Source organism: Roseovarius sp. E0-M6 (assembly GCF_037083845.1).
Lineage (GTDB): Bacteria > Pseudomonadota > Alphaproteobacteria > Rhodobacterales > Rhodobacteraceae > Roseovarius.
The window spans coordinates 1-56,979 of sequence record NZ_JBAPLA010000004.1 but is presented as its reverse complement, the minus strand read 5'-3'; the positions used below and the strand labels follow the sequence as shown (position 1 = coordinate 56,979).

At 60.2% G+C, this 56,979-nt stretch carries 55 protein-coding genes and 2 pseudogenes (1 of these 57 only partly in view); 23 read left to right on the top strand and 34 right to left on the bottom strand.

The annotated features are described in order from the left end of the window. The 4 genes from V8359_RS11855 to V8359_RS11840 form a co-directional block, all read right to left on the bottom strand. Positions 1-566 carry the 5' portion of a DUF6064 family protein gene (locus tag V8359_RS11855; RefSeq protein WP_336429118.1) on the bottom strand. The gene continues 112 nt to the left of window position 1, outside the view, so only the first 566 of its 678 coding nucleotides appear in the window; the start codon lies at positions 564-566; its stop codon lies off the left edge, out of view. Continuing rightward, on the bottom strand, positions 566-1,471 hold the full coding sequence (locus V8359_RS11850; protein WP_336429117.1) for an aldo/keto reductase: 906 nt from the start codon (positions 1,469-1,471) through the stop codon (positions 566-568). The genes V8359_RS11855 and V8359_RS11850 overlap by 1 nt, the downstream gene beginning before the upstream one ends. A gap of 57 nt (positions 1,472-1,528) precedes the next feature. Then, on the bottom strand, positions 1,529-2,266 hold the full coding sequence (locus V8359_RS11845; RefSeq protein ID WP_336429116.1) for a dienelactone hydrolase family protein: 738 nt from the start codon (positions 2,264-2,266) through the stop codon (positions 1,529-1,531). Between the two features lie 178 nt (positions 2,267-2,444). Then, the gene (locus V8359_RS11840; RefSeq protein ID WP_336429115.1) at positions 2,445-3,104 is read right to left on the bottom strand and encodes a rhomboid family intramembrane serine protease; all 660 of its coding nucleotides are present in this window, start codon (positions 3,102-3,104) and stop codon (positions 2,445-2,447) included. A gap of 300 nt (positions 3,105-3,404) precedes the next feature. Here V8359_RS11840 and V8359_RS11835 point away from each other — a divergent pair, with 300 nt between their 5' ends. Both V8359_RS11835 and V8359_RS11830 read left to right on the top strand, forming a co-directional pair. Beyond that, on the top strand, positions 3,405-3,719 hold the full coding sequence (locus V8359_RS11835; RefSeq protein ID WP_336429114.1) for an HPF/RaiA family ribosome-associated protein: 315 nt from the start codon (positions 3,405-3,407) through the stop codon (positions 3,717-3,719). A 32-nt stretch (positions 3,720-3,751) separates the two neighbouring features. Continuing rightward, positions 3,752-5,611, top strand: a complete 1,860-nt coding sequence (locus V8359_RS11830) for an SLC13 family permease (protein ID WP_336429113.1) — start codon at positions 3,752-3,754, stop codon at positions 5,609-5,611. A 93-nt stretch (positions 5,612-5,704) separates the two neighbouring features. Here V8359_RS11830 and V8359_RS11825 read toward each other — a convergent pair whose 3' ends face one another. From V8359_RS11825 to V8359_RS11805, 5 genes and pseudogenes are all read right to left on the bottom strand, one after another. Then, positions 5,705-5,863 carry an SDR family oxidoreductase gene (locus tag V8359_RS11825; RefSeq protein ID WP_336429369.1) on the bottom strand — a complete coding sequence of 53 codons (159 nt, stop codon included), beginning with the start codon at positions 5,861-5,863 and terminating at the stop codon, positions 5,705-5,707. Beyond that, positions 5,815-6,032, bottom strand: a pseudogene (locus V8359_RS19330) (IS6 family transposase); the annotation flags it as partial. The pseudogene V8359_RS19330 and the gene V8359_RS11825, both read right to left, overlap by 49 nt. Before the next feature lie 102 nt (positions 6,033-6,134). Further along, a complete protein-coding gene (locus V8359_RS11815; protein ID WP_336429112.1) occupies positions 6,135-6,566 on the bottom strand; it encodes an acyl-CoA thioesterase in 432 nt (143 codons plus the stop codon). Then, complete coding sequence (locus V8359_RS11810) at positions 6,566-7,726, bottom strand: iron-containing alcohol dehydrogenase (RefSeq protein ID WP_336429111.1); 1,161 nt, start codon at positions 7,724-7,726, stop codon at positions 6,566-6,568. The genes V8359_RS11815 and V8359_RS11810 overlap by 1 nt, the downstream gene beginning before the upstream one ends. Before the next feature lie 240 nt (positions 7,727-7,966). Continuing rightward, entirely contained in the window at positions 7,967-8,737 is a 771-nt protein-coding gene (locus V8359_RS11805) for an enoyl-CoA hydratase/isomerase family protein (RefSeq protein ID WP_336429109.1), read from the bottom strand. 170 nt (positions 8,738-8,907) lie between these two features. Between V8359_RS11805 and V8359_RS11800 the strand changes: the two genes are divergently transcribed. Continuing rightward, positions 8,908-9,468 (top strand): PadR family transcriptional regulator, encoded by a 561-nt coding sequence (locus V8359_RS11800; protein ID WP_336429108.1) that lies wholly within the window; start codon positions 8,908-8,910, stop codon positions 9,466-9,468. A 1-nt stretch (position 9,469) separates the two neighbouring features. On the opposite strand, the gene V8359_RS11795 is transcribed toward V8359_RS11800, so the two are convergent. The 7 genes from V8359_RS11795 to V8359_RS11765 are packed head-to-tail and all read right to left on the bottom strand — an operon-like array spanning position 9,470 to position 17,372. Next, complete coding sequence (locus tag V8359_RS11795) at positions 9,470-10,081, bottom strand: acyltransferase (RefSeq protein WP_336429107.1); 612 nt, start codon at positions 10,079-10,081, stop codon at positions 9,470-9,472. A 25-nt stretch (positions 10,082-10,106) separates the two neighbouring features. Beyond that, entirely contained in the window at positions 10,107-10,928 is an 822-nt protein-coding gene (locus V8359_RS11790; protein ID WP_336429106.1) for an enoyl-CoA hydratase, read from the bottom strand. After that, positions 10,928-12,151, bottom strand: a complete 1,224-nt coding sequence (locus tag V8359_RS11785; protein WP_336429105.1) for an acyl-CoA dehydrogenase — start codon at positions 12,149-12,151, stop codon at positions 10,928-10,930. Before V8359_RS11785 ends, V8359_RS11790 begins: the two co-directional genes overlap by 1 nt. Positions 12,152-12,187: 36 nt before the next feature. Beyond that, positions 12,188-13,558, bottom strand: a complete 1,371-nt coding sequence (locus V8359_RS11780; protein ID WP_336429103.1) for a tetratricopeptide repeat protein — start codon at positions 13,556-13,558, stop codon at positions 12,188-12,190. A 50-nt stretch (positions 13,559-13,608) separates the two neighbouring features. Beyond that, positions 13,609-15,966, bottom strand: a complete 2,358-nt coding sequence (locus tag V8359_RS11775) for a xanthine dehydrogenase family protein molybdopterin-binding subunit (RefSeq protein ID WP_336429102.1) — start codon at positions 15,964-15,966, stop codon at positions 13,609-13,611. 31 nt (positions 15,967-15,997) lie between these two features. After that, positions 15,998-16,489, bottom strand: coding sequence for a (2Fe-2S)-binding protein (locus V8359_RS11770; RefSeq protein WP_336429101.1), 492 nt, complete (start codon positions 16,487-16,489; stop codon positions 15,998-16,000). Position 16,490: 1 nt separating this feature from the next. Further along, complete coding sequence (locus tag V8359_RS11765) at positions 16,491-17,372, bottom strand: FAD binding domain-containing protein (RefSeq protein WP_336429099.1); 882 nt, start codon at positions 17,370-17,372, stop codon at positions 16,491-16,493. A gap of 356 nt (positions 17,373-17,728) precedes the next feature. On the opposite strand from V8359_RS11765, the gene V8359_RS11760 reads away from it, so the two are divergent. The 5 genes and pseudogenes from V8359_RS11760 (at position 17,729) to V8359_RS11740 (ending at position 22,115) form a co-directional block, all read left to right on the top strand. Further along, positions 17,729-18,199: a CoxG family protein gene (locus V8359_RS11760; protein WP_336429098.1), complete on the top strand. Its 471-nt coding sequence runs from the start codon at positions 17,729-17,731 to the stop codon at positions 18,197-18,199. An 11-nt stretch (positions 18,200-18,210) separates the two neighbouring features. Beyond that, the gene (locus V8359_RS11755) at positions 18,211-18,972 is read left to right on the top strand and encodes an N-acyl homoserine lactonase family protein (protein WP_336429097.1); all 762 of its coding nucleotides are present in this window, start codon (positions 18,211-18,213) and stop codon (positions 18,970-18,972) included. A gap of 57 nt (positions 18,973-19,029) precedes the next feature. Further along, a complete protein-coding gene (locus tag V8359_RS11750; RefSeq protein ID WP_336429095.1) occupies positions 19,030-19,785 on the top strand; it encodes an SDR family NAD(P)-dependent oxidoreductase in 756 nt (251 codons plus the stop codon). A gap of 29 nt (positions 19,786-19,814) precedes the next feature. After that, positions 19,815-21,371 carry a class I adenylate-forming enzyme family protein gene (locus V8359_RS11745; protein ID WP_336429094.1) on the top strand — a complete coding sequence of 519 codons (1,557 nt, stop codon included), beginning with the start codon at positions 19,815-19,817 and terminating at the stop codon, positions 21,369-21,371. 37 nt (positions 21,372-21,408) lie between these two features. Next, positions 21,409-22,115, top strand: a pseudogene (locus V8359_RS11740) (DUF2848 domain-containing protein). Positions 22,116-22,149: 34 nt separating this feature from the next. Here V8359_RS11740 and V8359_RS11735 read toward each other — a convergent pair. The 12 genes from V8359_RS11735 to V8359_RS11680 all read right to left on the bottom strand — a co-directional run bounded on the left by V8359_RS11735 (position 22,150) and on the right by V8359_RS11680 (position 33,044). After that, positions 22,150-22,530, bottom strand: a complete 381-nt coding sequence (locus tag V8359_RS11735) for a cupin domain-containing protein (protein WP_336429093.1) — start codon at positions 22,528-22,530, stop codon at positions 22,150-22,152. 11 nt (positions 22,531-22,541) lie between these two features. Then, on the bottom strand, positions 22,542-24,026 hold the full coding sequence (locus V8359_RS11730) for a 4-hydroxyphenylacetate 3-hydroxylase family protein (protein WP_336429091.1): 1,485 nt from the start codon (positions 24,024-24,026) through the stop codon (positions 22,542-22,544). Between the two features lie 40 nt (positions 24,027-24,066). Next, a complete protein-coding gene (locus V8359_RS11725; RefSeq protein WP_336429090.1) occupies positions 24,067-24,606 on the bottom strand; it encodes a flavin reductase family protein in 540 nt (179 codons plus the stop codon). Further along, positions 24,603-25,193: a MarR family winged helix-turn-helix transcriptional regulator gene (locus V8359_RS11720; protein ID WP_336429088.1), complete on the bottom strand. Its 591-nt coding sequence runs from the start codon at positions 25,191-25,193 to the stop codon at positions 24,603-24,605. Before V8359_RS11720 ends, V8359_RS11725 begins: the two co-directional genes overlap by 4 nt. A 98-nt stretch (positions 25,194-25,291) precedes the next feature. After that, positions 25,292-26,932, bottom strand: coding sequence for an acyl-CoA synthetase (locus V8359_RS11715; protein WP_336429087.1), 1,641 nt, complete (start codon positions 26,930-26,932; stop codon positions 25,292-25,294). A 54-nt stretch (positions 26,933-26,986) separates the two neighbouring features. Further along, positions 26,987-27,715 carry an ABC transporter ATP-binding protein gene (locus V8359_RS11710; RefSeq protein ID WP_336429086.1) on the bottom strand — a complete coding sequence of 243 codons (729 nt, stop codon included), beginning with the start codon at positions 27,713-27,715 and terminating at the stop codon, positions 26,987-26,989. Further along, a complete protein-coding gene (locus V8359_RS11705; RefSeq protein ID WP_336429085.1) occupies positions 27,712-28,482 on the bottom strand; it encodes an ABC transporter ATP-binding protein in 771 nt (256 codons plus the stop codon). The genes V8359_RS11710 and V8359_RS11705 overlap by 4 nt, the downstream gene beginning before the upstream one ends. Further along, complete coding sequence (locus tag V8359_RS11700) at positions 28,479-29,525, bottom strand: branched-chain amino acid ABC transporter permease (RefSeq protein ID WP_336429084.1); 1,047 nt, start codon at positions 29,523-29,525, stop codon at positions 28,479-28,481. The genes V8359_RS11705 and V8359_RS11700 overlap by 4 nt, the downstream gene beginning before the upstream one ends. A 15-nt stretch (positions 29,526-29,540) precedes the next feature. Next, positions 29,541-30,428: a branched-chain amino acid ABC transporter permease gene (locus V8359_RS11695; protein ID WP_336429083.1), complete on the bottom strand. Its 888-nt coding sequence runs from the start codon at positions 30,426-30,428 to the stop codon at positions 29,541-29,543. 88 nt (positions 30,429-30,516) lie between these two features. Then, entirely contained in the window at positions 30,517-31,725 is a 1,209-nt protein-coding gene (locus V8359_RS11690) for an ABC transporter substrate-binding protein (protein WP_336429082.1), read from the bottom strand. Positions 31,726-32,086: 361 nt separating this feature from the next. Beyond that, on the bottom strand, positions 32,087-32,533 hold the full coding sequence (locus V8359_RS11685; protein ID WP_336429081.1) for an RrF2 family transcriptional regulator: 447 nt from the start codon (positions 32,531-32,533) through the stop codon (positions 32,087-32,089). A gap of 58 nt (positions 32,534-32,591) precedes the next feature. Next, positions 32,592-33,044, bottom strand: coding sequence for a GNAT family N-acetyltransferase (locus V8359_RS11680; protein ID WP_336429080.1), 453 nt, complete (start codon positions 33,042-33,044; stop codon positions 32,592-32,594). A gap of 248 nt (positions 33,045-33,292) precedes the next feature. On the opposite strand from V8359_RS11680, the gene V8359_RS11675 reads away from it, so the two are divergent. Genes V8359_RS11675 through V8359_RS11650 form a run of 6 tightly spaced genes read left to right on the top strand, consistent with a single transcriptional unit; the run spans position 33,293 to position 40,061 of the window. Next, positions 33,293-36,358, top strand: a complete 3,066-nt coding sequence (locus tag V8359_RS11675) for a xanthine dehydrogenase family protein molybdopterin-binding subunit (protein WP_336429079.1) — start codon at positions 33,293-33,295, stop codon at positions 36,356-36,358. Beyond that, on the top strand, positions 36,355-37,188 hold the full coding sequence (locus tag V8359_RS11670) for an FAD binding domain-containing protein (RefSeq protein WP_336429078.1): 834 nt from the start codon (positions 36,355-36,357) through the stop codon (positions 37,186-37,188). Before V8359_RS11675 ends, V8359_RS11670 begins: the two co-directional genes overlap by 4 nt. Beyond that, positions 37,176-37,706, top strand: a complete 531-nt coding sequence (locus V8359_RS11665; RefSeq protein WP_336429077.1) for a (2Fe-2S)-binding protein — start codon at positions 37,176-37,178, stop codon at positions 37,704-37,706. The genes V8359_RS11670 and V8359_RS11665 overlap by 13 nt, the downstream gene beginning before the upstream one ends. Positions 37,707-37,708: 2 nt before the next feature. Next, entirely contained in the window at positions 37,709-38,743 is a 1,035-nt protein-coding gene (locus V8359_RS11660; protein ID WP_336429075.1) for an MBL fold metallo-hydrolase, read from the top strand. Positions 38,744-38,770: 27 nt separating this feature from the next. Continuing rightward, positions 38,771-39,241 (top strand): cupin domain-containing protein, encoded by a 471-nt coding sequence (locus V8359_RS11655; protein WP_336429074.1) that lies wholly within the window; start codon positions 38,771-38,773, stop codon positions 39,239-39,241. A gap of 19 nt (positions 39,242-39,260) precedes the next feature. Then, on the top strand, positions 39,261-40,061 hold the full coding sequence (locus tag V8359_RS11650) for an alpha/beta fold hydrolase (RefSeq protein WP_336429073.1): 801 nt from the start codon (positions 39,261-39,263) through the stop codon (positions 40,059-40,061). 17 nt (positions 40,062-40,078) lie between these two features. Here the strand turns inward: V8359_RS11650 and V8359_RS11645 are convergent, their stop codons facing one another. Beyond that, positions 40,079-40,879, bottom strand: coding sequence for an enoyl-CoA hydratase/isomerase family protein (locus tag V8359_RS11645; protein WP_336429071.1), 801 nt, complete (start codon positions 40,877-40,879; stop codon positions 40,079-40,081). Positions 40,880-40,952: 73 nt separating this feature from the next. On the opposite strand from V8359_RS11645, the gene V8359_RS11640 reads away from it, so the two are divergent. Both V8359_RS11640 and V8359_RS11635 read left to right on the top strand, forming a co-directional pair. Continuing rightward, positions 40,953-41,180 (top strand): hypothetical protein, encoded by a 228-nt coding sequence (locus V8359_RS11640; protein WP_336429070.1) that lies wholly within the window; start codon positions 40,953-40,955, stop codon positions 41,178-41,180. Positions 41,181-41,403: 223 nt separating this feature from the next. Then, complete coding sequence (locus V8359_RS11635; protein ID WP_336429069.1) at positions 41,404-42,282, top strand: alpha/beta hydrolase; 879 nt, start codon at positions 41,404-41,406, stop codon at positions 42,280-42,282. 191 nt (positions 42,283-42,473) lie between these two features. On the opposite strand, the gene V8359_RS11630 is transcribed toward V8359_RS11635, so the two are convergent. From V8359_RS11630 to V8359_RS11620, 3 genes are all read right to left on the bottom strand, one after another. Continuing rightward, on the bottom strand, positions 42,474-42,677 hold the full coding sequence (locus V8359_RS11630; protein WP_336429068.1) for a hypothetical protein: 204 nt from the start codon (positions 42,675-42,677) through the stop codon (positions 42,474-42,476). A 502-nt stretch (positions 42,678-43,179) separates the two neighbouring features. Further along, positions 43,180-45,177 carry an FAD-dependent oxidoreductase gene (locus tag V8359_RS11625; protein ID WP_336429066.1) on the bottom strand — a complete coding sequence of 666 codons (1,998 nt, stop codon included), beginning with the start codon at positions 45,175-45,177 and terminating at the stop codon, positions 43,180-43,182. Between the two features lie 147 nt (positions 45,178-45,324). Next, positions 45,325-45,864 carry a MarR family winged helix-turn-helix transcriptional regulator gene (locus V8359_RS11620; RefSeq protein WP_336429064.1) on the bottom strand — a complete coding sequence of 180 codons (540 nt, stop codon included), beginning with the start codon at positions 45,862-45,864 and terminating at the stop codon, positions 45,325-45,327. Between the two features lie 204 nt (positions 45,865-46,068). On the opposite strand from V8359_RS11620, the gene V8359_RS11615 reads away from it, so the two are divergent. Both V8359_RS11615 and V8359_RS11610 read left to right on the top strand, forming a co-directional pair. After that, positions 46,069-47,568 (top strand): 4-hydroxyphenylacetate 3-hydroxylase family protein, encoded by a 1,500-nt coding sequence (locus V8359_RS11615; RefSeq protein ID WP_336429062.1) that lies wholly within the window; start codon positions 46,069-46,071, stop codon positions 47,566-47,568. 10 nt (positions 47,569-47,578) lie between these two features. Continuing rightward, a complete protein-coding gene (locus V8359_RS11610; RefSeq protein ID WP_336429061.1) occupies positions 47,579-48,760 on the top strand; it encodes an amidohydrolase family protein in 1,182 nt (393 codons plus the stop codon). 44 nt (positions 48,761-48,804) lie between these two features. Here V8359_RS11610 and V8359_RS11605 read toward each other — a convergent pair whose 3' ends face one another. Together V8359_RS11605 and V8359_RS11600 are read right to left on the bottom strand one after the other, a co-directional pair. Next, positions 48,805-49,614 carry an enoyl-CoA hydratase/isomerase family protein gene (locus tag V8359_RS11605; RefSeq protein ID WP_336429059.1) on the bottom strand — a complete coding sequence of 270 codons (810 nt, stop codon included), beginning with the start codon at positions 49,612-49,614 and terminating at the stop codon, positions 48,805-48,807. Positions 49,615-50,171: 557 nt separating this feature from the next. Beyond that, entirely contained in the window at positions 50,172-50,336 is a 165-nt protein-coding gene (locus tag V8359_RS11600; RefSeq protein ID WP_336429368.1) for a hypothetical protein, read from the bottom strand. Between the two features lie 400 nt (positions 50,337-50,736). On the opposite strand from V8359_RS11600, the gene V8359_RS11595 reads away from it, so the two are divergent. From V8359_RS11595 to V8359_RS11580, 5 genes are all read left to right on the top strand, one after another. Then, complete coding sequence (locus V8359_RS11595) at positions 50,737-52,290, top strand: ABC transporter substrate-binding protein (protein ID WP_336429057.1); 1,554 nt, start codon at positions 50,737-50,739, stop codon at positions 52,288-52,290. 410 nt (positions 52,291-52,700) lie between these two features. Further along, a complete protein-coding gene (locus V8359_RS11590) occupies positions 52,701-53,927 on the top strand; it encodes a tyrosine-type recombinase/integrase (protein WP_336429056.1) in 1,227 nt (408 codons plus the stop codon). After that, a complete protein-coding gene (locus V8359_RS11585; protein ID WP_336429055.1) occupies positions 53,911-54,369 on the top strand; it encodes a hypothetical protein in 459 nt (152 codons plus the stop codon). Before V8359_RS11590 ends, V8359_RS11585 begins: the two co-directional genes overlap by 17 nt. 85 nt (positions 54,370-54,454) lie before the next feature. Then, positions 54,455-54,628 carry a helix-turn-helix transcriptional regulator gene (locus V8359_RS19325; RefSeq protein ID WP_442970365.1) on the top strand — a complete coding sequence of 58 codons (174 nt, stop codon included), beginning with the start codon at positions 54,455-54,457 and terminating at the stop codon, positions 54,626-54,628. Between the two features lie 42 nt (positions 54,629-54,670). Continuing rightward, positions 54,671-56,979, top strand: a 2,309-nt coding sequence (locus V8359_RS11580; RefSeq protein ID WP_336429054.1) for a phage/plasmid primase, P4 family, incomplete at its 3' end; no start/stop codon positions are given.

The following is a 56,979-nucleotide window of genomic DNA, read 5'->3' as shown; positions in this document are numbered from 1 at the left end:
GCGCTTTGGCAAAGCCAGACACACGGGAGCGCAAGCACCGCCAACCTGTGCCAGCGCCCTGAGACGAGAAACGCGACCCCGAGGCTTGCAAAGGCCGTGGGGTCCGGCGCGATCCCGACGATCTCCGCACTTGCCATCGTGCGACCCTGCCACAGGGCGAGGCCGGGATAGGCCAGTGTTGCCGCCAGAATGACGCCATAGCCTGTCATCCGCTCGGGCCTCGTGTTGCGGCCCATTGCGCGTCCCCGCACCGCAAGAAAGGCAAACGCGATAGCTTGCAGCATGAAGGCGGGGCCAACATATGTCATCGTCCAGTTCACCGGCGCATAGCGTTGCAGAATGAAATTCCACCCCACCAACAGCCACGCCAAGGCCAAGAGCCCACAGATCGACCGGAGCCCGGCCTCGGGGCGCCACGCGTGCAGACCAAGGGCGATCAGCAGCGCCAGCGGGGCGAGCAACGGCATGGGCCAGAGCGCGGTGTTTTCCAGGTCAAACAACCGCCAATACACACGCTCGGAAAAGAGCATCAGGTCGGATAGCTCATAGGTGAACATGTCACTCATCAGAGGTCTCGGAAATGTGCGATGATCCGGCGGCGCATGTCCGCATCAGGCAAGGGCCCGGTCGCCGCGGCCTTGTTCTCGCGCATATGCGCGACTTTCGTGGTCGCGGGGATGGCCACGGGCAGGGCAGGGTGCGAAATGATGAACTTCAGCAAAAGCTGTGGCCAGTTGTCCGCACCAAGCTCTTGGGCCACATCCGGTAACGGACGCCCCTTCAGTGCCCGGGGCAGCGCGCCGCGCCGAAAGGGGCGGTTCGCGATGACGGCAATGCCCTTCTCGCGGGCCAACGGCAAAAGCCGGTCCTCTGCCTCCCGGTCGGCGAGGTTATAGGTCAGTTGAACGGTGTCCACCGGATAATCGCGCATCACCCGTTCAAGAAGCCTGTGACGGCGCCCATGTGATGTCGTCAGACCGACATGAGCAAGCCGACCATCGTCTTTCATCCCGAATAGCGTTTCAAGATGTGCCTCCCATGAAACAAGATTATGGACTTGCAGAAGGTCGAAGGCCTCGACACCCCATGCCGCGCGGCTTTCGGTGATCTGCGCGGGGCCATGATCGGCCGTGCTGGTCCACACCTTGTCGGTCGCGAACACGGTTTCGGGATAGCCCAGCTTCTCAAGCCCGTAGCCGATCGTATCCTGTGAAGAGCCATACATCGGAGAGGAATCGATCATGCCGCCCCCATCCTCCACGAAGGCCGCGATCACCTTTGCACAAGACTCAAGCAGGACAGGATCGGTGCCGACATTGAAGGTGATCCAACTGCCAAGCCCGATCGCCGGAAGCTTTGCACCGGTCGACGGGATCGTGCGCAGCGGTGCCGCGTCGGTGGTCGACGCAAAGCCGGGCAGAGCGAACGCCGCCGCGGCCCCCGTTAGAAGTGTTCGTCGCGAAAACAGCATCGCACCTCGTTTGTTCTATCCCCCGATCCGGGCCACCGGCCTTTGACGGGGCTGGGGCTACTCGGCGCTGTAGTCCGCCAGAAAGCTCAAAAAGGCCTCCCAGCTCTCGCTATCGGCCCGCGCGTTGTAACGCTCCGAGCCAAAGACCGTGAAGGCGTGTGGCGCGTTGGAATAGATCTCAACAGTATAGGTGTTGCCCGCCTGCTCGAGCTCCGAGGCGAAGCCGGCCACGTCCTTAAGCGTGATCGACGTGTCCGCGCCGCCATGCAGCACAAGAAGCGGCGGCTCATCCCCATCCCATGACTGGCCGTCGGGCGTAGAAAGCCCACCGTGGAACGTGGCATAACCGCGTGCCTGTCCGGCCATGTCGCTGCGCGCCGTCTCAAGCGTCACGGCCCCGCCGAAACAATATCCCATGACGATCATCGCCTCCGAGTCCGAGCGCTCTTGGGCCTGTGCAATACCAGCCTGCAAAAGCGCACGCATACGCTTCCGATCATCATAGAGCGCGCCCGTTGCCGCGCGGCGGTGATCCACGGTTTCGGTCGGCGTGTCGTCGCCGAACATGTCGAGGGCGAAAGCGTCGTATCCCATCTCGGCCAACATGTCCGCACGCTTGCGCTCGTAGTCGGTCAAACCGTCCCAGTCATGTGCAATCAGAACAAGTCCCTGGGGGTTTTCCGCGGCGGCCCAGTATCCGGTCAATGCGTCTCCGTCGACCGAATAAGACACCTCATCCGCGAGCGCGGGCGACCCGATAAGCGCCGTGATCATGAAAAGATACTTGATGTTCATCAAACCTCTCCCGTCTCTGTTCTACAGTCGCAGCTTCTGCCAAATTGGAAGCTTTTCCAACCAGTTCATATGGGGCGCAGAGCGCATCCGGCAATGTGCGTGGGCGTCACACAAAGACTGTCGCCGCTTTGGTGCCGGCGAAAAACCGCCACACCCGAACCTTGAAAGCAGGGATTCGTCAGCGTCGTGCGAAGCTTTGCCCCGAAAGCCAGCCGGCGATCCACCCACCAAGATGCGCCTGCCATGCAAGGCCACCCGAGAGGATCACGAAAAAAATGACATTGGCGGCGATAAGCCCGAGGATCGCCATCAATAGCGGCTGTAACGGCAAACCGGCCCGCCGTCTTGCCCGGTAGTCCATGACCTGCCAAAGCCCGATCAGGCCAAAGACCGCGCCGGACGCACCGATCATCGGCGCGGCGGTTGAGGATACAAGCCCGAAACAGGCCGCGCCGCCAACAGCGGCAAGAAACAGAACCAGCAACGTCCGGGCCGGGCCCACATGGTCCGCGATGAACTTGCCCAAAGACAAAAGGATCACGCTGTTCATGACAAGGTGTATCATCCCGCCATGCAGAAAGGCGTGCGTTATGAACATCAGGACGGTCTGGCCCGGATAGGCCGCTGGCACCACACCGGCCAGTACCGGCTGCCAGAACGCGCCGTAGGCGAAGACGAACCACCGCAGGCTTGACAGTCCGAAAATGCCGGATGGCGCGAGACTTAGAATTAGTTCGATCGCGGCCATGATGCCCACGAGGATCCACAGGAAACCGGGGGCGCCGGTCTGTGGGACCGGACGACGTGGCCGCGGATCGCTTGGGATTGTGTTGCTCATGGGTCGGACTTAGTCCTTCCCGGTGAGGGCGCCAAGAGCGAACATTCGCGGAGGATCACCCGGATTCGCGCAAAACTCCGACGTGCTGAGAGCGATCAACCCCTGTCGCGATCCGCTCAAACCGCAACCTATCATGAAACAAATGTTTCAACCTCGGGCTGACAAGGTGGCGCTCTTTCTTCTCAGTCGTTTCGGATAGCTTGAGCAAGCTATTTCCTCTATCGACTGAACACGCGATCTATGGGGCGCGCGTCTTCGCCGATGCGCCAGTGCCAAGAATTTCAATCCGGGAGAGCCGACATGCAATTTCAACTCAACACCGACGCACATATCCAAGGCGATGATCGCTTGGCCGAAATTGCCGAAGATATGGTGACGTCTTCTCTGGGCCATCTGACAAACCGCCTAAGCCGAGTCGAGGTCCATCTTGCAGACGTGAACGCCGCCAAGGGTGGCGCTGATGATATCCTTTGCACCATCGAAGCGCGCCCTGAGGGCCTGCAGCCGCAAACCGTGACCCATGCAGATGCGACTGTGGAAGCCGCCCTGCGCGGCGGTGCCAAGAAAATGTCTGCCCTTCTGGACACCGTGTTCGGTAAACTCGGAAGACGCTGAATTCACGTCATGGAGTCTTATAGAGCATTGACATGACCACCCCCCAAATCCTGATTTTTTCTGTGCTGGGGGCAACGATGGCGTTGTTCCTGTGGGGGCGGTTTCGTCACGATGTGGTGGCACTGGCCGCGTTGATGGCATGCGTGATCGCGGGCTTGATTCCGGCCTCCGATGCCTTTCAAGGTTTTGGCCATCCGGCGGTCATTACCGTGGCCTGTGTGCTGATCCTCAGTCAGGGCTTGCAGAATACCGGCGCTGTGGACTGGCTGGCGCGGAGCGTCTTACCGCGCAACGCAGGTCGGCTGACAAGCATGTTCGCGTTGATGGGATTGGGCGCGGTCCTTTCCGGGTTCATGAACAACGTGGGTGCTATGGCGCTCCTGATGCCGATCGCAGTGCAACTGTCCGATCGGTTGGATCTGACCCCCGGTCAGGTGCTCATGCCGTTGGCCTTCGGAACCATTCTGGGCGGCATGACGACGCTGATCGGCACGCCTCCAAACCTGATCGTCTCGGGGTTTCGGCACGAGGCGGGGCTTGGGCATTTCTCAATTTTCGACTTTGCCCCGGTTGGGGCCGCCGTCGCGGCAGCGGGGGTCGTCTTCATCGCCGTTTTCGCCTGGAGACTGGTGCCAGCGCGAAAATCCGTTGCGGCCGAAGGCTTTGCCACGGGCGCTTACTTCACGGAGATGCGGGTGCCCGACGGGAGCAAAGCCGTCGGGCTGACATTGCGCGGCTTCGAACGCGAGCTTGAGGACAGCGACGTCCAGATCGTCGGCCTTGTCCGCAACGAGGTGCGACTGACCGCGCCACACGGAGGGCGGCGTATCCGCGCCGGCGACATTCTTGAGCTTGAGGCCGATGTCGATGCGCTGGCTGATGCGCTGTCGGTGTTCGACATCAAGCTGGAGCAGACCGTTGTCGCCGCCTCAAACCCGGAGTCCGAGGGGGATTCCCCGGAACAGGCGGCAAAAACCGAGATTGCGGGCGACGCTGCCACCAATGACGATGATGATGAGACGCCCAAGCGAAACAGCGAAATCGTGCTGCGCGAACTGGCGGTCTTGCCCGGCTCGACCATCGTCGGACGCTCGGCCAAGGAGATGAGCCTGCGCACGCGCTATGGTCTCAACCTGCTGGCGGTTTCGCGGGAAGGACATCCGCCGCGGGCAAGGCTGCGAACACTCGAGTTGAAGTCGGGCGATCTTCTGTTGGTGCAGGGACCGACCGATGCGGTGACAGGGTTCGTCAACGAAACAGGCTGCGTGCCCTTGGGCTTGCGTGACTTGCGTATTCCCGACAAACGCATGGCCATCGTTGCGGTTGTGATCATGCTGAGCGCGATTGGCATTGTGACCTTGGGATTGCTTCCCGCGGCCGCGGCCTTTGCACTCGGTGTGCTTGCCTCGATGGTGCTGCGCACGGTGCCGCTGCGACAGGTCTATACGTCTATCGACTGGCCGGTGATCGTGTTGCTGGCGGCGCTCATCCCTGTCGCGGGGGCCATGCAAAGCACGGACGCCGCCAAGCTTCTGGCGCAGTTTCTGGTCGAGACCATCGCACAGGGAAACGCGGTCGTCGCATTGGTCGTGATCATGATCACCACCATGTTTCTGTCGGACGTGATGAACAACGCCGCCACTGCCGCTGTTTTGTCGCCCATCGCGCTTGGTATTTCTAGGGCACTGGATGCAAATCCCGACAGCTTTCTGATGGCGGTCGCCATTGGCGCATCCTGTGCGTTCCTGACCCCGATCGGACACCAGAACAATACCTTGATCCTGGGGCCGGGTGGTTTCCGCTTTGGCGATTACTGGAAACTGGGCTTGCCACTCGAAATACTCGTGGTCTCCATCAGTATCCCGATGCTCCTGCTCGTCTGGCCGCTATAGGCCGAACATTTTTTGCCTGTACTTGACTCAATGTGTCTCCGGGCGATGATCGCTTTTGCGGCATGCCTTACGACGTCCCCCCCGCGCAGGGCGTTACCGCCCGGCTGAAATATCGAGAATCGCACCGCTCACATAAGATGCGGCATCAGAAAGTAACCATTCGACGGCGGCGGTTACCTCGTCCGCGCGTCCGATGCGGCCGAGCGGCGCTTCTTGATCTCGGCTACGACCAGCGGGCCGAACCGATACCACCAATACCGCACAGTTTCGCGGCTGACATCTATGTCGCGTTCGTGCAGAAAATCTTCAACATCGCCCAACAAAAGCGGGAATCGGATATAAAGCATGACCGCGAGAGGTATGATCCCGGGCTGCTTGTGAAATACTTGAACGGGAAGCGTTTTCCATCCGGGGAGGGCAGGGCGGCGTTCGACCTGCTTCAACCCGAGTTGCTCGCCCAGTGCCCGCCTTACCTGTGCCGTGCAGAGCGCGCAGGTAGTGTAAGCTCGTTATTGATGTTTCGTTACATAACTAGCGTTTCAAAGGCCGTTCTTCGGGCGCCCTCGACGGGGACGGGGCGTTGAGATTCGCGGTTCACGTAGACATGGATAAAAAAGCCGTTGGCTGCGGCGAGGTTTTCTCCGTCTGCGAATAGGCCGATTTCGAAGCGCACAGAGGATTTTCCAATTTGGGAAATCCTTAAACCGGCATGGACTGGTTCGGGGTAGCGCAATTGCGCGTGATACGTGCACCCGGTTTCGACCACGAGGCCGTAGGATTCGCTAATCGTGGGGTCAAGCAGGCCCTGATCCATCAGCCAACCATTTACTGCCGTGTCGAACAGGGAATAATGCACGACGTTGTTCATGTGGCCATAAATGTCATTGTCCATCCAACGGGTCTGCATCGGGCGGAAAGTTGCGAAGTCGGCACGTGAGGGGCGGTCCTTGGCCATTACCATGCCGCCTTGTAAATTTGCAACGCGTCGGCCTCGGACACCGCACGCGGATTGTTAACCAAAAGGCGGGCCTGAAGCATGGCATCGCTCGCCATTTTGGGAAGAGCGTTCTCCGGGATGTCCACGTCGCGCAAGCGTGTAGGCATGCCTAGTTCGCTTGAGAGATCGGCCAGGGCGTCTATGAAGGCCGAGCACCGGACCTGCGAGCCTTCGATACTGGCGAGTTCCGGAAAGGCGTCCGCCGCGATCTCGGCGTAGAGTGCATAGGCATCCGGTGCGTTGAAGCGTAGCACATGGGGCAGAACGAGCGCGTTCGATAGCCCGTGAGGGATGTGGAACGTGCCCCCGATCGGATAGGCCAGCGCGTGCACAGCGGCCACTGGCGAATTGGCGAAGGCCTGCCCCGCGAGCATCGAGCCCAAAAGCATGGCGCCGCGCGCATCGACATCCCCCGGCTCGGCGACGACCGTGCGGATATTGGCTCCGAGGTGCCGCAGAGCCTCGCGCGCCAGCATGCGCGAGACGGGATTGTTGTTGGCGTTGGCCGAGGCGTAGGCTTCGATCGCGTGCACCATTGCATCGACGCCGGTCGCCGCTGTGATCGGCGCGGGCAGGCCGAGCGTCAGCTCTGCGTCCAGAACCCCAATGTCTGGCAGGATCACAGGCGAGGAGACACCTCGCTTCTCTTCATCGCCGACGGTAATGATGGAAACGGACGTCACCTCGGAGCCAGTGCCAGCAGTCGTTGGCACGAGCACCAGCGGCAGACGCGGTCCCTTCGCCATCTCGACGCCCCACGCCTCGTCGAGGTCTTCGCCCGAGCCGATCAGCAGCGCCGCGAGCTTAGCCACGTCCATTGACGAGCCTCCGCCGAAGCCAATCACCCCGGTGACGTTCGCGCTCTTTCCGGCCTCAACGGCTGCCTCAAGCGTGGTGCGCGATGGGTCTGCCTCGACCTCGTCGAAAATCGTGACGTTGCATCCTGATGCTTCAAGCGAGGCAATGCCCTTGTCGCACAAACCGAGCTTGCGCAATCCGGGATCGGTGATTAGTAACACGCTCTCTCCGAGCAGAGCGCCGGCGATCTCGCCCAGTTCGGCGGAGGCGCTGGGGCGGAAGATGATGGACTTGGTGGTGTTAAACTTGAACGCTTGCATGGAGCCCTCGCTTCTTACGTGCGACAACCAAGGAGAGATCCCGGTCGAAAGGCGGTTCGTTTCGTGCCGCGCGCCAACCAAATCTTACCATAGCTTGTTATGAAAATCGAAAAAAATCGCATGATTACAGAGCCCAATGGCATGTGCAGGCCAAGCGCCGCGATGCATAGGCCAGACGTTTCGAACCTAGCGATCTGACCCCTCGAGCCGTGCTTCGGCAAGGTATGCATGCAGTGTTTTTCACCGGCCCGTGAACCGGGGCGAGCGTTTCTCGTTGAAAGCTGCGCGTCCCTCGGCATAGTCATGGCTGGCCGCGGCCTCGTTGATCAGCGCGTCGGCCTGCGCGTCATCTAACTGTCCATGGACAAGGCCATTTAGGATGTACTTTGCCCCTGCCTGGCTCAGCGGCGCGAGGGCCGAAAGATCCCGAGCTAAGGCCAATGCCTCTTCCATCGGATCCTCACAGAGCCTGTCGGCGAAGCCCATCTCGAGCGCCTCGGCAGCACCGAACCGCTCAGCCGAAAAGAGGATGCGCTTGGCGTTGGCTAGGCCTACGAGCGCCAACAGCTTGCGTGTCCCCTTGACGCCATAGACGATCGACAAGCGAGAGGCCGGGATCCCGCATACCGCGTCCGGGTGAACGAAGCGGAAATCGGCGGACATGGCCAGATGCGCGCCGCCGCCCAGCGTGTAGCCACGCATCACGGCGATTACTGGCTTGGGTGCATTGGTGATTGCCTCGCAAGCCGCGTCGACGGCCACCTCATATCTCTGTGCCTTCTTCGGGTCGTCGCGGATGCTGGCGAATTCTGAAATGTTCGCGCCGGACGAGAAATCCGTTCCCGCCCCTGTGAGAAGGATCGTCCGCACGCTGCGGTCGGATGACAACTCGGAAAAGGTCTCGGCTAAGGATCGCCACATCGCATAGGTGATTGAATTGCGCTGTTCGGGTTGGTTGATTATGACGGTCGCAATGCCTTGCTCGGCTCGCTCAAGAACGATTTTTTCCATGTTTTCTTTTCCTTATACGCAGGTCGAGTATCAAATCGGCGAACTGGAGCCGCAATAGCCATTGCGCCAACCATTAGTCTTTCTATACGTACCGAGAAGCTAGGGGCTCTTCCCTCTCCGGCATGATTGCTGCAAAGTGAGCCGCAGTTTTTCTGGAGGCACCAAGGAAAATGTCGCTCAAGTTCGCTCTTCTCGGTTTGGTGTCCATCAGGCCCGCTTCCGGCTATGATCTGAAGCGGTCCATCGAGCGCTCCATCTACTACATCTGGAACGCGACTTCTCCGCAGATTTACAGCACGCTGCGCAAATTGCGTGACGAGGGCTTCATCACCACGGAGTATCTGCCGCAGGAAGGCAAGCCAGACAAACAGATCCACACCATCACCGACCGCGGGCGCGACGCGCTCTACAAGTTTGTCAGCGAACCCATCCGCTCCTCGATCACCCGCGATGAGGTGCTCCTGCGAATTTTTCTCGGCAACTTCACCGACGACCGGATCATGCGCGAGGAGTTGCGCGCCTATCTGGAGCGGATCGTGGAGGATCGGACCTACCTCGAAAGCGTGGAGACGCGAATCACGGCTCATCCGGGAGACCATTTGGAAGCACGAAAATACCAGCTCCTTTCGTTGCGTGTGCGTGTAGCCCAGTACCGCGCCATGGAAGCAGAGCTTTCCTTCTTCCTCGCCGCCGAGGGCAAGGATATCCCGGACGGCGCTGGATCACAGTAGTTCAGTCGCGCGAGTTCCTCACCGTCTTCAATGTCTTGCTGTCTCCACCAGTGTAGCGTGGTCTATCAGGCTGGGGGGACTTGAGCGGTTCGACCGGGCGTTGTGTCTCGAGGCTGCGGCGCACGAGGGTCTGGTATTCCAGCGTGCCGCCGCGCTTCCACTTGAACTCCTTCTCGCCGAGCTCGCGTAGCACCCTTGCGGGGGTCCCCACCGCGAGGTGACGTGCGGGAATCACCATGCCCTCGGGTATGAAGGCCATCGCCCCCACGACCGCCGACTCTCCCACAACCGCATTATCCATGATGACGGCGTTAATGCCCACCATCGCGTTGCGCCCGATACGCGCGCCGTGGATCACCGCGCCGTGGCCCACGTGGCCGTCCTCTTCGATAATCGCATCGCCCCCCGGAAAACCGTGCATCACGCAGGTATCCTGGACGTTGGAGCCCTTGCAGAGCGTAATGCGCCCGAAATCGCCGCGCAGGCACGCGGCCGGCCCCACGTAGCAGCCCGGTCCGACGGTCACGTCACCGATCAGCACGGCGGTGGGGTGAACATAGGCTGTCTCGTCGATCACGGGGATCATGTCCTCGATCGCAAAGCAGTTGGCCATTCCCGTTTCCTTCCAGATACTGCCTCTAGCGGCCTGTAAACTTCGGTTTACGCTTCTCGGCGAACGCCGCCTTGCCCTCGCTGTAATCCTCGCTGGCATAGCAGCGCTCGGTCATGCCCCTCAGCGCCTCCGTCTCCGCCGCGACGCGCCCCTTGGCGATGGCGATCCCGACCGCCTTGGCTGTGGCAAGGCTCTGCGGCGCGTTTTCCGCGATCCACCCGGCTTGGTCCGCGACGAATTGCTCAAGTTTGTCGGTTGGCAGAACCCGGTTGACGAGCCCCATCCGGGCGGCCTCTGCGGCATCGAACTGGCGGGCGGTGAACATCATTTCCGAGCCGTAGCCCGGACCTACCAGATCGAAGAGACGTTTTTGCGAAGCGGGACGATAGCCGATGCCGAGCCGCGCCGCAGGGACGCCAAAGCGCGCGTCTTCCGCGCAGAAGCGCATGTCGCAGCAAAGGGCCAACGCAAGGCCGCCGCCTATGCAGTAGCCGGAAACTTGTGCGATCGTCGGCTTCGGAAAGCTCTCCAGCCCCTCATAGAGGCGGCCCGATACCTGCTGGTAGTGCCTGACGGCGTCGGCGCCGGTGCGTTCCTCCTCGAACTTCGAGATATCCGCACCTGAGGCGAAGGCTTTGCCGCCCGCGCCGAACACGACCAGAACCCGAACCGCCTCGTCCTTGGCGAACGCCTCTACCGTCTCTGCCGCGGCTTGCCACATGTCGAGGCTGAGAGCATTGCGCCGCTCGGGGTTGTTGATGCCGAGCATGCCGATCGCCCCTGTCCGGATCGCCAGAATCCTTCCGTCTGCGCCCGTCTTGCGATCCGTGGCATCCGCGTCTTCCATCAGCAGAAGGCCTGAATGCCGGTTTGCGCGCGCCCGAGGATCAGAGCATGGATGTCATGGGTGCCCTCGTAGGTGTTTACCGTCTCGAGGTTCACCACGTGGCGCATGACGTGGTATTCATCGCTGATGCCGTTGCCGCCATGCATGTCGCGGGCGGTGCGCGCGATATCCAGCGCCTTGCCGCAGTTGTTGCGCTTGATGAGCGAAATGCCCTCTGGCGCGAGCGCCCCAGCATCGAAGAGCCGCCCGGCCTGAAGTGCGGCATGAAGCCCCAGCGTGATTTCGGTCTGCATGTCGGCAAGCTTCTTCTGCACCAGCTGATTGGCGGCGAGCGGCTTGCCGAACTGCTTGCGGTCGAGCGTGTATTGCAGGGCGCGGTGCCAGCAATCCTCGGCTGCGCCCATCGCGCCACAGGCGATCCCGAAACGCGCCCGGTTGAGACATCCGAAGGGACCGGCAAGACCCGTGGCGTTAGGAAGCAGGTTCTCGAAGGGGACGAACACATCCTCCATGATGATCTCGCCTGTAATTGATGCGCCGAGGCTGAGCTTTCCCTCGATCTTGGGCGCGCTCAGCCCCTCCATGCCTTTCTCGAGGATGAAGCCGCGGATGATGTCATCGTCGGTCTTCGCCCAGATAACGAATACGTCGGCGACGGGGGAGTTGGTGATCCAAGCCTTCGCGCCGCTCACGCGGAACCCGCCATCCGCACTGCGCGCCCGGGTGACCATGCCGCCCGGGTCGGAGCCGAAATCCGGCTCCGTCAGGCCGAAACAGCCGATCCATTCGCCGGTGGCGAGCCTGGGCAGGTACTTCATGCGCTGCTCTTCCGTGCCGTAGGCATGGATCGGGTGCATGACAAGCGACGACTGCACGCTCATCATCGAGCGATAGGCGGAGTCGACCCGTTCCGTCTCGCGCGCGACGAGCCCGTAGGCGACATAGCTGCTGCCCGCACCGCCGTATTTCTCCGGGATCGTAAGCCCGAGAAATCCCAGCTCACCGAATTCGTGGTAGATGTCGCGGTCGAAAACCTGATTGCGATTGGCTGACACGATGCGCGGCAGCAGTTTTTCCTGCGAATAGCTGTGCGCTGTATCGCGGATCAGTCGCTCCTCATCGGTGAGGAGGCTGTCCAGTTGGAGAGGGTCCTCCCACGCGAAGTCCCCGTACTTGTTGGCGTCGACTTTTTCGGCTTTCGCCGGGAGTGCTGGGTGGTTCATGATACGTCCTCAAATTTGTGGACCTTGCCGCGTGGGTTAGGCACCGGAATGTGTGGCGGCGCGTTTGGCCCGCTGTGTTTCGCCTAGATCGGAAAGCACTCGCGCGTATTGCGACCAGCTTGGTTTGCTGCTGGGAAAGCGCGCAACGCGCTCGGAAAGCAGGTTGCGTGCAGTTGCGAGCCGGCCGCTCTTCACAGCCGCGTCGATCAGGATCTGTGTGAAAAGATCGCGCTGCGCGAGGCTACCACCGATGGGCGCCAGCTCGTTGCGGATCGGCCAGAGCAGATCGCAGGCCTTGGCGTATTCGCCCGCCTCGTAGGCGAGCATCGCCTCACAGAGCGGGATGAGCGTCGTCTTCGTCGCCTCGGCTGTCCAACCCTCTCCGGACCGGGCGAACACCGCCATCGAGTCGATATGTTTGCGAGCCACGCCAAAGTTGCCTTTCGCCGCCAGCGCAAGGCAGAAATGCGCATCGCGGAAGGGCAGAATGTGATCGTTGATCCGCGTGGCCGAATGCTCCGCCAGAAGATCCCACCTGTCGCCTACGTCGACGCCTGCGATCTCCAGCCGTTTCAGTAGCGCCGCCTGGTTGGAGACGTCGATATACTTGTCGGAGTTGATGGAGGACAGTTCGTTGTCGAAAAGCTGAATCGCGCTGTGATAATCCCTTTCGGCGATGTTGAAGAGCGCTGCGTGCCACCAGACATGCGCCTTAAACATATTCTTGCTGGCCCATTTCTCCGGCGAGAAGTCGAGCCACTTGGTGCCTTCTTGCGTCCGGCCCTGCATTTCCATGACATGGGCGACGGAATGGATGGCCCATAGGTCTTCGGGATTACGCTCGGCCGCCTCGCGGCCCCAGCGCTCCGCCTGTTCGTAGTCGCCGCATTCCTCAAGCGCATAGGCATACATGCCCTGCACGTTGGAATAGCCTGGCGTGTTTCCGTCCCATTCGCCCAGCACCCCGGATACCACCGATCTCAGGACATTGCTCCGACCGGTGTAGAACGCCATCGTGTGATGAAGCTTGAGCGCCATCAGGTCGAGTGGATATTTTTCGAGGATCTGCTCCCAGGCGAGACAGGCGTTCAGCAAATCGCCCTTCACCCAGCCCTGCAACGCTTTGACATGCAGCCGTTCGCGCGGGTTGAGGTCCGGCCCGCCCTCCGAGAACTTGTCGAGGATTTCCTGGATTTTCGGAAAGACCGCGCGGTTTTCCAGCATCATCAGCAGGTAGCCGCGGTAGCATTGCGCCAGCGCGCAGTCAGCATCCTCGCCCAGCGCTTCCTTGACCAGGCTGCCCGCGTTGGTGCCGTAATCGAGGTAATCGGCCACGGCAAGGTCGAGCTTTTGGGCCGCCGTCTTGCTCGACGTGCTGACCTCCAATCCGCGAATGTCGTATTCCATGGCTGATCCTCCTTTTTTTCCTCCCCGCGCACCTACGCGGATCACGGTCTTTAGGCGTCACGCATCTCAACGTTTAGCGCCCGCAGTACGCGTTCCGGCGTGGCCGGAAACGCCTGAAGGTCGCCACCTTTTCGGCTCAGTGCGTCGTTGATTGCGCAGGCGATGGCCCCCACCGCCCCAATGATAGAGCCTTCGCCACAGCCCTTGAAGCCGCCAATCGCACCCGAAGGAGTATTGGCGTGATGCAGCTCGATCTTCGGGATCTCCATCGAAGAAGGCACGAGATAGTCCGCCAGCGTGACGGTGCGCGGCTGTCCTTCCTCGTCGTAGATGAGCTCCTCGAGCAGCGCCTCGCCGATGCCCTGCGCGATGCCGCCGATGATCTGACCTTCCACCACGGCGGGATTGATGACGCGGCCCACGTCCTCGACCGCCACGTAGCGGACGATCTCCACGTCGCCTGTCTCAGGATCGACATCGACCACGACGGTATGCGCACCCGCAGCGAAACTGCCAAACTTGGGGTCGTAGAATGAGGTGATCTCGAAGCCTTGGTTGAGTTCGTCCGGGATATGTTTGGCGGAAAAGAAGCTTTGTTCCGCCAGGTTGGCGAGCGATATGGACTTGGTCCTGTCGAGAGTCTGGATTGCAGAATCGACGATCCCCAACTCCTCTTTAGGCGTTTCGAGAAGATGTGCGCCGAGAGCCAGCAGCCGCTCGCGCAGCTCTTGCGCCGCCTTGATCACCGCGCCGGATCCAAACACGGCAGTGCGGGAGGCGAACGTGCCGAACCCATAGGGCGCCATGGCGGTATCGTTGGTCACGCAGTTCACATCCTCGAGCTTCATACCGAGCTCGTCAGCTGCGACCTGGCACATGGCCGTCGCAATTCGCTGGCCCTGCGAGGGCAGTGCTGCCGCGATGGTTAACGCGCCGCTCGTCTCGAGGCGCAGCGTCACGGCATCGCGCCCCGGCTGCAGCAGCGTGCCGGGGCCCACCGCCGTGCTGGTGCCAAGCCCGGTAAGTTCCGCGAAACAGGCCACGCCAATGCCGCGCAGCCTGCCATTTGGCGCGGCGCTCTCCTGCTCCTCGCGCAGCTTCTGATAATTCGCCTTGGCCGCCGAGAGATCAAGACAAGCCTCGTAGTTCACGTGATCATGCAAGAGGTTGTTGGCGTTGCGGTAGGGCATCAAGTCTGCGGTGATGAGGTTGCGCTTGCGCAATTCCACCGGGTCCATGCCAAGTTGGCGCGCGGCGTCGTCGAGAAGAAGCTCGAGCGAGGTGGACGCCGTGGGCCGACCAACCGCGCGGTAAGGACCGACGGGCGTCTTATTGGTCGCCACGCCGCGCGTCACGTAGCGCATCGCCGGCACCTTGTAGGGGCCGGGCATCAGGCCTGCGATCTGTAGCGGCTCCATACCCGCCGACCAAAGGTAGGTCGAATAGGCGCCGACATCGGCCCATATGTCCGAATCCAAAGCAAGGATATGCCCGTCCTTATCGAAGGCGATCTTCAGTTCGACATCGTTTTCCCGGGCGTGCGTCGAGGCGACCATGTTCTCCAGCCGATCCTCCACCCACTTGATGGGGCGGCGCAGCTGAAGCGCGAGATAAGAGCACAGGAATTCCTCGGGGTAGATTGAGGCCTTTTGCCCGAAACCGCCCCCCGTCTGCGCGGCAATCACCCGAACGTCCGTTTCGGTCAGCTTGAGATGCTTGGCGAGATAGTGACGCACAACGTAAGGCAGCTGGTGGCTCATCCAGACGCTGAGTTTGAACGAGCCCTGCCGGAACGCCGCGACACAGCCGCGGCCCTCAAGGCACATCGCCTGCTTGCGGCCGATATGAAAACTGCGTTCGACCACCGCATGGGCATTTGCGAAGGCCTCATCGACCTCGCCACGCTCATATTCGCGCTTGATGAGGTGGTTGTTGGCACATTCCTCGTGGATGCGCGGCGCGTCGTCCTTTTCGCCCTCGCGGGCTTTCGTGACGACGGGCAACGGATCGTAATCCACCTCGATCAGGTCTACGGCGTCCTCGGCCGTCGCGCGGTCTTCGGCAACGACGGCACAGATCGCCTCGCCGCAGAAGCGCACCTTGTCGACGGCAAGCCAGTGCTGCACCGACTCGCCGCCCGAAAAGCGGTTTGGCATGCTGCGGAACGGCTCGACCTTGCCCGCCAGTTCCGCTCCCGTCATCACCTTGATGACCCCGGGCATGGCCCGCGCCGCTTCTGTGTCGACCGACACCAGCCGCGCGTGGGCATACTGGCTGCGCAGGAAGGCCACGTGATACATACCCGAAAACGAAATGTCGTTTATGAACCGCCCCTCGCCTTCCAGCAGCGGGATGGCTTCATCTGGCAGAACCGACTTTCCGACAATCTTTTCGTTCGAAAACCGCATTTTTGTTTCCTCGTTCAACCTCTCAGGGCTGTCATTTCTTCTGCAACTCTCGCATGTCGCGCGCCGCGGCCATTACGGCGGTTACGATGGCGCTGTAGCCGCTGCACCGGCAAATGTTGCCTGAAAGAGCCTCGCGCACTTCGTTTTCGGTCGGGTCCGGGTTCTCCTCCAGCAACTCGATCGCTGTGATCAGAAAGCCGGGCGTGCAGTAGCCGCATTGCAGGCCAAAATTCTCGTGAAAGGACTTCTGAATCTGGTGCCACTCGCCGCTTTCGCTCCGCAGCCCCTCGATGGTGACGATATCGGTCTCGTCTGCCTGCACCGCCAGCGTGAGGCAGGAGCGCACGCTGCGCCCGTTTAGCGAAACCGTGCAGGCGCCGCAAACTCCGTGCTCGCAGCCCAGATGGGTGCCGGTCAAACTCAGAGTGTCGCGCAGGAAGTCTGCCAGTGACTGGCGAACCGGGACCGATTTTTCGTAGGTACGGCCGTTCACCTTGCACGTGATGGTTTGATCTCTGGCCATGTCACATGCCCCCTGTTCTCGCGAGTGCGGTTGCCAACGCCCGCTTGGTGAGAACCCCCGCAAGATGGCGGCGGTAGCCAGACGAGGCGTGAATGTCCTCGGCGGGGTCGACTTCGTCCATCACCTTGGCCGAGGCCGCCGCGAAGATCTCGGCGCTGGTAGAGGCATCAAGCGTTTCGCCGGTCAGAATGTCCTCGGCGCCGGCGGCGCGGAAGGGTCCGTCGCCCATGCCGATGATCGTGAGGCGGGCGCGTTCGCACGTGCCATTGCGCACCTCGAGGATCGCGGCCACGCCGGCGATTGCAAAATCGCCCAGACGACGGGCATATTCGACGAAGGCTTGTCCGGCGCCCGGCGCCGGGCGCGGATAGCGCACCTCGGTCACCATCTCTCCAGGCTCGAGGATTGTGCTCATCATGCCATCCGAAAATTCCTCGGCGGACACTTCGCGTGTCCCCTCCGTGCTGGCGATCACCACTGTGCCGTCATAAGCAGCCAGTACGCCAGGGTGCTCGGCAGCAGGATCGTTATGGGAAATACTGCCGCAGACCGTGCCGCGGTTGCGGATCGCGATGTGGGCGATCTGCGTCGTGGCCTCGGCCAGAAGCGACCAGCCTTCCCGAATATTCTTACTGCGAAGCACGTCCGCATGGCGCACGAGCGCGCCGAGGCGCAGGGTGTCAGACTCGACGGTCAGATGGTTAAGGGCGTCGATGCGATTTATGTCGACGAGATGGGTGGGCGCCGCGATGCGCATGTTCAGCATGGGCATGAGGCTTTGCCCGCCCGACAGTACACGGCCATCCTCGCCCGCATTGCGCAGGGTCTCGAGGGCTTCCTCCAGTGTGCGGGGCGCTTGATATTCAAACCAGGGAGCTTTCACGCGTTTCTCACTATGTGGATGCGCCTACGGCGCTTGGGCAAGTTTGGGTCAGTCTGCTTGTCGTGCGCGCTACCAGAGGTAGAATCAAGTCATGATATGAAAGACCATTCCTATGGTTGCACGCTCAGCGCGAGCCCGTCAACACCGCTTTTCCTTTTTTATATGGGCTTTCGCATGTCAAGAATACAGGTTGACGCAGCACCCGCCGACAATTTACTCATAGGTAAGCATGAACATATGATAAACTTCTGTCGGTCGCATGGGATCCCGATGGGCGCACATGATTGGCATATAACGGCGCCGACAGGCGGAGGCCGGAACGCGGCCATCACATCAGGGACAAGCGGAAGTGAAAGATGGAACTCGTCGATTCAGTGAGCATCAACCAGAGCCGCGATGTCGTTTGGCGCGCGCTCAAGAATCCCGATATCTTGCGGGAAGCGATCCCCGGCTGCGAAGCGCTCGAGCAGGTGGACGACAGCCACATGTCGGCAACAGTCTCACTCAAGATAGGGCCGGTGCGGGCCCGATTTTTCGGCGAGGTGGCGTTCTGTGAGATCGACGAGCCCGAGGGCATGGTGCTGACCGGCGACGGCAAGGGCGGCGCCGCAGGCTTTGCCAAGGGTAGCGCGAGGGTCACGTTGGAGGAGGCCGGACCAGCCGAGACACTGCTGACCTATACGGCCAACGTGCAGGTGGGTGGCAAGCTCGGACAGCTCGGCGCGCGCCTGATCGATTCCACCGCGAAGAAGCTGGCGCGCCAGTTTTTCACCGATTTCAACGCGGCCGTATCTCTCTCAGGCGAACCCTCGGAAACGGCAGCGTAAGAGGCGTGACCATGAAGATGCACTTTCTGAATAGCGGGCGGCTGCGCATGAAAAAACGGGTGTTCGTGCCCGGTACGGACCGCGAGGAGACGATCGAGATGCCAGTCATCTCGACCCTCTTCCGGCATGCGAAGGGCAACGTGCTGTTCGATACCGGTTGTCACCCCTCCGTGGGTGTCGATGCCGAGGCGCGCTGGGGCGGCATGGCCCGGTTCATGACCCCCATCGCCCCTCCCCAGACGAACGTCGTGAACAGTCTCGCCGAAGCGGGGCTTGCGCCGGAGGATATCGACATCGTCGTGAACTCTCACCTGCACCCTGATCATTGCGGCTGCAACGAGTTCTTTACCAAAGCGGAATTCTTCTGCCATGAGGCAGAGCTTGCGGCGGCCAGCGTCGAGGAGGCCGAGAAGCTGGGGTATCTGCGCGCGGAGTGGGATCACCCGATGCCGATGCACGCCGTCACCTCGGGTCATGACGTGTTCGGAGATTCCCGCCTCGTGACCGTCGCGCTGCCCGGCCACACGCCCGGGATGATGGGTCTGCGCGCGGAGCTGCATCGCGACGGGGAGTTCTTCATCGCCTCCGACGCCGTGAGTCTGAAGCGCAATCTCGACAACGACGAGGCCCCGATCAACGCGTGGGACGCGGAAAAGCTGCTGGCCTCATATGATACGGTGCGCGAGCGAGAGCGCGCCGGAGCGACGATCATCTGTGGACACGACGACGAACAATGGCAGCGCCTCAAGACGGGCGTAGAGACATATGAATAGCCAAAGTGAGGCCTGCAGGCGTTAAGCCTAAGGCAGGCGCGAGAGGGAGGACGAAACATGGAACTTGGTCTTGCGGGCAAGGTAGCATTGGTCACAGGCGGCGGCCGGGACGTGGGCGGGCACATCGCACGTTTGTTGGCGGCGGAGGGCGCGAAGGTCGCGGTCAACTACCGCAACTCGGAAGCCGAAGCCGCGGCACTCGTCGATGAGATCACCGCGGCCGGCGGCGTGGCCAGGGCTTGGAAAGCCGACATCAGCGATTACGATGATGTGACGGCCATGATGGATGATGTGGTTGCCGATTGGGGGAGCATGGATATCCTCGTCAACAATGCCGGCCTCGTGAAATACCAGCGCTTCGTCGAGTCCTCGCCCGAGGACTGGAAGCCTCAGATGGATGTCTGTCTCTATGGTGCTCTGAATTGCTCGCACGCTGCTGCCCGGCACATGGTGGAGCAGAAAAGCGGGCGGATCATCAATATCGTCGGCGACAGCTCCCGCATCGGTGAGGCAAACATCTCCATCGCCGCCACTGCCCGCGGCGGCACGATCGCGCTCGGCAAGTCGATGGCTAAGGAGCTGGGCCGCTACAACATTACCGTCAACACCATTGCGCTCGGGCTCGTCGAGACGGCCCACCAGGATCCGGAATTCTTGGCCAAGCACATGGACAGGATCCTGAAAGCCTACCCGTTGAAACGCATCGGCAAACCGGAGGATGTCTCTCCGATGGTGGTTTTCCTGTCGTCGCAGGGGGCGGGATGGATCACCGGGCAGGTCATAAGCGTCAACGGCGGATTCAGCATGGTCTGACACGAGGCGGTCAGGGGGGAGAAACAAAGATGATCAGAAGCGAACTCATTGCACCCGTTTCGGAACTCCTGGAACGTCAGGCCCAACGCTTTCCCGACAAGGTCGCCTACAGGGATGCGGCGCGGGCCATCACATTCGGAGAGCTGGAACAAGATACGCGCCACCTCGCGACATGGCTCCGTAAGCTCTCCGGCGGGGCAAGGCCCGTGGTCGCGGTGTGGCTTCCCAACAGCGTGGACTGGATCGTGACCACCCTCGCGGCGGTGCGCGCTGGCGGCATAGCCGTGCCGGTGAGTTATGATTCCATGGTCAACGAGGCCGCCTACCGGATCGAGGATGCCCAATGCACCTTCGTCGTGACCCGGGCAGAGCGTAGCGGGATGCTCGACGAGATCGACAAGGCAGGGGAGGTCAAGCGCATCCTGATCGATCCGTCGGTCGGGGTAGGGGACGGGACGGAAGTGAGCGACTTCGTCGCGCTCTGCACGCGACCGGCGGACGGAGTCGAACTGCCGGTCGAGGACATCGACGAGGCCTCCTACATCATCTACACCTCCGGCACGACGGGTTTGCCGAAAGGCGTGCTGATCTCCACGCGCGCCATTCTCTGGACGACAGCCGCCTGTTGGTGGCCGACGCTTGGGATCAACGAAGACGACCGGCTTTTGTCGCCGTTGCCGCTCTTCCATTCTTATGCGCTGACACTGTCGGTGCTCGCCGTTCTGGCCACCGGCGCAGAGGTGTATCTGATGGAGCGCTTTTCGACGAAAGGCGCGATCGAGATGCTCAAGAGTGGTGATTTCACCTTGATGCCGGGCGTGCCTACCATGTTCCACTATCTCATGCAGGCCACCGACGACGAAGAGGAGACCCTTTTCGGGAGTATGCGCTACTGCATCTCCGCGGGGGCGATCCTGCCGGGCACGCTCAACAGGGATTTTGAGAAACGCTTCGGCGTTCAGCTGCTCGATGGCTACGGTATCACGGAAATGTCGACCATGGTGACGATGAACTGGTCGGGCACCGCGCGCGTTCCCGGCTCCTGCGGGCCGCCGCTTCTGGGACTGGCGTTGCGCATCATCGACCCCGCGACCGGCAAGGATGTGCCCTTTGGCGAGGAGGGTGAGTTGATCTGCCGGGGTCCAAACCTGATGATCGGCTATAATCGCATGCCAGAAAAGACAAACGAGGTGTTGCGGGATGGCTGGTATTATTCCGGCGACCTGGCCCGCAGCGACAAGAACGGCTTCATCACCATCACCGGGCGCGTGAAGGAGATCATCATCCGGGGCGGTCAGAACATCGCGCCTGCCGAGGTTGAAGAGACCGTGACTGAGCTTGACGAGGTGCTCGACTGTGCCATCGTGGGCATCTCGCACGAGAGCCTCGGCGAGGTGCCCGTCGCCTTCATCGTTCCCAAACCGGGCAAAACGGTGAAGGAGGATGCCGTGAGGAGCCACTGCGCGACCCGCCTCTCGGCCTACAAGGTGCCGGCGAAAATCGAGCTTGTGGAGGAGATCCCGAGAACGGGATCGGGGAAGATCATGCGCTTCAAGCTCCGCGAAAGACTGGAAGACAAGGCCTGATCCCGAATCGAAGGCCAAAAAAGAAAGGGTGCCGGACATGGCGCAGACCAAAGAAAACATCGCCCTCACGCTCAGCACGAAAGACGGTGAGCGCAACGTGACGTTGTCGGCCCGGCGGCTCTTCGTCATGGGCTGGACGGCCCGCGACGTGGACGCGATGGAGGCGCATATCCGCGAACTGGAGGAGATGGGCATCCCGCGTCCTGCGCGCACGCCCATCATGTACCGCAATTCCGTGGCGCGGTTGACGACGACGGATTGTATCGAGGTGAGTGGCGGCAGCACGAGCGGCGAGGTCGAATTCGTGATCGCCATGATTGACGGCGAGAAATGGGTCGGCGTGGGGTCTGATCACACCGATCGTGAACTGGAAAAACAGGGGATTACGGTGGCCAAGCAGATCTGCGACAAGCCTATCGCCCCGGTTTTCTGGCCCTATGACGAGGTCGCGGGCATTGGGACAAGCTTATACTGCGCTCGCAGATCGATGAGGAGGGCGGCATCGTCACTTACCAGGAAGGCACGGTGAACGCGATGCGCCCAGCGGAAGAACTGATGTCGATCCTCGCGGCCGACGAAGAAACGGGCGGCATGCAGGATGGCGACGTGATGATGGGCGGAACGCTGCCTGCAAAGGGCGGTATCCGCCCCTCCGACCGGTTCTCCTTCGAGCTGATTGATCCGGTTCTCGACCGGCGGATCGCGCATTCCTACGTTATCACGGAACTGCCGATCGCGGGTTGAGGGCACGACCCCGGTGGGGGCCGTGCTGTGCGCTTCATGTCTCGTCGTAATAGTGGGTTTCCAGCAGCACGCAGCCGCCTTCCGACTTGAACGGACCGTGATAGGCCCCTGGCGGGCGGCAGGCATATGTGTTTGGTGCAAAGCTCTCGCCGCCTTCGCCGTTCTCGTCATTGCCGACCGTCAGGTCGCCCGAAACGAGATAAACTTCTTCCCAGTAGTCATGCACGAAAGGCGTGATGGTGAAGGCACCGGGGTCGAAGCGCAGCAGGCGCGTCCGGTTCCCGGTCTTGCCTGTCTCGTCGAGCTTACCGGCGAGGATCTTCTGCTGGATGCCCGCGGGATAGCCGGGCGGTGAGGCCCAGCCACTCTCCATGTCCACTGGGTGAAATTCCAAATGTTCCTTGTCGATGGTCATTCTGTCTCTCCTTACTCTGCGGCTTGTGTCATGCGAGACAGCTCGTCTTCCAGCGAGTAGCCGTCCAGCAACTGGTCGACCATGCCCAGGCTGCAATCCCAGTCATAGGTTCGGAAGCTGTGGTTCTTGGTGACGAAGGTCGCCCCGGAGTAGAACATCTCGTATTGAGTATGCCGCGAGGCAAATTCCGAGCCTATGGCGTCCCATGCGAGCTTGAAAAACTTCACACGCCCCTCGGAATCGGCCGCAGGGGATTGCTGCGTCTTGCCGATCAACTCCGCAAGCTCGGGATTGTCGAAATCGGCGATGGAGGACGGAAGCATGATCAGCCCACCCCCGGCCAGGTCGCGCAGGGTGGTGATCAGTTGTGGGTAGAGCTGCTGGCTCAGTACCGCCGCCGAATAGAGTGTATGGCGGTCGGGTACGAAATAGGGGCCATACTTGAAGCCCTTGGCCTCCATCGCATGCACCATGGCGTCGATCATCGAGCACTTGGCTGCAAGTTCTCCCAGCGTCTCGCGCACCTGCGGGAAATTCACCACGCCGTTCACTTCTGCGATACGCCGCCCCAGTCCGGCCATGAAGCGCAGCTTCACCATCAGCCGCACCTGTGCCTGATAGTTCTGGTAGACATGCGCCGGCGTTGCGTGGAACTGCTTGTTGCACATCTCTGTGTCCTGGTTGATGAACACCCGATCCCACGGAACCTTCACATCGTCGAAATAGAGCACCGCGTCATTCTCGTCGTAGCGGCTCGAGAGCGGGTTGTCGTAGACGTTCTTGGCATCCGCCTCGTAGGATTTGCGCGACAGGATTTTCAGCCCCTTGGCGTTCATCGGGATGGCGAAGGAAAGAGCATATGGTTCCTCGCCCTCTGACAAGGGCTGGATGCAGGTCACAAATACCTCGTTGGCCATGATGCCGGCGGTGGCCAGCATCTTGGCGCCGCGGATCGTGAGCCCCTCCGCGTCCTGATCCACGACGCCAGCGGTGAGGAACTTGTTCTGCTGTTCGTGCGCGCCCTTGGAACGGTCCGCCTGCGGGTTGATGATGACGTAGGTGAGGAAAAGCTCGTTGTCGCGCGCGTAGCGGTAGTAGTCGGCCAGTGCCCCGGCGCGGTTCTTGTCATAGGCCTCGAAAACGTCGAGCCCCATATACATCCCCGAAATGCACGAGGCTACGTGATCGGGCGAACGGCCGAGGAAGCCGCAATGCAGGCTCGACCACGCCTCGAGTGCCTTGCGGCGCTGCACGAGTTCGTCATAGGACGTGGGCAGTTGCCAGATGCGATTGGCCCTCTCGCCGGTATCCACGACTTCGTAGGTCATCAACTCTGCGTTTTCGGGTCGTGACTGGAAGTCGTAAATGCTGCCGACCATGGCGCAGGCGTTGCGGAACGCGGGATGCACGGTCACGTCACCGGCCAGATTGCCATCGATATAGACTTGGCGGCCGTCCTGTATGGAATTGATATGTTGGTCACCTGTCTTGATCATGTAACTTTCTCCCTTGAATTCGGTTCTCGGCGCACATCGCCTAGTAGTGAATGTCGAGCGGCCAAAGCTCCGCATGGACTCCCTCGGTGCCAAGGGCATGGTAGGAGCCTTGGCAGAACATCAACGGCTTGCGTTCGCCAAAGGTTTGGAACCGCGAGACGCGCTCGATGAAGAGCACGTGATCGCCGCCATCATGCGCGGCATGGCGCTGGCATTCCATGACGGCCGCTGCCCCCGAAAGGATCGGCGTACCATTGTCTTGGGTGCGGAAATTCAGCCCCTCCCACTTGTTGGCGTCGGGTCGGGCGAACCGGTTCGAGAGATCGCGCTGCTCCTGTGACAGAACATGGATCGCGCAATTGGCAGCAGCCTCCCAGGCCGGCAGGCTTTGGGCGCGCCTGTCGATGCTGAAAAGTACCAGCGGCGGGGTGAGTGAAAGCGAGTTGAAGGAACTGATCGTCATGCCGATTGGGCCCGCATCGCTGGCGGCTGTCACAATGCAAACGCCGGTCGGGAACTGGCTGAGGCATTTGCGAAAAGCCATCGCGTCGAACGGGGAAGGGGAGGCCGGCGTTTTCATGCCTTGTCCCCAGTGACGGACAGCAGGTAGTTCGCCAGCGCAAGCGCTTTGTCCGCACCCTTGCGCAGGTCCGCCGCCTGAGTAGCAAGCGCGCCGAACCCCTCGGAATCGAGCGAGTCGAAGATCGCATCGTTGATCTCGCGCTGCATGGGCGCGAGCGCGGCCAGTTGCGCCTCGCCCTGTGAGGAGACCTGAAGCAACACGCGGCGCCGGTCCGAGGGGTTTGGGCGCTTGGTCAGCAGTCCCTGCCGTATGAGCTTGCCGGTTTCGATCGTCACGAAAGCACCCGAGAGGCCAAGATGAGCTGCAATAGCCTTGATGCCGACCCCGTCTTGCACCTGTAGATGGCTGACTGAGACGAGGATCGTGTATTGGATGCCGGTAAGGCCAAGGTGGCTGCCGAACTTTTCACGCACGGCTTCCAGCCGGGAAGAGAAGGCCAGAAGATCATGCACCAAGTGTCGGAACGTGCCATCGTCGCCATTGACCAGAAGTTCTGGTCGCGAGACGGTCAGCGCCCGTCCGACGTCTGTTCTTTCGACCTCGTCGGGGTTGTCCTTGGCAACGGTGCCCAGCTTGCGGTCCATGAGTTTCCCTGGATGATAACTTTGTATCAAAGGTAAATTACAAAGATAAATAATTCAAGGCATAATTCCGCTTCGGCCAAGGGATGGAATCCAGCGCGTCAGCTGCGCTGGGCGGCTTCCTCCTGGTCGCGCAGAGCGCGCCGGTCGATTTTCTGAAGCGTGGTGCGGGGCAGTTCGTGGACGAAGGCTATCGCGCCGGGAACCTTGTACCCGCCTGCATTGCTGCGCACGCGATCCTGCAAATCGGCCACGAGGGCCTCGTCGCCAGAGGTGCCGGTCCGGAGAACGACGAAAGCCTTGACGATCATCAGCCCGTCTTCGCCCTCGACGCCGATCGCTGCGGCCTCGAGTACGCGCGCATCTTCGGTGATCGCCGCCTCGATCTCGATGGGTGACACCCACAGCCCCCTGACCTTAAACACATCGTCGGAGCGGCCAGCGAACCAGAAATACCCGTCATCATCGAATTGGAGCTGGTCGCCGGTGCGTACCCATGGCCCTTGGAAGGTCTTTTTGGTCTCGTCAAACTTGCGCCAGTAGAAGAAACAGGCCGTCCGGGATTTGACCCAGCACTCGCCCGGCGTGTCGGCCGTTGTCACGTCGTTGCCATCGTCATCGACCAGCCGGATTTCGACGCCGGGCACCGGCCTGCCAAGTGACCCGCGACGGAAATCCCCGGGGCGATTGGCGATCCATTCATAGGTCACCTCCGAAGAGCCGATGCTGTCCATCAGTTCCACCCCGAAGCGTTTGTACCAGCGCTCGAACACTTCGGGCGGCATCTTCTCCGAGGCCGAGTAGACCGCGCGGACCGAGGCGAATTCCGGCTCTCTGTCCATTTCGTCGAAATGGGCAAGGAGGAGTTTGATCACCGTGGGCACGGTGATGAGTTTGGTGGGCTTGTGTTTCTCCACCAGGGCCGTGACGAGGTCAGGGCGCGGCGGTTGTGAGGTGATCACGACGGTGGCGCCCCAGTAGAGCGGGATAAGAAGGCCCGGCCAGAGCCCGTGCGTGAAGTACTTTTTCGAGGTGGCGTGCACGATGTCGCCCGGCTCGTATTCCCACCAGAGCCCATGGCGCTCGGGCACGATCATGAAGTCATGCGCGAGATGCGTGATGCCCTTGGCGGTGCCGGTGGTGCCGCCGGAATAGAACATGTAGGTCACGTCGTTACGGTGACGCGGCGTTGGGGCGGCGGTGCTCTCCTGCCCCGAGGTGAGTTCCGCGTAAGAGACGACCTCAATGCCGCGCTCCTGCAGAGAACCATGCGCGGGCAGGGCGCCGTTCACGATGACCTTGCGAAGCGTGTCGGGCAGCAGGTCGCCTGCCTCTTCGAGCTTGCCGAACTGGGCCTCGTCGACGAAAAGGGCCGTTGCCGCGGTGTCGCGCAGGAAATAGGCAAGTTGGTGGGCCTTGTAGAGTTCCGATATACTGGTGGGCACGACCCCGCAGCGCACGGCCGCCATCCAGACGGAGACGGTCGCGAGGCTGTCCGTGGCGAAAACAAGAATGCGCGAGTCGACGAGCAGCCCCATCGCGCGCAGGCCGTTGGCCGCGCGACAGACCTCTTCGCGCATTCCCGCGTAGGTGACGGGAACGTCATCGGCGATGATCGCGACCTTGCCGGACAAGTCGCCCTCGGCGTGCCGGTCGAGGATGACTTCGGTCGGATTGAAGAACTCCGGGACCTCCGGATCGCTCCAGGACTTCCAGTCATCGGTATAGATAGACGCATTCATCGGTGACGTCACTTTCCTTCGCGTTTCGAAATGGTGCGCATCCTGAGCTGCGCGTCAAGCGATGCCCAGATGGGTCTCCTTGATGTCCGGCTGTGCTTCCAGCTCGGCCGGGGTGCCCGAGAACTGGACGATGCCCTGAGACAGCACCGTTACGCTATCGGCAACCGCCGTCGCCAAGGCCACGTTCTGCTCCACGAGCAGGATCGAAGTGCCTCCGGCCTTGATTCGCAGGAGCGTGTCGCGAACCTCTTCAACGATGATCGGGGCCAGACCCTCGGAGGGTTCGTCGAGAATGAGCAGCTCCGGCTCGGAAAGAAGCGCGCGCGCGATGGCGAGCATCTGCTGCTCTCCGCCCGAGAGTTGCTGACCGAAATGACCCATCCTCTCGGAAATTCTGGGAAAGAGCTTCAGAACCTCGTCACGCTGCGAGACGGATTTGCCATTGGCCCACATCGCGACATCAAGATGCTCACGCACGGTCAGCGAAGAGAAAATTCCGCGGTCTTCGGGAACGTAGCCGATGCCTTCGCGGATATTGCGGTGCGTCGGGTTGCGGGTGATATCGTTGCCCGCAAAGGTGATCGTGCCGCTGCGCGCCGGCGTGAGCCCGAGGATGGAGCGCAGGGTGGTCGATTTACCCGCCCCGTTGCGCCCAAGCAGGGAGACGCATTCACCACGGTTCACTTGCAGCGATACGCCATGCAGAACATGGCTGTCACCATAATAGGTGTGTATCTCTGTGGCGGTTAGCAGCGCGTCCTGTGCATTTTCGTTGCGACTCATGCGTCAGCCACCTCGCCTTCAGGGGATGCGGATTCGCCAAGATAGGCTGCGCGCACTTCCGGATCCCGGCGCACCTGCTCTGGCGTCCCGGACGCGACGATGCGCCCGTAGTTGAGAACGGTGATCTGGCTGCACACGCCGAACACCACGTCCATGTTATGCTCAACCAGTAGAAGGGTTACATCCTTCGGCAGTGTCGTCAGAAGACGCACGAGTCTGGCGCGTTCCGCATGGGACGTTCCCGCCGCCGGTTCGTCGAGCAGTAGGATTTTTGGTGAACAGGCAAGCGCCATGCCGACCTCAAGCTGCCGTTTCTGACCGTAGGAGAGCGTACTCACCTCCTGATGGAAAACCGGCTCCAGTTCCATCTGCCGAGCGATTTCATGCGCGCGCTGCTGCAGGCCCCCAAACCTGCGCGCGGGTTGCAGGAAGTTGAAGCGCACCTTGCTGCTTGCCTGAACCGCGAGCCGCAGACTTTCGGCCACCGTCAGCAAATCGAACAGCGTGTTCTTCTGAAAAGAGCGCGCCAGGCCCGCCTGCGTCACGGCCTGGGGCGTCTTGTTGGTGATGTCGAGCCCCTCGATCTCGATGGTTCCCGTGTCGGGGGCTATCCAGCCGGAGATCATGTTGAAAAGCGTCGTCTTGCCCGCCCCGTTGGGGCCAATCACCGCATGCCGCTCACCCATGTTCAACTCGAGATCGAACTTGTCGATCACACTCAAGGCGCCAAAACTCTTCGAGATGTTCTTGACGGATAGCTGACTCATTGTCCGTCCTTTCCGCTCGGGCTCTTAAACTTGTTGAATACCCGTGAAATGAACCCTGCGATGCCGCCGTTGAAGAAGGCAACAACAAGCACGAAGAGAAGGCCGAAGAACATCAGGTAAGCCTCGGTGATATCCGACAGGAAGTCCTTGGCGAGTACATAGAAGGCGGCGCCCAGAAGAGGCCCGAAGAACGCCTTCGACCCGCCGATGATGACCATCAGCAGCGCCTCACCCGACATCTGCCAGGTCATGATGTGCGGATTGACGAAGAAGCTGTGCTGAACCCACAGGCTGCCGGCGAGGCCTGCGAGCATGCCGGAGATACCAAAGGCGAGGGCCTTGTAGGGAAAGGTCGAATAGCCAAGCGCCAACATGCGCTTCTCGTTTTCGCGTATCCCCACCAGAACCCGGCCGAAGGGGCTATCGACGACGAGGCGCAGAATCACGAGCGCGATCACGAAGCAGATCAGCACGAAGAAATAGAAGACCCGGTCATGATCGACATCCAGCCCCAGAAAGGAGAGGTCGATCCGCGGAATGTTGGTCATCCCGTCATCGCCTCCTGTATAGCGTGTCTTCTCCGCAATGGCGTGGAACATTTGCCCGAAGGCCAGAGTGATGAGCAGGAATTGCACGGCCTTTGTGCGCACGCTCAGCAATCCGATGCCATAGGCGATCAGCAGGCTGACGAAAATCGAGGCGAGCATGACGAACCAGACCGGGTATCCGAGCAGCGAACTGCCGACTGCCGTCGCATAGGCGCCGACGCCCATGAACGCGGCGTGCCCCAGCGACACGAGACCGGTATAGCCCAGCAGCAGGTTCATGCCGGAGGTGAGTATCGCGAAGATCAGGATCTCGCTGGCCAGCGACACGTAGTATTCCCCTACGAAGAAGGGGATGGCGATCAGGAAAAGGAGGCCCGCGGAGGCAATGTAAAGGAACGTCTTGTGTTCACGTGCTGCCCGGGGCTGCATCGGGTCATGGTTCGAGACATTGCTGCCGTTTTTCCCTTGGCCGCTATCTTCTTGTGAATGCTCCATCTTTCGAAACCTACCTCAGACGGTTTTCGGCGCGCGGCCGAAGAAGCCCTGGGGCCGGAAAATTAGCATCGCGGCCAAGAGAATATATGTGGCGAAGAGCGCCAGCGCTGGAACATAGGCTTGGGACAGTGTCTCAGTCATGCCGACGATGAGTGCACCGAAGAAGCATCCCTTGACCGAGCCGAGACCGCCCAACACAACGACCACGAGTGTCGGGATGAGGATTTGCACACCCATGTTTATGTCGATGGAAAGCCCCGCTCCGGCGACGACCCCGGCGAGGCCCGCAAGCCAGCATCCGAGCGCGAAGACGCAGGCGAATACAACGTAGATGTTCACACCCATGGCCCGAACCATTTCTCGGTCATCCACGCCCGCGCGCACCACTGCTCCGATCACCGTGCGATCGAGCAACAGCCAGACGGCGAGAGCCACGACAAGGCCGAGGGCGATTACGAAGAGCCGGTAGGTGGGATAGAGGATCCCGATGTCGATGTAGCTGCCGAGCCCGGCGGGCTTGTCGATGCTCATGAAGGTCAGGCCGAGCGTTTCGAAGAAAATCAGGTCGAAAAGGCCGATGGTGAAGAACAGCAGGCCGAATGTGAGCAGGGCCATGTCCAGATGTGCCGTGCGGCCTCGATCTATGAGCGGTTGCAGGACAAAATACTGCAGCAGGAACCCCAGGGACATTGCCAGAAGCGGCCCAATCGCGAGGGATATCCAGAAGCTGTCCGTTGTCTGGAAGACAACATACCCGAAATACGCTCCGACCATGTAGAAGGCGCCGTGCGCTAGATTGAGAATGTCCATCAATCCGAAAATCACCGTCAGCCCCACGGCCATCAGGAAGATCAGCATGGAGAGCTGAAGTCCATTCAATAGGTTGAAAAGAAAGAATGTCACAGATGCACCCGAGCCTGTTTTTGAGTGTCAATTTTGTGCAAGTCGAGTTCGGCGCGGCCGAAGCCCCGCCGAACTCGTCAGTTGTATGTCAGTCCATCTCACAGCCGGGGAGGTCTTCCCCATAGGCCAGCGTGTCGATCAACTCGTGCCGCGGTTTGCCGTCTTCGCCCTCGACGATCTGGACCATATAGAGGCTTTCCTGCATTGCGTTGTGATCGTCGTTGAAGCTGACCGGGCCGCGCGGGTCGTCCGAAAGTTTCAGGGCAGAGAGCGCATCGATGATCGCCGCCCCATCTTCTGGCAACTCGCCGCCGTTGGCTTCAATGGCGTCTTCGAGCGCATCGAAGATCGCGACTGCGTTGGTATACCCCATGGCATTGGAGGCAACCGGCAGGCGGCCGTACTTGTCCATAAATGCCTGCTCGAACCGTTCCGACGCATCGGTGTCGAGCGCATTGGTGTAGTTTGTCACGTGGATGGCACCCATCTGGACCCCACCCATGGCGTCCCAGAGCGCTTCGTCGTAGATCCACATCGCGCCGCGCAGGGGCAAGGCATCCTGCATGCCGAAGGCAGCGTGCTGCTTGACGACCTGCACCGCCTCTGAGCCGGCATAGAACGTGTAGATCATTTCGGCGCCGGTCTGCTGCGCCTTGAGAAGCGAAGGGCCCCAGTCCTTGGTTTTGCCGAACGGCGTCAGCTCCTCGAGCAGCACCTTGCCGCCAGCGGCTTCGAAACCGTTTTTGAAGCCGGCCAGCATGGCCTGGCCCGCGGCATAGTCCGGACCGAGGAAGGCGGCGGTCTTGACGCCCTCGTTGGCCCAATAGGCGCCGGTGCCGGCCTGTAATGCGTTGGCGGAGAAAGAGGTGCGCGCCACGTACGGGCTGCAGAACTTGCCGGTCAGCGGGTCCGCGATCGCGAAGCCGGCCACGAACGGCACCTGTTCCTTGTCGGCGACACCGGCAAGGGCGATTCCCACACCGGACGAGATCACCCCGCCGAAGATGGCCACATCATCGGACTTGATCAGCTTGTTGGCCTTCTGGACGCCGACCTGCGGCGAGTTTTCCGAATCTTCCCGGATGATTTCGATCTTGTGCCCGGCGACCATTCCATCGCGCTCTTCATAGGCCAGCATCCAGGAGTCTTCGACGTCCTTTGCAAGCTGGGCGAAGACGCCGCTGAAGTCGGTCAGAAGGCCGACCTTGACAGAGTCTTGTGCAAAGACCGGGGCGCTGCTGACAGCAAGCAGCCCCGCGCCTGCGACAATATTGGTGAACTTATTGGATAGCTTCATTACATTTCTCCCCTTGCGCATTTGCCTTTTTCAGAGCCTCGCCAGCGCCATTGATGGACGCAAGCGGCAAATAGGTATTAAATTGCGCATTTGTACTACACAATTGTTTGCGTGTTCCGTCAAGAAATCTTTTGAGAAAATCCACTCGTGCGGTTCGCGCAATCCCCGCCGCGCTGACGGTCACGCAGCGCCCGGGCACACATGTGCGCCCGGGCGTTGGGTCTCACATGCGTGCCTCGGATTTCCGGGTTCAAGGTAAAGGGCTTGTTGGATTTCTGCCGTCGACCTAATTCGAAGGGCGGCCGCTGCGCCGGGCATCTAGAACATTCGCACGCACCGGGAGAGCGGGCCCGGGTTTAGGTCAGGCCTTATGCGAATTGCCCTGATTTTGGTCGCGTCGGCGCGCGACGCGCTCCGCGTTGTTGATGATGGTCTGGAGGGTCACCGATTGAAGCGTTGCGGCGGTGATACGGTCGACTTCGCCAAGCACACGGAAAAGCTCGGCGGACACGTCCGTCGGCGCTTCGGCCTCGGTGGTGCGGGGGGTCAGCCAATCATCCTCGAAGAGGCGAATGATGTCATAGAGCGTGATCTTGCGGGCATCCCCGATGAAGCTGCATCCACCGCCGGCACCGCGCATGGATTCAACGATGCGCGCCCGCGAGAGCGTGCGCAGAACCTTCGCAAGGTGATGCTGTGAAACGCCATAGATATCGGCCAGCTCACTGGCCGGAATCTGCTCATTCGGACGGGATGCCATGTGCAGAACGGCGAGTATCGAGTAGCGGGTTGCCTGCTGTAGCTTCATTTCGCCTCATTCTATCTGCGCGGAACCGTGTGTGGCCCGAGTTCTTTGTCTCGGAATATCACTCCGATTGCATTTCCAGCTCGATGAAGGGTCCGGCCGACATGCCCTGAAAGCGAAAAAAGGACATCAGGGCATGATCGCTGATATCCAACATGGTTCGAACGGTCGTGATGCCGTTGCTCCGAAAGTGCGAAACGACTGCATCGAAGAGCTGGGTTCCGATGCTCTGACCTCGGAATTCCGGCGCGACGATGATCGTTTCCACCCACCCGCACGCGGGCGAGCCGAATTCCCAGGTCTTGATTGTCCCAATGGTGAAACCGGCGATCTCGCCGTCAGACTTCGCAACGAGGAAGGTTGAATTCAGCTCGGTGCCTTGCCGCTTGTAGCATTCAAGCCAGAATTCCGGCTTGGCTTCGCCGGACGCGTTGCTATCAATCTGAATGATGGTCTGGAGGTCTTCGTAAGATGCCGCGTCGATCACGATGCCTGTGGCGTCGTGCTCCTGCATGGGCATATCGAGTCTCGATTTTGACAATGACGGCTCCGTTCAAGGCTTTGATTGGCACCTAACACAACCCGGCGAAAGAAGCCTAGCCCTCGCATCACAAAATTCAAAGCGAAATTTGGTAGGAAATTACGAATTATATCTTTACCCCCTAGGGCGCGGCTGCTACCTTCCCTCAATATGTTGTGATTGCCGGCCTTTGCGGCCAGTCGGTCCTCATAAAACTTTCACTATACGGACAGGGCGCCGGTTTGAGCGATTTGGGATCTTCCGCAGAACTGCACGATAAGCGCACGGCTCTGGATGATTCCGCGCCGACCTCGAATGAGTCGGCGGGGTATTTGGGCCGGTCGGTGCAGCGCAGGGAGGATGCCGCGCTGCTCATGGGGGCGGGGCGCTATGCAGACGATATGGCGCGGCCCGCCGGCACGCTCCATGCTGCCATAGTGCGCTCGCCGGTCGCGCATGCGATCATCAAGAGCATTGACGCCAGCAGGGCGCTGGATCTGCCCGGTGTTCACGCCGTGCTGACCGGGGAAGATATTAAGGAAATCTCGGATCCGTTCCTGACCGTGCTGAAGGAGCCGAAGCTTCACCAGTGGAGTCTCGCGGTTGACTGCGTGCGATTTAGCGGCGAAGCGGTGGCGCTCGTCGTGGCCGATGACCGATACATCGCCGAAGATGGCGCAGACCTCGTTGATGTCGAATATGACCAGCTGCCGGTCGTGACAGATCCGCTCAAGGCCGCCAACGTCGATGCGCCGGTTCTGCATCCGGAGGCGGAAACGAACGAAGTCTCCGTGCGCGAATTCTCCTACGGAGAGCCGGACGAGGCATTTGCCAAGGCCGCGCACTCGGTCTCCATCGACGTTGAGTATCCGCGCAACAGCTTCACGCCGATGGAATGCTTCGTCGTGGTTGCCGATTACAATCGGGGCGACGAAAGCTTTGACGTGCTTGCCAATTTCCAGGGACCTTACAGCGTTCACCCTGTTATGGCCAAGTCGCTCAGGGTGCCGGGCAGCAAGCTCCGCCTGCGCGTGCCGGCCGACAGCGGCGGCAGTTTCGGGATCAAGCTCTCGGTCTTTCCATACATCGTGTTGATGGCGCTGGCGTCGCGCCAATGCGGGCGGCCGGTGTCTTGGGTTGAGGATCGGCTGGAGCATCTGCAATCCGCCAATTCCTGCCCCCATCGCTTCACCAAGGTCGAGGCGGCGGTCGAGGAGGATGGCCGGGTGACGGCGCTGCGGCTTGAAAATCTGGAGGACTACGGCGCCTACCTGCGCGCGCCGATGCCGGGGCCGCTCTATCGCATGCATGGCGCAACGACCGGCGCTTATGACATTCGCAACCTCGCGATCACCAACCGCGTGGTTCTGACCAACAGGATGCCCGCAGCGCTCGTGCGCGGGTTCGGCGGGCCACAACTCTACCTCGCGCTCGAGAGACTCATGCAGCGCATCGCGGTGGAACTGGATCTCGACCCACTGGATGTCATTCGCAAAAACCTGATCCCCGCCGGTGCGTTTCCCTATCGCACCGCAGCCGGGGCGCTTTACGATTCCGGAGACTACCAGCGCGCCATTGAAGAGGCGATGGCCGATGGGCACCTGGAAGACCTGCGCAAGCGGCGCGACGTCGCCCGCAAAGAAGGCCGCATCTACGGTATCGGTTTCGCCGCTGTGGTGGAGCCGGGCATGTCCAACATGGGCTATCTAAGCACCATCGTCCCAAAAGAGATGCGCGAGCGGCAAGGGCCGAAGAACGGCGCGGTCTCGATGGCGACTGTCAATGTCGACGCGGTCGGAACCGTGTCGGTTACCGCCGATGTCACCGTGCAGGGGCAGGGGCACGCCACGGTCCTCTCTCAGATAGTGGCCGATCAACTCGGCCTTCATCCGGATACCATTAACGTCAATCTCGAACTGGACACCCAGAAAGACCCGTGGTCGATCGCGGCGGGCACCTATTCGTGCCGTTTCTCTCCGGGCACGGCGGTTGCCGCGCATCTGGGGGCGCAGAAGATCCGCCGCAAGGTCGGCCGCCTGGCCGCGCGACTGCTCAACACCTTGCCGGAAGATATCGACTTCGGCGACGGACGGGTGTTCTCAAAGACAAACCCGGATAATGGCATGCCCTTCGAGCGTGTCGCGGGCACCGTTCACTGGTCTCCAGTGCTGGTGCCGGAAGAGGACGAACCCTCGCTGAGCGAAACCGGCGTTTGGTCTCCGCAGGAGCTCGAGCCGCCCAACAGCAAGGATGAGATCAACACCTCGCTGACCTATGGTTTCGTCTTCGACGCCTGCGGCATCGAGATCGATCCGGTTTCCATGCAGGTGCGCATCGACCGTTACATTTCTATGCATGACGCGGGCAAGCTACTCAACCCGCTGCTGGCGGAAGGCCAATTGCACGGAGCCTTCGTTCAGGGCCTCGCGAGTGCGCTTTACGAAGAGATCGTCTATGATGATAACGGCGCGCTGCAGACGGGCACCTTCGCGGAATACCTGGTGCCGACGGCCTGCGAGGTGCCGGAAATCGAGTTCATGCATATCGAGACACCGTCGCCATTCACCCCGCTTGGGGCCAAGGGATTGGCGGAAGGCAACTGCATGAGCACCCCGGTCTGCATCGCCAACGCGGTCGCCGACGCTCTTTCGGTCAAGGACGTGCAGCTCCCCATCACGCCGGAATGGCTGAACGCGACGATCGAGGGCGAGGAGCCTGCGCCCCCCGAGGGCTCGGAACAGCCGCAGCCCAAAGAGTCCGAAGAGCCTGTCTCTGGTTCGGGCATCAGCGGTGATGGCAGTGTTCTCGTCAAGGCCGATCCCGCCGCGATCTGGCGCAGCTTGCTCGACCCGCAAAGCCTCAAGAAGATCATTCCCGGCTGTCACTCGGTCGAGGCGGTCACGCCGGAGCATTTCAAGGCCGAGGTCTCGCTCGGCGTGGGCCCCATCAAGGGGCGCTTCACGGCGGATGTGAAGCTGAGCGATCTCGATTCCGAGCGCTCGGCGCGGCTGTCGGGAACGCTCTCCGGGCCGCTGGGCAAGGCCAACGGCTCCGGCCGTGTGAACCTGACGCCGCAGGATGACGGCACGCTCATTTCCTACACCTACGCTGTGGACGTCGCTGGCAAGGTTGCTTCGGTCGGTGGCCGCATGATCAAGCGTGCCGCCCAAGTGGTGATCAGCCAGTTCTTCGAGCGCCTGTCACGTATCGCTGCAGGCGACACGCCTAAGGCTACAGAGGGCAACACAGACTCCAAGTCGAAGGGCTTTATGGCCTTTCTGCGCAGGCTCTTCGGAGGTGCGCAATGAAGCCGGCCCCATTCACCTACATGCGCCCCGAAAACCTCGACGAGACGGTCGCAACGCTAAGTCAACACGGGGCTGACGCGCGCCTTCTGGCGGGCGGGCAGTCGCTTATGGCGATGCTCAACCTGCGGCTTGTGGAGCCGAGCGTTATCGTCGATATCTCGCGCATGCCCGAGCTGAACGCGATTAAACTCCGCAACGGCATGATCGAAATCGGCGCGTCCGTCACCCAAAGTGAACTCCTCGCATGGCCCGAGCTCGAGGCGCAGGCGCCTTTCATCGCCAAGGCTCTGCCGTGGGTCGGGCATTTCCAGACGCGTAACCGCGGAACGGTCTGCGGATCGCTCGCCCATGCCGACCCGAGTTCGGAATTGCCGCTCGCGCTCGCGCTGCTCGAAGGCGAGGTGGTGCTGCGCTCGACCTCCGGCACGCGCGTGCTCAAGGCGCAAGATTTCCAATCCGGCATGTTGCAAACGGCGCGTGCCGATGACGAGATCATAACCGCCGTGCGCTTTCCCGCCGGGGCCGGAGCGCGTGGCAGGGCGTTCCGCGAGGTGGCCCGCCGGCATGGAGATTTCGCCATCGTGGCTGTGGGCGTCATCGCACGGGATGACGGCACGCTGCGTATCGGGATCGGCGGCGTCGCTGACACGCCGCAATGCATAGAGATGAATGCCGACGCTGGGCCGGACGAAGTAAAGGACAGGATCGAGCACCTCGCTTGGCAGCTTGGCGGCTTTGACGACATTCACGCCAGCGCCCGCTTCCGCCGCGATCTCGTTCGTCGGCTGACGCCAGCGCTGATCAAGGAGGTGCGCGCATGCGCGGTGTGACCAGCGAAGACCCCGTTCCCGTCACCATCGAACTCAACGGACGCCGCAGGAGTGGCCGGGCCACTGCTCGTACCCTGCTGACGGATTTCCTTCGCAGCGAATTGGGCGCGACTGGCACGCATGTCGGATGCGAGCACGGCGTGTGCGGGGCATGCACGGTGCGAATAGACGGCGTTGCACAGCGCGGCTGCCTGACGCTGGCCATTCAGGCCGATGGCCGCAAGGTGGATACAGTGGAAGGTCTCAGCGACCGGAAGGACGCGCTGACAGTCCTGCAACAAGCATTGCACCGCAACCATGCACTGCAATGCGGCTACTGCACGCCCGGTATCCTGATGTCGTTTTCGGATTTTTTGGCGCATAATCCGAACCCAGACGAGCAGGAGATACGCGAGGTTCTGGGTGGCCATATCTGTCGCTGCACCGGCTATGCCGGGTTGATGAAGGCGCTGATTGAGGCTGCCTCTGAAATGCGCGGCGAGCCGCCGCAGATATCCGACAGCGAATTGGCGACATGACAATGACAGCTCCTGCAACAGATCCGAAGGGCCATCCCGAGCCTGTCGAGGTCGCACCGGGGGTCTTCCGCGTCACCGTGCCTGTGCCCTTCCGCAGTCTGCGTGCGGTCAACCTGTGGCTTCTGGCCGATGGTGACGGCTTCACTATGATAGATTGCGGCTGGGGCGACGATGAAACCATCGACCTTCTGGAATCCGCATGGAATTCGGTGCTTGGTGGCAAGCCTGTCACTCGTCTCATCATCACGCATTTCCACCCCGACCATGCAGGCAACTGCCGCTACATCGGGGAGCGATGGGGGCTCAGGCCGCGGATGACCCAGCTTGAGTGGATGGCGGCCAATGCAGCGCTCAAATCCCTCTACAGCGATGATTTCGATCTGAGAGGCCGGTTCTGGGCGCAGAATGGCGCGAGCGAAGAACTGGTCGATCTATACCGCAGGGAAACCGTTCTCTACGATACCGGTGTGCGGCTCACGGACGCCTTTGATCGCCTGACCGACGGCGACACGCTCACGATCGGCGGGCGCGATTGGCGCGTAATGACGGGACAGGGCCACTCTCCCGATACGGCGATGCTCTACTGCGCCGAGGATGATATCCTGATCGCGGGCGACCAGGTTCTGCCCAAGATCACCACCAATGTCAGCGTCTGGCCCTGGGAGCCGCTCGCCGACCCGTTGAAGGAATTCCTCGATACACTGGACCGCCTTGACAAGGTCCTCACCACAAAAACGTTCGTGCTGCCCTCTCACCGCGAGCCATTTCACGATGCGTTGTCGCGCATTGCGGAATTGAAGGAACATCACGCCGAAAGGCTGGAGCTGGTCAAGAAGCTTCTACCGGAGGGTGAAACAAGAACCGCCGCCGCGCTGCTTGCGCCGCTTTTCGCGCGCGAACTGGATGGTCACCAGGTAAACTTCGCCATGGGCGAGGCTCTGGCTCACCTGAACCGACTTTTGCATGCAGGCGATCTTGAGCGCAGCGAGGGCAAGGACGGCATCATCCGCTTTTCGAAAACCACGACCCAACGGTGAAATACCGGGCCATCAAGGAGTAACATCATGTCCAACACCCCGAACCGAGAGCTTATTACAATCGACGGCAAGAACGTTGTCCTGCAGCGTGACACGTCGCCGATGATCAATGGCGGAATTTTGGAGTTCGCTGAAGCGCTACGCCTGTTCAATATCTTCGATGAAAAATTCCAACCGTCCAACTTTGGTTTGGCCGACGGCAAGCCGTTGCGCATGTACGATGGCAAGACTGTCAAGATTGATCTGTCGAAGCGGAGCAAGGAAGACATGGGTTTCTGGCACCGGAATGCCGACGCGCACGAAATTATCTTCTGCGTCAAGGGCGCCCTGCGATGGGAGACCGAGATGGGCGAACGCATCGTTCGGCCCGGTGACATGCTGCTGATCCCGCGCGGGATCGCGCATCGCTCGGCGCTTTGCGACGAGTCCGACGACGAGAACGTTCTGGTGGAGCTCAAGATCTCCGAAGAAATCAAATATGTCGCTGAAGGCGACTGATCGGGTCCGGCGAAAAACAATGACAAACATGCAGATCAAATCGAATGGCACGACGTTCAACTGCGTCGTGGAAGGACCGGCGGGCGCACCGTGGATCACGCTGTCGCATGCGCTCGCCAACAATCTCACCTTGTGGGATGAGATCGCGGCCCGGCTTTCGGATCGTTACCGCGTGCTGCGCTATGACCAGCGCGGCCATGGCGCGAGCGAGGCTGTGCCGGGGCCCTATTCCTTCCCGATGCTGATTGATGACGTGTTGGGTATCTGGGACCATCTTGGTGTCGAGAAGAGCCATTGGATCGGCTTGTCGATAGGCGGGATGATCGGCTATGGACTTGGTATTCATCACCCCGAGCGCCTGCACACGATCATCGCCTGCGATTCCCGGCCAGACGCGCCGCCGGACTATGCCGCCTATTTTCAATCCCGCATCGATAAGGCGCGCGACAAGGGGATGGAAGGCGTCGTGGAATCGACGATCGAACGCTGGTTCACGCCCGAGACGCTGGCCGATAACCCACCGGTCCTTGACCGGGTGCGGCAGATGATCAGGACGACCGACCCTGTCGGACACGAAGGGTGTTGCGAAGCGCTCAAAACGCTTGCCTACGGGCCGGACCTGCACAAGATCCCCGTACCAGTGCTGTTCATCGGAGGGGAAAAGGACAAGGGCGCACCGCCCGAGACACTGGCAGAAGGCGCGCAGAAAGTGCAGCAAGGTAAGCATGTGGTTATTTCGGCTGCGGGCCACATCAGCGCTTTGGAAAACCCGACCGAAGTCATGAATGCGCTCGAGTCCTGGCTGTCATGCAATCCATAACAGCCAGGGGGAGCGGTTCAAGTTCCCTTGAACATCGGCTTTCGCTTCTCGAAGAAAGATTCAACACCTTCGCGGAAATCGTGGGAGGAGCGAAGCCGGCCATATGCGCCGCCCTCGATTTCGATGGCACCCTCGACGCTGAGGTTCTGACTGGTGTTAAGGACCCGCTTGATCGTGCGCTGGGCCAGCGGCGAGAAGCCAACAAGTTCCCTAACCAGATTGTCCGTCGCGGTTTCGAGATCGGCATTGTCAACACATTCCGTGACGAAGCCCCAGGCCTCGCCCTGTTTTCCACTGATGCGGCGAGAGCGCATGACGATGTCCTTGGTGCGCGAAATGCCCACCATGTTGAGAAGCCGTGCGGAACCGCCGGAGCCGGGGATCATTCCAATGCGCATCTCCGGCAGCGCATAAAGCGCGGTCTCCGAGGCGATGCGAAAATCGCAAGCCAGCGAAATCTCGAACCCGACGCCAAAGCAGTAACCGCGGACCGCGCTAATCACCGGCTTTCGCGCCCGTTCGACGGCGGCCACATTGTCAGCGAGTTCGGCCACAGCTTCGGGGGTGGCATCGAGAAATGCCCGGATATCGCCGCCGCTGGAAAAATTCTCTCCCTCCGACCGCAGAACGATGACCCGAATACGGTCGTCATCGTCCAGCGCTTCCACCGCTTTGCGGATTTCATTTCGCTGGTTCATCGTGATGACGTTCAACGGCGGGCGGTTCAGGATGATATCGCCTCGCGCTTCCCTGATCTCGACGCGGAACCCATCATTCTCCGTCGTCTCGATGGGCGTGTCTGTATGTCCCATGCTCATGTCCGTTTCTCCTTGTCTGAACTGTGCTGTGTAAGTCCGGGCATGTCGCGCTCATGCTTGCCGGCGCGACGTGGTGTCGAGGTTTTCAGGGAAGCCGGCGGCCATCGCGCTCTTGTGGTCAATCGCGCGTATCAAGGGCGCGATCACTCCGGCAGAGCGTGGCAATTCCGCGATGGGTGCGACATCCATGGAATGGCGCTTTTCGGACCGCGCGGCCACCGCGGTCAGGGGCGATCTTCCCGGCGCTTTGCCGGTCATGGCCGCCGCTTCGGCTTTGCATGCAATGCCCACCGGAATTTGACCTCCCTCGACCCGTCGTTGCATTCGGGAAAATCCAAAAATCTACCGAAATTTAATACCTTAGTGTCCTTGATGTCCTGTGGGTGGTCAACACAAGTTTCACCGCAAAAGCGGTTTTTTCGCCGGGCCGATAAGCCGCTGGCGCTCGAAAATCCGGCCCCGTCATCGGGCCGGCGCGCGCCGCGACGCGCCACTGAATTCCCTAGGACTGGAGTGCAAGCAACATGCAGCTAGAAACCTTTGAAGTTGAAATGAACGACGGTGCGCCGACGGTCATCCGCCACCATGCCAAGCCCGGTGCGCTTCGGCTCTACATCTCTCACGGAAACGGGTTCGCCGTGGATGGCTACCGGGTGTTCTGGGAGCTGCTTCTCGATGATTTCGACGTCGTGCTGTTTGACATGCGCAATCATGGAATGAATCCCGCCACAGGCGCCGACGGACATCATTACGAACAGATGGCGCGTGACCTGACGACGGTTCACGAAAAGGTCGAAGCCAGGCTGGGCGCGTCCAAGACGGTTGGCGTTTTCCATTCGATGACTTCGCGCGCGGCGATGAAGAACGCGGTCGAGCTCGGCTGTCCCTATGACGGCCTCGTCCTCTATGATCCGCCAAGCGTCCCACCGCGCGATCACCCGCTCTTTGATGCGATGCGCGGTTTCGAACTCAAGCTTGTCTCCTGGGCGGTGGAGCGTCCGGACCGTTTCTCGTTGCCCGATGAACTCGAAAAAATATATTCGGAGGCCCGTGCCAGTGCGAAATGGCTGCCGCAGGCGAGGGCGGACATGGCAAAAGCGGTGCTGAAACAGGATGATGACGGCTATAACCTCAGTTGCCAGCGAGAGCTTGAGGCCTCGATCTACCTTGCCGCGCTTACCTTGAACTTGTGGCCAAGCGCGTCAGAGCTGGCGGTTCCAACAAAGCTGATCGGAGCGGACCCGGAAGGGCGCGGTGGCCCCCCGACAGGACCGGCTAATTGCGCGCTCGCAAAAGAGGGCGGTTACGACTACCTCGGGATGGAAGGGGTCGGTCACTTGCTTCAGATCGAGAAGCCTGAGGCCTGCCGCGAGGCGCTTTACGAATTCGTCGGAACGCTGTGACGGGGTAAGTCCCGAGCGCCCTCGCTTGGATTTCTGCCACTTCGGCGGGGCTGAGCCGCTTGCCCGCAAACTTAATCGTCTCGTCGGAGCGGCCCATCATCGGAAAGGCTTCGTTGTCAAACAAGGTTGCGAGATCGCGGAGCGCCCAGACGCCGGGGAACGTTGAGCTACGGATTTAACCGCAACGCACCCTAGGCTTCGGTGCCGACGGTATAGTTGATCAGCGGGCCGCCAGGCGCGGCGAAATCCCCCTTGGAACCAGAAAAATATTTTCGGTCAATGAGTTCGCTGGCTGTAAAGAACAGTTTTACGCTGTTCCGATCATGTTTGCGCGAGATGCTTTCATTCGCCGCGGGTCCGCAGGCCAAACCGGGGGTGGCGCCGTAGTGGGTCATCGCGTGATGCTCGATCAACCGGGACGCTCGCGATCAGTTCAGGAATATGACACTTCGGCCTACGCGAACTCCGTGACGCACCCGTCGTCCTCTTCGGCGACGCAGGCACGGCGGGTTGCGCTTTTGCTCGTTGTTCGCAAAGGCCAGAACCGTGTTGATCCATTCGAGCGCTCAGTCAGGGCGGCACGGCAAAAAATAGATTTTGTTCCAAAAGCTTACATAAATTTCCGGTGCTCGTTCATGCCGGCCTAGTACCTGTCAGGACGTGCGATCAAGAAGGTGAGCAGGCGGTCATAGTTCTCGAGGCCAAGTGCCGCGGTCGGCTTCAGAACATGCGCGCTTTCGAGGTGATGTGGGGGCCGATGACACGCGGCTTCTTCGAGCAACTTACGGTCTCCGATTAGGCAACGCCTCCGGAGAGGTCGAGACAGGGGCGGCGGCTTGGGCTGGAATGCGATCGGCTGCGGCGAACCCTCAAGTAAATCCAGCCACAGGCCGCGTTTCAGAGGCGGTTTCCGAGCCGCGCTCCTTCGTCGATGGCACGTTTTGCATCCAGTTCAAGTGCGAGTTTCGCGCCGCCGATCACATGAAAGCTGCAGCCCAGTTCCATCAGGCGCTGTGACAGCGTGTCGTTCTCGAGTTGCCCGGCGCAGACGACGATGGTGTCCGCATCGATACGCATCGGCGCATTATCGACAAGGATGTCGATGCCGTTCGCATCTATCTTCTGGTATGTGACATTCCCGAACTGCTGCACGCCGCAGTCCCGCAGTTCCTGACGTAGAATCCAGCCGGTCGTCTTGCCCAGTGTCTTGCCAAAGCGACCATCGGACCGCTTCAGCATTGTGACCTCGCGCGCTGCCGGGGCGGGGGCGGCTTCGCGTCCGACGCCCCATTGCGCCGCGAACGCCTCTTTTTCGGACAACTCCTTGAATTCCCCGTGTGAGAGAAAAAGAGCGACGTCATGCCCGATGCCACCCGCGCCGATGATCACGACACGCGGACCTGCCTGCCGTGTGCCATTGAGCACGTCTGTGTAACTGACGACGTTCTCACCATCTGCGCCGGGCAGATCGAGTTCCCGCGCGGTGATGCCGGTGGAAAGGACAATCTCGTCGAACCCGGCGGAAGCCAACTCTTCCGCTGTGATCCAATGACCGAGCCTCACATCAACTCCGGCTGCCCGAAGCTGCGCCTCGAAACCATCTATCGCGAGGCCATAATCCGTCTTGCCCGGGACGACCGCAGCGAGCTTCAGTTGGCCGCCGATTCGCTCGGCCCCGTCGAAGAGCGTCACCTGATGCCCGCGTTTGGCAGCCTCCAGCGCACAGGCGATTCCCGCCACGCCCGCACCAACAATGGCGACCTGCAGGGGGGCGGTCGCTGGCACGTCTTGAAACTCTTGCTCGCGGGCCGCTCGGGGGTTGACCAGGCAACTGATCGGCTGGCCGGAAAAATAGTGATCGAGGCAGGCCTGATTGCAGGCGATACAGATGTTGAGTTCGGCTCGGCGCCCTCCGGCATACTTTGCCACGAATTCCGCGTCCGCGAGAAAAGGGCGGGCCATGTAGATCAGATCCGCGTATCCGCCGCCGATAATTTCTTCCGCAGTTTCGGGCAGGTTTATGCGGTTGCTGGCGGCGACCGGTATACTCACCGTCTCCTTGATCGCCTTCATTGCGTCGGCAAACGCGCCATGTGGAACGGCGCCCGCGATCGTGGGAACCGCGGATTCGTGCCAACCGACGCCGGTGCCGAGCAGATCCGCGCCGGCCTCCTCTAGGCCCTGCGCGAGGGTGAGGATTTCGTCCTTTGTCATCCCGCCTTCGACAAGATCGAGCGCGGACATGCGAAAGCCAAGCATGCCGGCGTCGCCGAGTGCCTCGCGCACGGCGCGTGTCACAAGCAACGGGAACCTCATGCGGTTGTCGAAGCTGCCGCCCCAGTCATCGACCCGCTTGTTCGTGCGCTCGGCGAGGAACTGGCTGATGAGGTAGCCCTCCGATCCCATGATCTCGATACCATCATAGCCAGCCAAGAGCGCTCGGCGCGCGGTTTCTGCGTAGTCCTCAATGGTTTGCAGGATTTCCGTCTCGCTCAGTTCCGCGGGCACATCGCGGTTGAGGGGGGATTTGAGGGGACTAGGAGCGACCGGGGCCGGGTGATAGCTATATCTGCCCGCGTGCAGCAATTGCAGCAGGATGCGTCCTCCCGCTTCGTGGACATGTGACGTGATCTTCCTGTGCGCTTCGATATCGCCTTTGCCGTCGATGGTGCAGTGCACATCCTTTATCCGGCCAGCGAAATTAGGTGAAAAACCGCCGGTTACGACAAGAGCACAGCCGGCCTTGGCGCGTTCTGCGTAAAAACGGCCAAGCGCTTCGAAGCCGCCGTCATGACCTTCCAGCCCGGTATGCATCGATCCCATGACAAAGCGATTGGGAAGCGTGGTGTTGCCGATCTTTATGGGATCGAGAGTGCCTGGAACCGCAGAGTTCACGATACTTTTCCTCTCGGTAGATACTAAAGTGCTTACCTATATTTTTTGGCATGGCCGAGAGTCTTAGTCAATTTATTGATCGCGATAACCTCATGAGGTCTTGCGAGAGCGAAGCGATCGCTTTCCGCGCGATCAGGGTGACCGCCTTCACCTCTTGGCAAGGTAATCCTCCATCGCTAGCGCAGTTTCGCTTGAGGATATCAGGCGCTCTACGATGTCGTTCAGCTTTCCGAATTCTTCGGCGGAAAGAGGACCGAATTCGACGTCATTAACCTGCCGCTGAGTCACGGAAAGGCGGTTGAGTTCGGTGCGCCCCCATTCCGTAACCGCGACATTGACGCGCCGGCGGTCAGCCTCGTCAACCGTTTTTATGACGAGCCCCTTGCGCTCGAGCACCTTCACCGTGCGGGTTATGAACGTGCCCGAGACATGCAGGTGCTCGGCGACGGTGCGGATGTTCACCGGACCGCTGACCGATATGTGCGAGATCGAAATCAGCACCGAGTATTCGACGCCCGCCAGCCCCACCACCCGCGCATGGCCATTTCGGATGTCCTCGTGCCGTGCGAAGAAGGCAAACAGGTTGTGGACAAGGCGGCGGAACTCCTTGTCACTTCCATCAATCAATAGCTCAGGCCGGCTGACCGTCAGTGCCGCTTTGCCTGAGGCCGGAATTTCTCTGGACATGCCTGCTCCCGTACTCTCTTCAAAATTCCATCGAAGCCGCCTCGAAGCACGTCGGCGTGGCGGCCTCCGGCACAAAACGTCTCCAAATTCAGTTGCCAGTTAAAGCGATTCATTGAAATATGGAACTAAGTTCGTCAAAATTGTTCGCAGATTACTATCGGTACCACGGGATCGACGCCAGATCATAGCAAGGGGATTGAAGCCATGCCGTTTATCAAGACAGGTGAAAAACACGCCGACTCACTTCGTGATGGCCGTGCGGTCTACATAAACGGGAAACAGGTCGAAGACGTCACGACCCATCCCGCGTTCAGGCATACTGTTGAATCGTTTTCGTCCCTTTACGATTATCAGGCGCAGCCAAAAAACATCGAGGCGATGACCTTCGACCCCGATGGGTCGGGCCGTGTGCGGGTGAACAAGGCATGGCTGATGCCACGTAATCTAGAGGAGATGGTCGACCGCCGGCAGGCGCTGACGCGATGGGCGGAGCAAAGCTGCGGCTTTCTGGGACGATCTCCCGATCATCTCGCTTCAGCGCTGGTTGGACAGCGCATCGGCCTCGATGTTTTCGCACGCGGCGGCGAGGCACGCGCCAAGGCATTCAGCGAGTACTTCGACTACATACGTCGCGAGGATCATTTCCTTTCATACGTCATCATAAACCCGCAGGCCGACCGCTTCCGTGATTGGGGGGAACAGACGGCGGACCTCGTGGCCCGAATAGTGGATGAGGACGACGAGGGGGTAACAATCCGCGGTGCCAAGATGATGGGCACCAGCACGATATTCGCGAATGAACTCTTTGTCGCCAACCTCCAGCCTCTTAAGCCGGGCGAAGAGGATCTTGCTTTCTGCTGTGCGCTGCCGATGAATGCCAAGGGGTTGAAAATTCTCTCGCGGAAGTCCTACGAAGCTGCGGCGCAGAACAAGTACGACAACCCGCTGTCATACGCATTCGATGAAAATGATGCGCTGGTGTATTTCGATGACGTCAAGGTCCCGTGGGCTCGCGTGTTCGTCAAAAGTGACGTAGACCTTGCACGCGCGCATTTCCATGACACTCCGGGTCATGTCTATCAAAACTACCAGGCACAGATCCGTCTTGTGACCAAGCTCAAGTTCCTCGCGGGGATTGCACGAAAAATTACCGAGGCGATTGGTACGACGAATATGCCGCCGGTGGCCGAGAAACTCGGTGTTCTGGCTGCGCGCGTCGGCATGGTCGAAGCGGCCCTGCATGGCCTAGAGGCGTCGGGGCGCTCTGTGAACGGATACTGGGTGCCCAACCGCCACCAGCTTTATTCCTCGCAGGTCGTGACGCAGGCTCTCTACCCTGAACTGGTCAAGGCGATCCGGGAACTCGCCGGCGGGGCCCTGATCATGTTGCCCTCTTCGGCGGAGGATTTCTTCAATCCCGAGCTGGAGAAGATCATTGGCAAGACGCAGATATCCGGCGCGTTCGACCCGGAGGGAAAGGTGAAATTCCTCAAGGCGGCGTGGGACGCGGTGGGCTCTGAATTTGGCTCCCGTCACACGCAATACGAGATGTTTTACGCGGGTGCCCAATTCGTCACTGCCGGACACTCTTTTCGCACCTATGACTGGGACGACTCCGAGCGCCTCGTGCAGAACCTGCTGTCGTCCTATTCGCTCGACGACGTGCCGCGCGGTACGGACGAGAGCGAAGTCGCCGCAGAGTGAGGGCGCCCGCATGAAGCTCGGGATCAGGAATATCGGACAAATCGCCACCGGCGATCTTGAGAAGCCTCTCGCCGAGGCCGATACGATCGTTTGCGATGCGGGCCGGATCACCGGCATCGGCGTGCCCAAGGGGGCACTCGATGCTTGCGAGGTTGTGATCGACGCGAACGGCGCCACCGCCGCGCCGGGGCTGATAGACAGCCACGTGCATATCACCTTCGGTGATTTTACCCCCCGCCAGAACGTCGTCGGCTACCTGTCGAGCTACGTCCATGGCGGTGTGACAACGTCAATCAGCGCCTCGGAGGTCCATGTGCCCGGCCGACCGCATGACCGGGGCGGGCTCAAGGCGCTTGCCCTCGCGGCGCGGGCCTGTTTCGAAGGCTACCGCCCGGGGGGCATGCGCGTACATGCAGGCTCGGTCATTCTCGACCCGACGCTCGAGCTTTCCGATCTGGCCGAGCTTGCTGCCGCGGGTATCTGGCTCGCCAAGGCAGGCTTCGGAGCGTTCGACGATGCTTTCGACTACGCACCTTACGTAAAGGCCGCACGCGAGGCAGGCATGATCACGACGGTCCATACCGGCGGCTCCTCGATCCCCGGCTCGGGCGCCATCTCCGGCGATCACATCCTGGCACTCGATCCCCACGTATCCTTCCACGTCAATGGCGGGCCCACGGCCATGCCCGACGCCGATTTCAAACGGCTCGCGACGGAGTCGGAGGTGGCTCTGCAGATCTGCACGGCAGGCAACCTGCGCACGGCGCTGCTTTGTCTCGAGGAAGCGCGCAAGGCCGATGCGCTCCACCGGCTCCTGATCGCGACGGATACGCCCACGGGAAGCGGTGTCATGCCACTGGGGCTGCTTTATACCATGTCGCACCTCAGCGCGCTGGGCGGGCTGGCACCCGAACTGGCGATTGCCTGTGCCACGGGCAACAACGCGCGCGTCTATGGCCTTGAAGCCGGTGTCTTGAAAGAGGGTCGGCTTGCCGACGTGATCCTGTTGGACGCGCCGGATGGAGGCACCCAGAGAACCGCGCTGAACGCGATCCGCCATGGTGATATCGCTGCTGTCGGGGCTGTCATCTCGAGCGGCGTTCCGCGTTTCGTCGGTCGTAGCCGGAACACGCCCGCAACCTGCAGAGAGATGCGTGTCGAACGCTGCGATATCCCTGCCAGTTTCGATTAAGCCAGCCGCGTGTTTTCGAACAAAGTGATCGAATCGCACCTGTTTCAGAGTGGCGACTCCGGGTTGAACTCCGGGCGCCGCTTTTCTGTCAGCGAAGACAACCCCTCCTGCGCGTCGCGCCCGTTGAAGCCCAGGAATTCAAGCGCGAGCGAGGTGTCGAAGGTCGGGCCGGCCTGTCGCAACCAGTTGTTCAGGGCGTATTTCGTCCAGCGCACCGCCGAGGGAGCGCCGCGCGCAAGTTTGGTCGCCACCTCGACCGATTTTTGATGCAGCTCCTCCGGTTCGGTGCACAGAGAAACCAGCCCGATGCGCTCGGCTTCCTCTCCGCTGACCGGTTCACAGAGCAGCAGATAATACTTCGCCTTTGCCATGCCGCACAAGAGAGGCCAGACGATGGCGGCGTGATCGCCGGCGGCAACCCCAAGCCGCGTATGCCCGTCGATTATCCGGGCGCTGCGGCTCGCAATTGAGATATCGGCCAGAAGCCCGGCGACGAGGCCGGCACCGACGGCGGGACCCTCTATCGCTGAAACGACCGGTTTCGAGCAGTTGATAAGGTTGTAGACAAGGTCGCGCGCCTCCTTCCAGACGCGGCTCAACGTCTCGAAGTCTTGGGTCATTTCCCGTACCATCTCAAGGTCGCCGCCCGCCGAGAAGACGTCGCCGGCGCCGCGGATGATTGCTGCGCTGACATCGGGGTCGGCATCGATGTCGCGCCAGACACGAGTCAGTTCGTAATGCATCCTAACATTGGCCGCATTCATCCGCTCGGGGTTGTTCATGGTTACCCTCAAGACACGTTCTGCTGGCCAGTCGAACACTAGCTCTTCGTAGGATTCATACCATTTCACCATTTTGTCTTTTCCCTGTTGTTGCTCTCATAGGCGTATCAGGCCGATTGCCATCTCTGTTCGGATTTTCTCTCGAAGTTTAGAATTGAACAGCAAGCAGGCCAAGGGAAATGGGGTGGCGCGCGCCCGCAATCCGTGTGTCGTTCGTGGGCAAAACAGGCTCGAGCGCGGGTTATTGATCTTCACTTTCCATCCACATTGGCTTCACCCAACCAACAAACCCGGAGATGTCAGACGAATTCGAACTCGTCTCAGCTAAGACAGCGAGACTGTCACTTATACTTCGCCAAGACCGCGCCCCTGGGCAAGAACGGCGATGCGGTCGAGCTTGAAATTGGACCGCGAGCTGAGGCTTCGTTCGGAATTGCACAGGTTTTGTATCGAGGTGTGAACGATGGCGAATTTCTGCGGGCTTCGTATGCGCTTCAAGCGCAGCATCGCCCGCTTTCGTCGTCGGAAGGGTAGATGGAGTTCTCGATCCTGTCGTTAAGCCAGCGGTTTGTTTTTGTCTGTGCGTCGGACCAATCTTCTTCAGTGCAGCGCCGTAAGAACGCAGCCTGTCAGTGACGACAATCTCCGGGCGGCCATGCTTGCGCATTGCTTTTTAAGAATTTCAACGCGGCCTTCTTGGCGCGTGTTTTCATAAGGAAGCTTTCCGGGACGTCGCTTTCGTGCTTGTCGACCCGCCAGAGATAGTTCCGTTCGCCGTTGAACTTCGCGAACATTTCATCCAAATGGCCACCGCCACGGGCCGAGTCTCGGTCCAGCCACGTAGCTTCTCGATCTCGGTTGCGAACAGCGGGGCGAACCGATACGAGCGATATCGTACCGCCTCGTGGTTGACATCAGTGCCGCTTTCTCGGAGCAAATCCTCGACATTGCGCAGTAAGCGAGCGAGCCGGAAATAGAGTGTCTGCAGCCACCGCCCGGCGCCAAAAACCCGAAACCCGGTTGCAAGAGTGCAGGCTGTCACCGTATTGTCTGACAATAAGAGTATGAAGCGCATGGTATTGCGCTACATCCGGAGGATGCGCGGCCACGAGACATAAGACCGCGCGACCGGCACTGCCCGGACCCCTCCGCACTCTAGACCAAACGACCTAAACGACACAGGGAGAACCGAACATGTCGATTATCAAAGGCGGCCTACTCGATCGCCGCGGATTTCTGAAAACAACCGCAGCCACGGCCATGGCGGCCACTGTGCCCATGAGCGGCGCTATGGCGGCCCCTAAACGCGGAGGTCACATGCGCATGGGCAAAGCCCATGGCCAGACCACCGACACCTTGAATCCCGGGACTTGGGAAAACGGCTTCACCATTGCGATGGCGTTTGCCATCCATGGCTATCTGACCGAAGTCGGCCCCGACGGATCGGTCATACCCAATCTTGCCGAAAGCTGGGAAGCCTCCGACGACGCGTCGGAATGGCGCATGAAGATTCGCAAGGGCGTCCAGTTCCATTCGGGCAAAGAGTTGACCCCCGAAGACGTCGTCGCCTCGATCAACTTCCACCGCGGCGAGGATTCGACCTCTGCCGCTGGTCCCATTGTCGCGCCGATTCAGGACATCACCATCGATGGCGACACGGTCGTCTTCAAGCTCGATGGCGGCAATGCTGACTTCCCGTTCATCCTGACCGACTATCACCTCGCGATCTGCAAGGCGACGGGCGATTCCATCGACTGGCAATCGGGTGATGGCTGCGGTGCCTACATCCTCAAGAACAAGAATTTCGGCGTTTCAATCTCGCTTGAGCGGAACCCGAACCATTGGCGTGACGATGTCGGCTTTTTTGACAGCATCGAAATGCTTGCTCTCGTCGACCAGAACGCCCGCACAACGGCCCTCGTTTCGGGCGATGTGGACGCTGTGGACCGGCTCGACCTCAAGACGGTCGACCTCTTGGGCCGCAAGCCCGGTATCAACATCAAATCGGTTGCGGGCACACAGCACTACACGATCCCGATGGACACCAAGATCGCGCCTTTTAACGACAACAATGTCCGCCAAGCGCTGAAATACGCCATCAACCGTGAAGAGCTTGTCGAGAAGATTCTCTTTGGCTACGGCTCGCTCGGCAATGACCATCCGATCGGGTCCGGTCAGCGCTTCTACAACAAAGAACTCGAGCAGAAGACCTATGATCCTGACAAGGCGGCTTGGTATCTCAAGCAGGCCGGTATGGACAGCGTCAGCGTCAACCTTTCGTCTTCCGACGCCGCCTTCTCGGGCGCGGTGGATGCGGCGGTTCTCTATCAGGCCTCGACCCGCGGCACCGGCATCGAAATGGATGTGATCCGTGAGCCGAATGATGGCTACTGGTCCGACGTCTGGATGAAGAAGCAAATGGTCTTCTCCTACTGGGGCGGTCGCCCCGTCGAGGATCAGATGTTCGCCACCGCCTACAAGTGTGGCGCCTCGTGGAACGAAAGCTACTGGTGCAACGAACGCTTCGACGAACTTCTCGTCAAGGCCCGCGCCGAGCTTGATGAGGACAAGCGCCGCGAGATGTATTACGAGATGCAGGACATTTGCGCCAATGATGGCGGCTCGGTCATTCCGATGTTCGCCAACTATGTCTTCGGTGTGAATGACAAGATTCATATCTCAGAGAACATCGCATCCAACTGGGATCTCGATGGTGAGCGTTGGGCCGAACGTTGGTCCATGGCCTGATACAGTGACCGGGCCGCGCTCTGCGGCCTCCGGCACGATCGACACGGGGCGCGGCAATCCGCGCCCCGTTTTCTGTCCGGCGGCGTCAAACCCGTCCGCGTACCGCTGACGCGGATGCATCCCCCAACGAAGAGTGACCCGGCAACACGGACCTTCGGCCTTATTGACCACGCCGATTTGGGGTCAACAACGTGGTCGGTAAGCTGCTTGGATTTTGTTTAAAGCGCTGATTTTATTTGAAAGCATGGCATGGCGGAGGAGGTGGCCGCCATGCCACTGTATCGATAAGTAACGCTTTGTAATAGTATCAATTTAAAAACAGATACTTAAATTCATTCACTGTATCATACTGTTGCACCCAAATCCATCTAATGCCATCCTTAATAGGTGGGTAGGAAGGCTGGTTTATTATGCCGAGAAAAGCGAAAGAGTTATCAGCGGTAGACCTTCGCAGGGTCGCGCATCCCGGCTTCGGCGGCAACTATAACGTTGCCGTGGGTGGTGTTGATGGTTTGCAGTTGCAAGTAACGCCCACAGGGGCGCGGTCATGGCTTTTGCGCGTCACGATCAAGGGCAAACGCCGCCAGATCGGACTTGGCTCCTACCCTGACGTGACACTGGCACAGGCGCGTGAACGAGCGCGCGGCTTCAAAGATCAAATCTGGAACGGCATCGATCCTCTAGCTGAAAAGCGACGTCTGAATTTTGCGCAGGCGATGGAGAAGACACTGGACGCGCGAATGGCGGAGTTCAGAAACGAGAAACACAAGAAGCAATGGCGCAGCACCTTGGACACCTACGCGGTGCCATTGCTGGGCAAAATGGCGGTGTCCGACATAGACGTGTCGGACGTGCTGCGCGTGCTGGAGCCGATCTGGACGACCAAGACTGAGACGGCATCACGGCTGCGCGGTCGCATTGAGGCTGTGCTGTCGTGGGCCACGGTCGGCGGGCACCGCACGGGCGACAACCCGGCGCGCTGGCGGGGCAATCTCGACGCGGTACTGCCCAAGCCGGGCAAGGTCGCGAAGGTCAGACACAACCCGGCGCTGTCGCTGGCCGATGCGGCGGACTGGTTTACCGATCTGCGCAAGCGCGACGGCATGGCAACGCGGGCGCTGGAGTTCGTCGCGCTCACAGCAGCACGATCAGGGGAGGTGCGCGGCGCAACATGGGATGAGATCGACACGGAGGCGGGCTTGTGGATCATTCCTGCAGATCGGATGAAAGCGGGAAAGGAACATCGTGTTCCGCTCACTGCCGAGGCCGTGGCGCTGCTAGAGGCGCTGCCGAGGATGCAGGGCAGCGACTACGTATTCCCGGCTGCACGCGGCGGCGCATTGTCCGACATGGCGCTGAGCGCCTGCATGAAGCGGATAAACGAGGCACGCGACGGCGGGTATCTCGACCCGCGTTCGGGCCGTCCTGCCGTGCCTCACGGGCTGCGAAGCACGTTTCGGGACTGGGCTGCCGAAAGGACCGATTACCCACGCGAAATGGCAGAGATGGCGCTGGCCCATACTGTGGGCAGCACGGTTGAGCGGGCGTACCGGCGCAGTGACATGATTGAAAAGCGCCGCAAGATGATGGCGGCATGGGGTGAATTCTTGGGAGGTGGTGATGGCGTCAATAAATGATTTTCGAGAACCAATAGAGGTTTATGAGGCTGCGGAAGGTGACCCGACCGCGCTGATTGAATACCTACGCAGTGATGCGCCGATCACTGACTGGATGCGGCAAGAAATTGCTGATTGGCTTGAGGGCAAACTCCCCGTTAAATTCCCGCGTGGTCGCAAGACAAAAGAGCGCGCTGATCGCCTGAGGTTAAAGTTTGCTTGGGAGTTGTATGAAGCGTTGCATGATCAGGAAATTTCCTTTCCCGATGAACTGGCCACAAAACACCTAAAGAATGACGATATAAAGGTTTTTGCTGCAGAAATTTATGGCCTTAAGCCCGAGTCCTTCATTGATTTCATGAAGCGCCCCCTTGAGTATCGAAGATCGGTGACTGCTCTCGGTGATTTTAAGGATCATCCCAAAGGCAATTACTTACGCTGGAAGAAGAATCGCAAGAAATAGGCCCATATTTTTGAGTTTGCTGCAGGCGACTGGCGTCGAGGCAATCAATTATTGGATTGGCACACCGTAAAAGGAGGTGCCGATCATGGCTAATTACTACTTATCAGACCAACAACTCGCCCAGCGCTTCAGCGTTAGTCGCCAGACCATTTGGCGCTGGCATCGTGAACACGCGGACTTTCCACGTGCTTGCAGTCTGTCTCCCGGATGCACCCGGTGGCGGCTTGCCGAAATTGAGGCTTGGGAACAGTCACACTGACTGTCCGAACACTTTGCTCACCAAAAACATACAGGCTGAACTATGACCCACGAAATCCCCGATTTCGAGGAGGCGCAGAAATTCCTCGACCTTCTCGACAACAACGCAACATTCTGGACCTTCCAGACCTTCGATGATGATGCTGATCGCAAGTCCAAGAGTCTGGCTCGCGTTCTACACGGCACGCTGGCAGACCACTTCGACACCTTGGCGAAGCTCCAAGAAGATGGTGCCGGTGTGTTCGTTACGATCAACGAAACTGACGGCAAAGGACGTGGTAAACGCAACATCGTTTGCGTTCGCGCACAGTACATCGACCTTGATGGCGCTAAGTTGGAACCTGTCCGAGATTGGCTTGAACCGGATATTATCTGCGAGACTTCGCCTGGACGCTGGCACGTCTACTGGCGCGTTCGTGACACACCTCTGGAGAAGTTCAGCGCCGTACAGAAACGCCTGATACGCGCCTTTGATGCGGATAGCGGCGTCCACGATCTATCTCGGGTTATGCGCCTGCCCGGCTTTCTTCATCAGAAGAGGGACCGCAAGAAGGGCCTGACCGGTGAGCGTCGAAGGGTTCGGATAATACCAACAGTCAACCCGCCGGAGGAGCGTACATTCAAGGAGTTTGGCACGAAACTGAAAGCTGACTTTCCACTGCCGGAAAAAGACAGGTCCAAGCCCCAAAATTCACAAGCTTCAGCTGAAAAAAGTGACACAACAGAAGCTGAGGTTCAGGAAGCGCTGGGCTACATCGACCCCGACGAGCTGAGCTACGAAGATTGGCTGCGCGTCTTGTTTGGCCTACACCATCAATTCGGCGCTGCTGGAGACGCGATGGCGGACCACTGGAGTGCTCAAGGCGCGAAGCATCGACCCGACGACATCGGCAGGCGGTGGAACAAGTTCCGACAGGATGGCCGTGTCACGATCAAAACCGTGTTCGATCTCGCGCAGAAAAACGGCTGTGATCTGGGGAAACTCGCCCAAAACCATCGGGGTGCAAAAAAAGCACGCCCAGCGCCTCGCCCATTCGAAGAGGTCTTGAAGACGGCCAAAGAGCTTACCTCTGATGATACAGGCGGCATTGAAGATATGTTGATCGAAGTTTCAGGCCTAGCGCCGCTCAAGCGCGATCAGGTTCTCCGTCACATAAAGGAAAGCACCAAAATTCCACTTGGGTCTCTACGTGCACAGCTCAAATTTGACCAAGAGGTTGATGAGGGCGACCACCTGACCGTCGCTCGCGAAGTCATCAGCCACATTGGCGCAGACAATATCATCTGCGTCGGTGAGGGCCTATGGCTGTGGAACGTGAATGGCGTCTGGAAGGAAGTAGAGGACAGACTGCTGCGACAGAAAATTCAGGCAGTGCTTGAAGATCAGAATATCGACATTGTTTCAGGGATGGTTGGCAGCATTTCAGACGTCCTAAAAAGCGAAATCTATTCGCAGGACCATCAGTTCAATTTGGGCAACCCTGAAACCGTGAATTGCCTAACTGGGGAAATCCAGCTCGAAGACAACGACTGGCTTGATCCGGGACAATGGCGGTGCAAACCGCACAACAAGCTTAACTATCGCACCACCCAAATACCCGTGGGATTCGACCCCAACGCAGAGGCTCCGCGATTTAAGCAGTTCCTAGAAGAAATCTTCGCGCCTGATGATGATAAAGACGACAAGATTTCAGCACTGCTAGAGATGATTGGCTATACGCTCATGAGCCATAGTCGTCACGAGAAGTTCGTTATGCTGATTGGCGCAGGCGCGAATGGCAAGTCGGTTCTACTCAGCGTGCTAGAAGCTCTCTGCGGCTCTGAAAACGTGTCTGGCGTCCAGCCATCAAACTTTGACCGAACATTCCAACGTGCTCACCTTCATATGAAACTGGCCAACATCGTCACCGAGTTGAAGCAGGGAGAGGTGATCGCAGATGCCGAACTCAAGGCAATAACGTCCGGCGAACCAAGCACGGTTGAGCAGAAGTTCAAAGACCCGTTCTTGATGCGGCCCTTTGCAACTTGCTGGTTTGGCACAAACCACATGCCGCATACACGGGATTTCTCTGAAGCCCTATTTCGTCGTGCGGTCATCATAACGTTCAACAAGGTATTTTCGGATGATGAGAAAGACCCAATACTCAAAGAGGCGTTGGTTGAAGAGTTGCCTGGCATTCTAAATATGGCGCTGGACGCCTATGCAGAGGCGCTGGTCCATGGCTTCACTTTCCACCTAATGGATCGAAGCCACCGGCTTCCAGCCGGTCCGCTTCAGCGAATCTGTTCTGAGCTTCCTCCCCGGAATCTGAAGCCCCGCAGGGGTATGGCTTCAGATTCCGGGGAGGAAGC

Coding starts and splice junctions, on each gene's coding strand:
- V8359_RS11835 (WP_336429114.1), top strand. CDS start 3,405: ATGCAATTTCAACTCAACACCGACGCACATATCCAAGGCGATGATCGC.
- V8359_RS11770 (WP_336429101.1), bottom strand. CDS start 16,489: ATGGCCAGAGATCAAACCATCACGTGCAAGGTGAACGGCCGTACCTAC.
- V8359_RS11800 (WP_336429108.1), top strand. CDS start 8,908: ATGTCGCTCAAGTTCGCTCTTCTCGGTTTGGTGTCCATCAGGCCCGCT.
- V8359_RS11685 (WP_336429081.1), bottom strand. CDS start 32,533: ATGAAGCTACAGCAGGCAACCCGCTACTCGATACTCGCCGTTCTGCAC.
- V8359_RS11775 (WP_336429102.1), bottom strand. CDS start 15,966: ATGCGGTTTTCGAACGAAAAGATTGTCGGAAAGTCGGTTCTGCCAGAT.
- V8359_RS11850 (WP_336429117.1), bottom strand. CDS start 1,471: ATGCTGTTTTCGCGACGAACACTTCTAACGGGGGCCGCGGCGGCGTTC.
- V8359_RS11780 (WP_336429103.1), bottom strand. CDS start 13,558: ATGGAATACGACATTCGCGGATTGGAGGTCAGCACGTCGAGCAAGACG.
- V8359_RS11760 (WP_336429098.1), top strand. CDS start 17,729: ATGGAACTCGTCGATTCAGTGAGCATCAACCAGAGCCGCGATGTCGTT.
- V8359_RS11790 (WP_336429106.1), bottom strand. CDS start 10,928: ATGGAAGACGCGGATGCCACGGATCGCAAGACGGGCGCAGACGGAAGG.
- V8359_RS11830 (WP_336429113.1), top strand. CDS start 3,752: ATGACCACCCCCCAAATCCTGATTTTTTCTGTGCTGGGGGCAACGATG.
- V8359_RS11615 (WP_336429062.1), top strand. CDS start 46,069: ATGCCGTTTATCAAGACAGGTGAAAAACACGCCGACTCACTTCGTGAT.
- V8359_RS11735 (WP_336429093.1), bottom strand. CDS start 22,530: ATGACCATCGACAAGGAACATTTGGAATTTCACCCAGTGGACATGGAG.
- V8359_RS11785 (WP_336429105.1), bottom strand. CDS start 12,151: ATGAACCACCCAGCACTCCCGGCGAAAGCCGAAAAAGTCGACGCCAAC.
- V8359_RS11600 (WP_336429368.1), bottom strand. CDS start 50,336: ATGTTCGCGAAGTTCAACGGCGAACGGAACTATCTCTGGCGGGTCGAC.
- V8359_RS11620 (WP_336429064.1), bottom strand. CDS start 45,864: ATGTCCAGAGAAATTCCGGCCTCAGGCAAAGCGGCACTGACGGTCAGC.
- V8359_RS11810 (WP_336429111.1), bottom strand. CDS start 7,726: ATGCAAGCGTTCAAGTTTAACACCACCAAGTCCATCATCTTCCGCCCC.
- V8359_RS11705 (WP_336429085.1), bottom strand. CDS start 28,482: ATGAGTCAGCTATCCGTCAAGAACATCTCGAAGAGTTTTGGCGCCTTG.
- V8359_RS11595 (WP_336429057.1), top strand. CDS start 50,737: ATGTCGATTATCAAAGGCGGCCTACTCGATCGCCGCGGATTTCTGAAA.
- V8359_RS11655 (WP_336429074.1), top strand. CDS start 38,771: ATGTCCAACACCCCGAACCGAGAGCTTATTACAATCGACGGCAAGAAC.
- V8359_RS11585 (WP_336429055.1), top strand. CDS start 53,911: ATGGCGTCAATAAATGATTTTCGAGAACCAATAGAGGTTTATGAGGCT.
- V8359_RS11750 (WP_336429095.1), top strand. CDS start 19,030: ATGGAACTTGGTCTTGCGGGCAAGGTAGCATTGGTCACAGGCGGCGGC.
- V8359_RS11755 (WP_336429097.1), top strand. CDS start 18,211: ATGAAGATGCACTTTCTGAATAGCGGGCGGCTGCGCATGAAAAAACGG.
- V8359_RS19325 (WP_442970365.1), top strand. CDS start 54,455: ATGGCTAATTACTACTTATCAGACCAACAACTCGCCCAGCGCTTCAGC.
- V8359_RS11645 (WP_336429071.1), bottom strand. CDS start 40,879: ATGAGCATGGGACATACAGACACGCCCATCGAGACGACGGAGAATGAT.
- V8359_RS11635 (WP_336429069.1), top strand. CDS start 41,404: ATGCAGCTAGAAACCTTTGAAGTTGAAATGAACGACGGTGCGCCGACG.
- V8359_RS11610 (WP_336429061.1), top strand. CDS start 47,579: ATGAAGCTCGGGATCAGGAATATCGGACAAATCGCCACCGGCGATCTT.
- V8359_RS11795 (WP_336429107.1), bottom strand. CDS start 10,081: ATGGCCAACTGCTTTGCGATCGAGGACATGATCCCCGTGATCGACGAG.
- V8359_RS11840 (WP_336429115.1), bottom strand. CDS start 3,104: ATGAGCAACACAATCCCAAGCGATCCGCGGCCACGTCGTCCGGTCCCA.
- V8359_RS11630 (WP_336429068.1), bottom strand. CDS start 42,677: ATGACCCACTACGGCGCCACCCCCGGTTTGGCCTGCGGACCCGCGGCG.
- V8359_RS11725 (WP_336429090.1), bottom strand. CDS start 24,606: ATGAAAACGCCGGCCTCCCCTTCCCCGTTCGACGCGATGGCTTTTCGC.
- V8359_RS11845 (WP_336429116.1), bottom strand. CDS start 2,266: ATGAACATCAAGTATCTTTTCATGATCACGGCGCTTATCGGGTCGCCC.
- V8359_RS11680 (WP_336429080.1), bottom strand. CDS start 33,044: ATGCAGGAGCACGACGCCACAGGCATCGTGATCGACGCGGCATCTTAC.
- V8359_RS11605 (WP_336429059.1), bottom strand. CDS start 49,614: ATGGTGAAATGGTATGAATCCTACGAAGAGCTAGTGTTCGACTGGCCA.
- V8359_RS11730 (WP_336429091.1), bottom strand. CDS start 24,026: ATGATCAAGACAGGTGACCAACATATCAATTCCATACAGGACGGCCGC.
- V8359_RS11815 (WP_336429112.1), bottom strand. CDS start 6,566: ATGGCCAAGGACCGCCCCTCACGTGCCGACTTCGCAACTTTCCGCCCG.
- V8359_RS11590 (WP_336429056.1), top strand. CDS start 52,701: ATGCCGAGAAAAGCGAAAGAGTTATCAGCGGTAGACCTTCGCAGGGTC.
- V8359_RS11665 (WP_336429077.1), top strand. CDS start 37,176: ATGCGCGGTGTGACCAGCGAAGACCCCGTTCCCGTCACCATCGAACTC.
- V8359_RS11720 (WP_336429088.1), bottom strand. CDS start 25,193: ATGGACCGCAAGCTGGGCACCGTTGCCAAGGACAACCCCGACGAGGTC.
- V8359_RS11715 (WP_336429087.1), bottom strand. CDS start 26,932: ATGAATGCGTCTATCTATACCGATGACTGGAAGTCCTGGAGCGATCCG.
- V8359_RS11650 (WP_336429073.1), top strand. CDS start 39,261: ATGACAAACATGCAGATCAAATCGAATGGCACGACGTTCAACTGCGTC.
- V8359_RS11805 (WP_336429109.1), bottom strand. CDS start 8,737: ATGGAAAAAATCGTTCTTGAGCGAGCCGAGCAAGGCATTGCGACCGTC.
- V8359_RS11710 (WP_336429086.1), bottom strand. CDS start 27,715: ATGAGTCGCAACGAAAATGCACAGGACGCGCTGCTAACCGCCACAGAG.
- V8359_RS11660 (WP_336429075.1), top strand. CDS start 37,709: ATGACAGCTCCTGCAACAGATCCGAAGGGCCATCCCGAGCCTGTCGAG.
- V8359_RS11670 (WP_336429078.1), top strand. CDS start 36,355: ATGAAGCCGGCCCCATTCACCTACATGCGCCCCGAAAACCTCGACGAG.
- V8359_RS11745 (WP_336429094.1), top strand. CDS start 19,815: ATGATCAGAAGCGAACTCATTGCACCCGTTTCGGAACTCCTGGAACGT.
- V8359_RS11700 (WP_336429084.1), bottom strand. CDS start 29,525: ATGGAGCATTCACAAGAAGATAGCGGCCAAGGGAAAAACGGCAGCAAT.
- V8359_RS11690 (WP_336429082.1), bottom strand. CDS start 31,725: ATGAAGCTATCCAATAAGTTCACCAATATTGTCGCAGGCGCGGGGCTG.